We start from the raw sequence: 57,671 nt of genomic DNA on the forward strand, positions 1-57,671 counted from the left end.
TGCCTTTGAGCAAGTCGATATTTGCGATAAAACTGCCCTTGAGCAAGTGTTTGCGAAATATCAACCCGATGCCGTGATGCATTTAGCCGCAGAAAGCCACGTTGATCGCTCGATTGACGGGCCAGCTGCCTTTATTGAAACGAATATTATCGGCACTTACACTTTGCTTGAAGTGGCTCGTCATTATTACAACGGCTTGAGTGGCGAGAAAAAAGCGGGGTTTCGTTTTCATCATATTTCAACCGATGAAGTGTTTGGTGATTTGCACGGCACGGACGATTTGTTCACCGAAACCACGCCCTACGCTCCGAGCAGTCCTTATTCTGCGTCTAAAGCGTCAAGCGATCACTTGGTGCGAGCTTGGCACCGCACTTACGGCTTGCCAGTGGTGCTGACGAACTGTTCTAACAACTACGGGCCGTTTCATTTCCCTGAAAAACTCATTCCGCTGGTGATTTTAAATGCTATTCACGGCAAGCCGCTGCCGATTTATGGCAAGGGCGATCAAATCCGTGATTGGCTGTTTGTGGAAGATCACGCTCGAGCCTTGCATTTGGTATTAAGCAAAGGCGAAATTGGCGAAAGCTACAATATCGGTGGACACAACGAGAAAACGAATTTAAGCGTGGTGGAAACCATTTGCGACATTTTGGATAGTCTAAAAGGCAGTGAAAAACTCGCCAAATTTGCACCGCACTTTTCTCAAATTAACTCATTCCGTGAGCTGATTACTTTTGTGCAAGACCGCCCCGGACACGATAAACATTATGCGATTGATGCGGCTAAAATGCAGCAAAAACTCGGCTGGAAACCTGTTGAGACCTTTGAAACAGGCTTGCGTAAAACCGTGGAATGGTATTTAGATAATCAAGAGTGGTGGCAAGCGATTCAAGACGGTAGCTACAATCAACGTTTAGGCTTGGGGGAATAAGGATGAAAGGTATTATTCTCGCTGGTGGTTCAGGCACTCGCCTGTACCCGATTACTCGTGGCGTATCCAAGCAACTGCTGCCTGTTTATGACAAACCGATGATTTATTATCCGCTTTCGGTGCTGATGCTGGCAGGCATTCGGGATATTTTGATTAATTAGGCGTTGCTCAAGTCAACGCCTAATATTAATTTAAATAATAAAACTATTCAGATAATTCAAATAACTCTTTATGTAATGCTCGCACTACATCATCAGCTTGGTGGCTAGGCACTAATGTACAAATATTATTGGTACTCGCACCATAGCTAATCATACGTATATTATATTTCTCTAAAGCGGTGAAGACACGTTTGGCGATACCGGAAGCAACGTGTAAGTCGTTGCCGATAAGCGCGACGAGAGACAAACCAGTATCAACTTTCACGGTACAAACTTCGCTTAGTTCAGTCAATAATTCATTAGAAAGTAGATCTGCACCAGATGATGCTGACCCTGTTTTGTCAAGAGTGAGCGCAACGCTTACTTCGGATGTTGTGATGGTATCCACCGAAATTTTGTGTCTAGCTAAAATACCGAAGACATTTGCTAAGAATCCCTGTGCATGTAACATGCTAAGGCTTGAAAGGGTTAATAAGGTTTGATCACGGCGTAACGCAATGGCTCGGAAAGTAGGGCGTGGTTGCGGATCACGAGTCACCCAAGTACCACCGTCTTGTGGCGCTTTACTTGAACCCACATATACAGGAATATTGCTACGTACAGCAGGAAGAAGTGTCGCTGGATGTAATACTTTCGCGCCGAATGTTGCCATTTCTGCGGCTTCCGCAAAACTCATGGTATCAATGCGTTGAGCATTTGGCACAATACGAGGATCGGTGGTGTAAATACCCGCTACATCTGTCCAAATTAACACATCTTTCGCATCTAGCACTTCCGCAATTAAAGCAGCAGAATAGTCTGAACCACCACGACCTAGGGTAGTGGTTTTACCTTCTGGATCACGTCCAATAAAACCTTGAGTAATCACTAATTCACCACGATCAATTAATGGTTTTAGCACATTATCGCTATTTTTTCGGGTTAAATCATCATCCGGTGCAGCTTTGCCAAAGTGACTATTAGTCGCTACGACTGAACGTACATCGACCCATGTAGATTGAGCCTTTAATTCACGTAGTATTTCTATGAAAATACGTGTTGACATCATTTCACCGTGGCTGATTAATTCATCGGTTAAGGCCGCAGAAGTCGCTAGGCTAGCGGCTTCTGATAATGAGTCAATGTTATTTAATAAACGTTCAATTTCAGGTCGGACGAGAGAATCATTTTTTAATTCAGTTAAGATATTTTCTTGAATTTGACGGACTTCGCCGACTAATTTTTCTCGTTGAGTGCTATCCACTCCGTTAGCCAGAGCGACTAATAAGTTGGTAACACCAGCAGAAGCAGATAAAACTACTACTCGAGTATTAGGATCAGCAATAACAATATTGGCACAAGCCACCATTGCAGGATAATTTGCTACACTCGTTCCACCGAATTTGGCAATAGATAAATGTGACATAAGATGTTCTCCAAAATAAATAAAATATGAATGTGATAGAAATATCGGTTTAGTCAAATATTGTCAATATTTTTATTTAAAATAATCTTTAAAATTCAATTGCCCCTGAAATTTATCCATAAATGATTGCGTATATTCCTTAAAGTACGGTAAAATACGGCATATTTTTTATTCTAAGATTTGATATATGACAACAGAACAAACAACTGATGTTCAACAATTTGTTGAAATAAATACAGAACAAGTTAAACAACAAGATAATAACGTGAGTGCAGATGTCACAAAACGTTCAAATAAAGAAATTATTGCGTATTTGGCGGAAAAATTCCCCCTTTGTTTTAGTGTAGAGGGGGAAGCAAAACCTCTTAAAATTGGTGTGTTCCAAGATCTAGCAGAGGCGTTGGCGGATGATGAAAATGTGAGCAAAACACAATTACGTCATGCATTACGTCAATATACATCAAATTGGCGTTATTTACATGGATGTCGTTTAGGGGCGGAGCGTGTAGATTTACAGGGTAATCCAGCCGGCGTGTTAGAACAACAACATGCAGAACATGCACAACAACAGTTGGCTGAGGCGAAAGCGAAGTTGGCGGAGAAACGCGCAGCTGAAAAAGTGGCAGCGAAAGAAAAAATGAAAAAACGTGCAGTACGTAAGCCACAGCAGAATAAACCGAATAATAAATTAAATAAAAAGCCCGTCACTCTACGTCAACATGAAGCCAAGGCACCATTAAGGGCAGTTTCTCTTGATTCTTTACAACAGGGCAGCCAAGTTAAGGTAAAAGTAGGCGATAGGGCAAAAAATGCGGTAATTTTAGAAATTGTCAAAGGTGCAGCGCGCGTTCAATTAGATAATGGGTTAGTCATGAACGTGACGGCTGAGCGTTTATTTGCATAATAATATTTTAATGCCGTAGTGATCGTTAAGTTAAAATGTGAATTACGGCGTTTATACATCTATAGGATGCCTAGATGATGTTTTTCTTTTATTAGGAAAGTCAAAAATGAAATTTATCAGAGCTAATTATATTTCAGTTTTACTGGTAACTGCGTTTTTTTCAGGAGCAGTGAGTGCGGTTGCACCAAGTATCAAATTAAGTGAAGTTAAAATCCCCCAAGCAACGGAAGAAAATTCATTAGCAACCAAACGTGTCACCACGCGTTTAACTCAATCCCATTATCGTAAATTTCAATTAGATGATGCTTTTTCGCAAAAAATTTTTGATCGTTATGTAGATCTATTAGATTATAGCCATAATTTATTTATTCAGTCGGATATTGATGAATTGCGTGAAAAATATGCAAATCAATTAGATGATGAATTAAATGAAGGTAAATTAGATATTGCCTTTGCAATGTATGAATTGATGACATTACGCCGTTATGAACGTTATGCTTATGCCTTATCTTTGTTAGATAAAGAACCCAATTTAACCACTAATGATCAGATTGAAATTGATCGTAAAAAAGCGGCTTTTGCGAAAACCACAGAAGACGCGAATAAATTGTGGGAACAACGCGTTAAAAATGACATTATAGATCTTAAATTAAAAGATAAAAAATGGCCTGAAATTAAGAAAACGTTAACCAAACGTTATAATTTAGCCATTCGTCGTTTAACTCAAACTAAGTCGGACGATGTTACTCAACTGTATTTGAATGCTTTTGCTCGGGAAATTGATCCGCATACTAGCTATTTATCACCACGAGCTGCCAAAAACTTTAATGAAAGCATGAACTTATCATTGGAAGGGATTGGCGCAACCTTACGCCAAGAAGATGATATGACGATTATTCAGTCTCTTGTTCCGGGGGCGCCTGCTGCGCTGAGTAAAAAATTAAAAGCAGGTGATAAGATTATCGGTGTTGGGCAAGCCACAGGTGAGATTGAAGATGTGGTCGGTTGGCGTTTAGAAGATGTGGTTGAAAAGGTTAAAGGCAAAAAAGGCAGTAAAGTTCGTTTAGAAATTGAGCCAGAAAAAGGTGGGAAAAATAAAATTATTACGTTAGTGCGTGATAAGGTGCGTATTGAAGATAGTGCTGCCAAATTAACGGTCGAAAAAGTTAATGGTGAAAATGTTGCTGTGATTAAAATTCCGACTTTCTATATTGGTTTAACGGCAGATGTACGCAAATTGTTAAATGAAATGAAAACCAAAAAAGCCACATCATTAATTATTGATTTACGTGAGAATGGTGGGGGGGCATTAACAGAAGCGGTTGAATTAAGTGGGTTATTTATTTCTGATGGTCCGGTGGTGCAAATTCGTGATGCTTATAATCGTATTCGGGTACATGAAGATCCTGACAATGCGCAAGTTTATTCTGGTCCTTTATTAGTGATGATTAACCGTTACAGTGCTTCAGCATCAGAGATTTTTTCGGCAGCAATGCAAGATTATAACCGTGCTATTATTGTGGGTCAAAATACCTTTGGTAAAGGTACCGTTCAACAAAGTCGTTCATTAAATTTTGTGTATGATTTAAATCAAGATCCATTAGGGTTTATTCAATACACTATTCAAAAATTTTATCGTATTGATGGGGGAAGTACCCAGTTAAAAGGGGTAGCTGCGGATATTAACTTCCCTGAAATTATTGATACGAAAGAAACTGGCGAAGAAAAAGAAGATAATGCATTGCCATGGGATAAAATTCCCGCCGCGACTTATTCCGAGGTAGGGAATGCGCGTCAAGCAGTAGAAACGCTAAATGAAAAACACTTGCAACGTATCGCTAAAGATCCTGAATTTATGGCATTAAATGAAGAGCTGAAAATTCGTGATGAACGCCGTGAGCGTAAATTCTTATCATTAAATTATGAAGCACGTAAAGCAGAGCACGATAAAGATGACGCAAGACGGTTAAAAGATCTGAATGCAAGATTTGCTAGAGAGGGTAAGAAAGCATTAAAACATATTGATGATTTACCGAAAGATTATGAAGCTCCTGATTTCTTTTTAAAAGAAACGGAGAAAATGGCAGCAGATTTAGTGAAATTTAATGCAGAAACGGCTAGAACTGTTCAAGGTGATTCTCAATCAGTTGAAGATAAGGCACAAAAGTAAATAATTTTTTACCGCAGTTTACCTTAAATTAGGGGTGTAAAGGGGCAAAGTGCGGTGTATTTTGATTAAGTTTAAGGATTTTAATGAAAGCAAAAGCGCGGCGATTTAAGTTTGCACCATTAGTGATTTTAATTTCTGGTTTATGTACCAGCTGTACGGTGTCAGATTATTTTAATTCGGGTACGAATGTGCAGAAAGAAAGCATTAATGTGGAACAAGCGAATCAGCAAATTGCACAAGCGAAAGCTGCCGAACAAGCTCGTCTTGAATTAGAAAAACAGCAACAAGCGGAAGCAAAAATAGTGGAATTAATGGGAAATCAACCTATACAGTTTTATTCCACTTTAGCGAAGATTTATGCGGCTAGAGAATTTTCACCCATTTGGCAAGATGAAAGTGCTAAAAAGAAATTTTTACATGAATATGCTGGCTTGGTTGCCAGTGGGATCTCTATTCGTGCCGCAATTTCCTTGGATGCTATTAGCGTAACGCCGGTAGAAGAGATTCAACATGATATTTTATTAACCGATGCTTTTTTAAGCTATATGTATTATACCAAGAAAGTGCCGTCATTAGCACAGAATTGGTTATATTCGCAAAATAGTTATAAAGCCGATAAACCTGAGGATGAGTTAATTGAACTTTGGTTAACTGCGGTGCAAAATAATCAAAATTTAGATTTTGTGAATATATTATCGGCAAGTAATCATTTATATCAGGAAACATTACAATATATCTCAAATAGTTTAGCCATGACTGATAAGGAAAAATCCAGTACTATATTGTATAAATTAGCCTTAAATGCACAACGTTTACGGATTATTCCGAGCTTTGAAAATGGTATTTTTGTCAATATTCCAAGCTATCAATTAAACTATTATCGTGATGGTGAATTAGTCTTAAATTCTCGTGTTATTGTGGGTAAAGAAGCACGTAAAACCCCTGTAATGTATAGCAAATTAAGTAATCTGGTAGTGAATCCACCTTGGCATATCCCGAATACTATTTTAACTAAAGATATTGTGCCAAAATTAGCCCGTGATCCCGGTTATGCAGAGCGGGCAAGTTTGGAAATTTTTGATAGTAAAGGAAATAAAATTAGTGCTTACAGCGTGAACTGGTCTCAATATGTGAATAGTAAATCCGTACCATTCCGTATTCGTCAAAAGGCGGGCGATGACAGTGCGTTAGGGCGTTTTAAATTTAATATGCCAAGTTCTGATGCGATTTACTTGCATGATACGCCTAATCGTAGTTTATTTAATAAAACATCAAGGGCGTTAAGTTCTGGCTGTGTACGAGTATCTAAGTCTGATGAATTAGCGAGTGTATTATTAAAAGAAGCGGGTTGGTCAATGGATAAAAAACAGAGGGTTTTAGCCAGTAAGAAAACCACATCTGTGCCGATTCAATCTGATAACCCTGTATATTTATACTATGTGACAACTTGGATTGAAAATGGTAAAGTACAGACTTTGCCAGATATTTATGGCTATGATAAGCTAAGTGCACCGAATTACATTAACTGGAATACGGTGCAGAAATATCTTTAAAACGTTATAGGCTAAAAATTTAGCCTATAATTTTTGAACTAAGCAGAGTAGTATTACTCTAATTATCATCATTACACAAATATAGAGAACGAAAAATGACAGAAATTAACCATAGTCGCCGCAAATGGTTATCTTTAGGAGGAATTGTGCTGGGAGCAGCAACTTTATCACCTAACTCCGTATTAGCGGTCGTTTCCACACCAAAACCACGAATTTTGCGTTTAAGAAATATTAATACCGGAGAAACATTTAGCTCTGAATTTGCGGAAGGTAAAGGTTTCTCAAATACCACATTACAAAAATTAAATTGGTTTATGCGTGATTGGCATTTAAACCGTGCTCGTGCCATGGATCCAAAGTTATATACTAAATTGTATAATATCCAAGGTGGCTTAGGTTTGCGTAATACAGAAATTCAAATTATTTCAGGTTATCGTACGCAAGCGACCAACAATAGTTTACGTAAACATTCTCGTGGTGTTGCATCAAATAGTTACCATATTAAAGGTCAGGCAGTAGATTTCCGTATTGACGGTGTACCATTAGCTAAAATTAAAGCCAGTGCAGAACGTTTAAACAATGGGGGTGTTGGTTATTATCCGAGAAGTAATTTTGTTCATGTTGATACCGGTCCAGTGCGTACTTGGCGTGGTTAATCAAAGGAAAATAACGAGAAACAGAACCGCAGTTTGGCGGTTTTGTTGTTTTTATTCATGCTTATTTAAGGTGGGAAAATGAATATTGAGATTATTCCAGTAACGGCATTTCAACAAAACTGTTCTATTATTTGGAATGACGAGAAAAAAGCCGCTATTATCGATCCGGGTGGAGATGCGCCTAAATTAATTAAACGTATTGATGCCTTAGGGTTAGATCTGCAAGGGATTTTACTGACTCACGGACATTTAGATCACGTTGGTGCTGCAACCAAGTTAAAACAATATTTTAATGTAGAAATGATGGGATCAAATTCTTTGGATAAGATTTTATTTGCCGCTTTACCACAACAATCTCGTCAATTTGGTGTGTTTGAAATTGATGCTTTTGAACCCGATCATTGGTTAGATAAAGAGGGTGAAATTTTAAATATTGCAGGATTTGAATTTGAGATCCTACATTTACCCGGTCATGCTCCGGGACACATTGGTTTTATTGAGCATAATGAAGGTATTGCATTTACCGGTGATGTGTTGTTTAAGCAAGGTATTGGGCGGACCGATTTGCTCGGTGGGAATCACACGGATTTAATTAATTCGATTAAGCAAAAAATGTATCAATTACCAGATGATATGGTTGTTCTCCCCGGACATGGACCACATACTACGATTGGGCAGGAGAAATTGAATAATCCCTTTGTGAAATAATATTACTACAGTAATGACAACATGCTTAACCTAGCTAACCTAGTACCTTAAGTACTAGGTTACAAAGGCTAAATAAGATCTTAAAAATTGCTCAAAATCTTCCAACCCTAGAAACGCTACACTTTCTTCATCATAATAATGAAAATCCTGTTCTAGCTCTTCATCGTCATTACTCATAGATAAATTATTAGCACGGATCATTACTTCATCTGCATTGATAAACAAACTGTATTCTTTGCCTAAAATTTGGCTTTCTTGTTCAGGTGTAAAAGATTTGGCTTGTTGGACGTGTAAAAGCGCGGTGGAAATTAATTGAGAATGATGAGGGACTTCCGTATTAAACCAGTTGGCAACCGCAAAATGCTCCATTGAACATTTTGCGATGACATTGCCTTGATAATAGGTAAATTGGAAGTCCATGGATTAAAAAAGACGATTAGATACTAGATACTAAATGACGAGCCACAGCCACAGGTACTAGATGCATTAGGATTTTGCACCACGAAACGAGAACCTTCTAAGCCCTCAATATAATCAATAGTGCCACCAATTAAATATTGTAAACTCATCGGATCCACCACTAATTGTACACCTGAATTTTCCACGGTGAGATCGCCGTCGTTAACTTTCTCATCAAAGGTAAAACCGTATTGGAAACCACTACAGCCACCACCGGTAATATACACACGTAATTTTAGTGCTAAATTTTCTTCATCGCTAATCAATGCTTTGACTTTATGTGCCGCAGCATCGGTAAAATTAATAGGTACTGAAATATCTGACATCACTTTTTCCCACAACAAAAATTTTCTATCATTATCTAATAACCGACTAATTCATTCAAGGATATTTTTATTTCAATCGGGTTTAGTGCTATTATATAAGGCAATATTTTAGTATTTTTAGATGAAGAGAGAGAATATGGCTATTCCATTAAGAACAGAACAAGAAATTGTAAAATTACGAGAAGCCTGCAAATTAGCGGCAGATATTTTAGTGATGATTGAACCACATATTAAAGCGGGGGTGAGTACGGGCGAATTAGATCGTATTTGCCACGATTATATGGTAAATGTACAGAAAGTGATTCCAGCTTGTTTGAATTATCATGGTTTTCCGAAAGCTACCTGTATTTCACTTAATGAAGTGGTTTGTCATGGTATTCCAAGTGATGATAAAATTTTGAAAAATGGTGATATTTTAAATATTGATGTGACGGTAATTAAAGACGGTTATTATGGTGATAATTCCAAAATGTACATTGTGGGTGAAACCAATATCCGCAGTAAAAAATTAGTGGAAGTGGCACAAGAAGCCTTGTATGTCGGTTTACGTGTGGTTAAACCGGGCATTCGTTTAAAAGAAATTGGACGAGCAGTGCAAAAATATACCGAGTCACAAACTTTTAGCGTGGTGCGTGAATATTGTGGTCACGGTATTGGTGATCAATTCCATAGTGAACCACAAGTGTTACATTATTATGCCGATGATGGCGGTGTGGTATTACAAAAGGGCATGGTATTCACGATTGAGCCAATGATTAACGCGGGTAAAAAAGAAGTGCGTTTAATGGGTGATGGCTGGACCGTAAAAACCAAAGATCGCAGTCATTCAGCACAATATGAACATCAAATTGTGGTGACAGAAAATGGTTGTGAAGTGATGACCATTCGTGAAGAAGAAGAAAAAGCAGGGCGAATTACACGCTTTATGGAAAATAAATAGAAATTAATGTAGGGGCGTATTGTATACGCCCTTTTGCTCGATCTGTTGTGGGCGTATGCAATACGCCCCTACCCCTTAAAAATTGAATTTAACCAGAAAATCATGCAAACACTCACCCCAACCCACATCAAACAACAGCGAGAATTGCTGAAACAGCAAGAATTAGATAATTTTGCACAAGCGGATATAAACTTGTTTATTTCTCACCGCACTTTATTTTGTGATGAGCTACTTTGTCAACTTTGGCAACATTTCCAACTCGATCAAAGTGAATTAACCTTGGTTGCGGTAGGGGGATATGGTCGGCAAGAAATGTTTCCGTTGTCGGATTTAGATTTCTTAATTTTAACGGCGCAACCAAATTCTCCACAACTAGAACAAAAGATTACGGATTTTATTCAGTTTCTGTGGGATTGCGGCTTTGATGTAGGAGCGAGTGTCCGCACTTTAGCAGAATGTGATAAAAATGGGCGCTCGGATATTACGATTGCGACGAATTTATTGGAAAGCCGTTATCTATGCGGAAAACGAGAAACTTTTGAAAAATTAACCGCACTATTACAGCGAGCTGATTTTTGGCCAAGAGAAACGTTTTTTAATGCCAAATTAGCAGAAAAAAATCAACGTTATCAACGGTATAATAATACCAGCTACAATCTTGAGCCGGATATTAAATACAGTCCGGGGGGATTGCGTGATCTGCATTTAATTTACTGGATTGCGTTACGCCATTCCAATGCCATGACCTTGCAAGAAATTCTGCAATCTGGTTTTATTTATCCTGAAGAATATGAAGCCTTAAAACTCAATCAACAATTTTTATTTAAAGTACGATTTGCTTTGCATTTGGTTTTGAAGCGTTATGATAATCGTTTATTGTTTGATCGACAAATCAAAGTGGCAGAATTGTTAGGTTATCATGGCAAGGGCAATGTTGGCGTGGAACAAATGATGAAACGTTTTTTCCAAGCCTTACAAAGTATTTCCAGTTTAAGTGATATTTTGGCAAAACATTATCGCGAACACTTTTTATTAGCCCAAACTGCGGTGCAAATGCCCAGTGTTTGGTTAGATACCAATTTTATTATACAAAATAATGCTATTTGTTTAGTCGATGAAAATTGTTTTATCCAACAGCCTGAAACGATTTTAGACTTGTTTTATCATCTCACCGCTCAACAGCAAGCGGAAATTCATTCATCCACCTTACGTCAATTACAAATTGCGTTAAGCCAGCTTGGTCAACCTTTAAGCAAAATTCCCCTTGCTCGAGAAAAATTCTTACGTTTATTTTCCCAACCAAATGCTATTGTTCGTGCTATTGTGCCGATGCATAAATACGGCGTGTTAACCGCTTATATTCCACAGTGGCAAGACATTGAAGGATTAATGCAATTTGATTTATTTCACGTGTACACCGTGGATGAGCATACTATTCGAGTGTTATTAACATTAGAAAGTTTCTTACAGAGCGAAACTGAACATAATTATCCTATTTGTCATCAGGTTTTTTCCACCGTTGCTGACCGCACTTTATTGTATATCAGTGCGTTATTTCATGATATTGCTAAAGGTCGTGGTGGGGAGCATGCTGATTTAGGGGCAGTGGATATGCGACAATTTGCGCAACAACATGGTTTTGATGGTCGGGAAGTTACCACGATGGCATGGTTAGTGAAACAACACTTATTGATGTCAACGGTCGCCCAACGACGAGATATTTACGATCCTGAAGTGGTTATGGCATTCGCAGCAGAAGTACAAAATAAAGTACGTTTGGATTTATTGTTGTGTTTAACGGTAGCAGATATTTGTGCGACTAATCAGACTTTGTGGAACAGTTGGAAGAGGACGTTGTTTACTAGCTTGTATCAATCCACTTTAAAACAATTTGAGTGGGGAATGGATCAGCTGTTAGATAATCAAAAAATCATTGAAGAGCATCGAGAACAGGCTCTGGCAATGGTGCAAAATCCAAATCTTGAGCAAATTAATACCTTGTGGCAACGTTGTTCAGATGATTATTTCTTACGTCATACAGCCAAAGAACTGGTTTGGCATATTGAGCTATTGGAAAATATCGTATCACAACCCTTGGTGAAAATTAGTAACCGTTTTTCCGATGGCGGTACGCCGGTGTTTATTTATTGTCAGGATCAGGCAAATTTATTTTATAAAGTGGTGGCAACCATTGGGGCAAAAAAACTCAGTATTCATAATGCAAAAATTAGCACCAGTATTGATAACTATGCGATGGATACTTTTATTGTGAGCGAACTCAATGGTGATTTACTGAAATTTGATCGTCGTCGGGATTTGGAAAAAAGTTTAATGATGGCATTAAATTCTGATAAGTTGCCGACATTATCCATTCCGATTAATCCGAGATTAAGGCATTTTCAAGTCAAAACCGACGTACGTTTTTTAGAGATGAAAAAAGCCGAATATACTGAAATGGAACTGTTTGCATTGGATAAAGCGGGTTTATTAGCAGAAGTGAGCCAAGTGTTTAGTGAGTTAAAATTGAATATTATAAATGCTAAAATTACTACAGTTGGGGCGAAAGCAGAAGACTTTTTTATGTTGACGAATGCGCAAAATAAGGCGTTGAATGAAATGGAACGAAATCAGTTAGCACAGCGCTTATTAGCACGCTTAGGATGAAAGATCCCCTGTTTAACAGGGGGAGTAGCACTAAATTGCGGTATAAAATAAATAACTATTATAGCCAATATAGCTCATCAATAATAACAATCCTTTAAACCGTCCGATATATCCGTTTTTTTGCTTAAAGGAATAACCTAAAGCAAATAAAGCGACAGTCAGCACTGACATAACTAAAACATCACGCGAAAGCACCGCACTTTCCACTTGCATCGGGTGAATCACGCCGGCAATTCCCACCACCGCAAGAGTATTAAATAAATTTGAACCAATAATATTGCCTACCGCTAAATCCACTTCGCCTTTGCGAGCTGCGACAATGGATGAGGCCAATTCGGGTAACGATGTACCAATTGCCACAATGGTCAAACCGATAATTAAATCGCTGACACCAAAGTAATGAGCCACTTCAACCGCTCCCCAGACTAATAATTGCGAGCTTGCCATCAGCAGCATTAAACCGATAACTAGCCATAAAAGTGCTTTGCTTAACGGCATATATTTTTGTTGTTGTAACTCTTCGGGTAACGTATGGTTTTTATGACGCAAACTTTGCCAAATTGTCCATGTCATATAGATGGCGAGCATGGCAATTAAAATACCTGCATCAAGGCGAGAAATTTGCATATCATAGAGCAGATAGGCTGAAATTACGGTAACCAAAAGCAAGATCGGAAGATCTTGTTTAAGTACTTGTGAATGTACTAAAACAGGCTTAACTAAGGCAGTGAAACCTAGAATAAGGGCGATATTGGTAATGTTGGAACCATAGGCATTCCCTAAGGCAATACCAGGGCTACCGTCAAGGGCGGATATTGCAGAAACCACCATTTCGGGGGCGGATGTGCCAAATCCGATAATCACAATACCGATTAAAAGTGGAGACATACCAAAATGGCGTGCAGTAGCGGCTGCACCATCGACAAAGCGATCTGCTGACCAAACTAATAAGAGTAATCCGATAATAATGGCTAAACTGGGTAAAAGCATGTAAATTTTCAATAGCAAATAAAAGTCGGCATTATAGCGGATTAAATAAAAGAGGGATATAGGCAAGAAAAAATAAAAGCCCAAAAATTTTTGGGCTAAAACTTCTGGTGTAAAATGAACTTTTATCAAAGGAGATAAATAAAAGCTCACCAAAAGGAAATGGCTCCTCCTGCGGGACTCGAACCTGCGACATATGGATTAACAGTCCACCGTTCTACCGACTGAACTAAGGAGGAATAACTCTGAATCACTCAAGATTGGTGGCGAATGATAATGATCTCTGACAAGATTGTCAAGTGCCAAAAGAAAGAAAATTTATTGTTTTTTTCTATCCACAAAATCTGTGGATAACTCTGTGAGTTAATTTTATAAAAAAGCGTCAACGCTAGGCAATATCTAGCTTGGTAGCCTTTCCATTGATCATTGTTCGCAAAATAACATTAATATAAAAATCAATAAGTTAATTAAAATCTAGTGGAAAATAGAGAAATTTTTTAAGAAAATATTTCTTATTCAGCTTGACAAATATAACTCTGTGTAAAACTTGGATTTTTTCAATCTGATTTGGTCATAAAAATATGATAAAATATACCGCACTTTATAAATGATCAGTAGTAATTATGGCAACAAAAATTAATAGTAAACCTTTTATTTTGCATTCCGACTTTCAACCATCAGGTGATCAACCTACTGCTATTGCAAAATTAACAGAAAATTTAAATGATGGTCTAGCCCATCAAACTTTGCTGGGAGTGACCGGTTCGGGAAAAACATTTACTATTGCGAATGTGATAGCTCAACTGAATCGCCCTGCCATGGTACTTGCGCCGAATAAAACCTTAGCCGCACAGCTTTATGCTGAAATGAAAGCTTTTTTCCCCGAAAATGCGGTGGAATATTTCGTGTCTTATTACGATTATTACCAACCCGAAGCCTATGTGCCGTCTAGTGATACCTTTATTGAAAAAGATGCGTCGATTAATGATCAAATTGAGCAAATGCGATTATCCGCTACCAAATCTTTTTTAGAGCGACGAGATACTATTGTGGTGGCATCGGTTTCGGCAATTTACGGCTTGGGCGATCCGGATAGCTATTTAAAAATGATGTTGCACCTACAAACAGGCGCCATTATTGATCAACGCCAAATCTTGGCGAAATTAGCAGAATTGCAATATACGCGTAATGATCAAGCTTTTCAACGCGGTACCTTTAGAGTACGAGGTGAAGTGATTGATATTTTCCCCGCAGAATCGGACGATCAAGCGGTTCGCATTGAACTCTTTGATGAGGAAATCGAACGTTTAAGCCTGTTTGATCCCCTCACCGGCACCAGCTTTGGTACGATACCACGCTTTACGGTGTATCCGAAAACCCACTATGTTACGCCGAGAGAACGGATTTTAGATGCGATAGAAAAAATTAAAGCGGAATTAGCACAACGCCGTGAACAATTTATTAAAGAAAACAAATTATTAGAAGAACAACGGATTAGCCAACGTACCCAATTTGATATTGAAATGATGAATGAACTAGGTTATTGTTCTGGCATTGAAAATTACTCCCGTTATTTATCCGGACGGAATGAGGGTGAACCGCCACCGACCTTATTTGATTATATGCCGTCCGATGCGTTATTAATTATTGATGAAAGCCACGTTACTGTGCCACAAATTGGCGGTATGTATCGTGGTGACCGTTCGCGCAAAGAAACGCTGGTAGAATATGGTTTCCGCTTGCCATCAGCATTGGATAATCGCCCCTTGCGGTTTGAAGAATTTGAACGGTTATCCCCACAAACCATTTATGTTTCTGCTACGCCGGGTCCCTATGAATTAGAAAAATCAGGTACGGAGATTATTGATCAGGTGGTGCGACCAACAGGCTTATTGGATCCCGAAATTGAAATCCGTCCGGTTTCCATTCAGGTGGACGATTTATTATCGGAAGCACGTCAACGAGCAGAGTGCAATGAGCGGATATTAGTTACCACTTTAACCAAACGTATGGCAGAAGATCTTACCGATTATTTAGAAGAACACGGTGTGCGAGTACGTTATTTACATTCGGATATTGACACTGTAGAACGAGTAGAAATTATTCGAGATCTGCGTTTAGGTGAATTTGATGTATTGGTTGGGATTAATTTATTGCGTGAAGGCTTGGATATTCCCGAAGTGTCGTTGGTGGCAATTTTAGATGCCGACAAAGAAGGTTTTTTACGTTCTGAACGCTCATTAATTCAAACTATTGGACGAGCTGCCCGAAATCTGAAAGGAAAAGCCATTTTATATGCAGATCGTATCACCAATTCCATGCAAAAAGCCATCACGGAAACTAACCGTCGCCGTGAAAAACAAATCAAATATAATCAAGAACGAGGTATTATCCCGCAAGCGTTGAATAAAAAAGTAGGCGAATTATTAGATATTGGACAAGGGGCAATAAATAAAGCTAAAGGTAAAACCAAATCCAAAGCGAATCGTATTGAAGAACCTCAAGCCAGTTATCTAGCGAATGATCCAAAAGCCTTACAAAAAGAAATTAAAAAATTGGAGCAACAAATGTATAAATTTGCACAAGATTTGGAATTTGAAAAAGCGGCAGCCGTCAGAGATCAATTGCATCAATTGCGTCAGAAATTTATTAGCGAAACATAAATGAAATATAAATTACAGAAAGGTCGCTCAACTAGCGACCTATTATAAAGTTAATTATTGGGTGCGATTTTTAATAGTAGAAAAAATATTAGCGACAATTGGACCTGATACATTATGCCAGAAACTGAAAATAGCGCTGGGTACTGCCGCAATAGGATTAAAATGAGCCGCTGCGAGTGCTGCTCCTAAGCCTGAATTTTGCATGCCTACTTCAATAGAAATCGCTTTACTGTCATAGTTATCTAAACGTAAAAGTTTTGCCGCAGAAAAGCCAACGAGATAGCCTAAACAATTATGCAGAACAACCACAGCGAAAATCAATAAGCCTGATTCTACAATTTTGTCTTTACTAACCGCAACCACCGCAGACAAGATCAGTACAATAGAAATAACGGAAAGTAATGGCATGGTTTTGCTAATTTCATAGATTTTCTGTTTACATAAAGCACGTACGATTAAACCTAATAAAATAGGCAGAAGTACCATTTTTAACACGGAGATAAACATAGCAGAAGCATCAATTTCTAACCATTGACTTGCAAGTACATAGAAAATAACCGGGGTAAGTAACGGGGCTAATAAAGTAGAAATAGTTGTACAGGCAACAGAAAGTGCCGTATTACCTTTTGCCAAATAGGTCATTACATTAGATGATGTCCCGCCGGGGCAAGAACCGACTAAAATTATACCGACAGCTAAATCAGCAGGTAAAGCAAATATTTTAGCCAGTGCAAAAGCAATAGCCGGCATAATTACAAACTGTCCGATCACGCCAATAACTACAGACCTAGGATGTTTAACGACTTCACTAAAATCATTAAATGTTAATGTAATTCCCATACCGAACATGACAATACCGAGCAAGTAAGTAATATAATGACGAATTTCTATGAAATAAGTTGGGAATTTAAAAGCCAGAAAAGCAAAAATCAATACCCAAAGAGCAAAGGTTTTACTGACAAGATGGGTTATTTTTAGTAGTGTTTGCATAATTTTCCTTATTGAGGTTATAAATAAATGGAGAAATAAAATAGCATAAATTTCAGCCCCAAAATAGGGGAGAACGTTTAATCTAGCAATGATCGCTTATAAATCAATTCGGCTAAGGTTTTGGCATTCATTTTTTGCATAATTTGAGCCCGATGGACTTCCACGGTGCGAATCGCAATATTCAATTGTTGGGCGATTTCACGGTTGATTTTGCCTTGTATGATTAACGCTAGAATTTCATGTTGTTTTGGACTAAGGGTATGATAATCCTGCTTAATTTTCTGTTTTTCATAGTTTGATAGCGTGCGTTGTTCGGCAATTTGTAAAGTGGCACGCAAGTGTTCAAAATCGACCGGTTTTTGTAAAAAATCCACCGCACCTTGCTTTAATTCAGATACCGCCATTGGGACATCCGCATAGGCAGTCATAATAATCACCGCAAGGGTGCTTTGTATTTTACTGAGATATTGATGAACCTGTTTGCCATCCATTAACGGCATTTTCATATCTAATAATACGATACCCGGCACAAAGTGCGGTGCATTTTGTACGAATTTTACGCTGTCTGACCAAGTGGTTACTTGATAACCCAATTGTTCCAGCAAAAACTGGGTTGAATCTAAGACACTTGGGTCGTCATCCACTAAATGAATTTGCATAATTCCCCTTTGGTAATAATAAGTTAACTCTTGCTCCAGAACCTTGTGGCAGATTGCTGAGCTGAATATCTCCACCTTGCGATTGGATTAAACGCTGGCAAATCACCAAGCCTAAGCCTAATCCATCGGGTTTTGTGCTTTGAAATGGAACAAACGGGAAATCCAGTTGTTGTTGGGTGAAACCGCTGCCGTTATCTACAATTTCAATTTGTATTTTATCTGTGTGAATAGGTTGTACATTTATTGCAATTTGGTCAGCATTAGCCTGCAAGGCATTCAGTAAACAATTGCAGACTACCTGTTCTAACATTGTGGTACAGACATAAATCTGTAACTGAATATCACAGTTTAATTGAATTTTCGCTTGTTTATTTTGTTGTTGCACAAAATAAATGGTACGTTGTAAGGTAGTATGTAGCAAAATGCGTTCTTTGTCATTGGCATTTTTAGCTTTCGCCCAATGGCGTAAGTTTTGTACAATTTTGACACTGCGATCGACCTGATGGATGATTTTATCTAAAACGTCTAGGATTTTATTCGTCACTTGACTGGCGTAACCGGATTGGCTTAATTGATGTTTTAAACCCGCACTGTACATGCTAATGGCGGATAGAGGTTGATTAATTTCATGTGCAATACCCGCCGTCATTTCGCCCAATATACTTAAACGATCGGCCTGAGCAAGTTGTTTCTGATAAAAATGTAAATCTTGATAAACCTGTTCTAGCGCTTTACTTTTGCGGTGAATTTGCCAACTTACCCAAAGATAATTCAACAAAATAAATGATATGATGGCAATAATCCAGCCTTGATATTGTATCAGCCAATACTTCACATCCGCCCAAAGATTTTGTTGTGGATGGCGATAGAGTTCACGCAAAATATAATCTGCTTGTAAGGTAGAAAGAGGTGGTGTCCATTGGGGAAGTTCAGCGGGACTGTGGTTTAATAATAGGGTGACTAATGTTGTGGCTAAACTATGTGGCACTTTGGGCATGGCAGCCAACGACCAATTGGGCAGTAAATCCGTACTCGCCCAGCAACCAATAGTATTGGGTTTGTCGAGCAGTAAGCGAAAATCTTGTTGTTTTAATACACCTTCAATGACCAAATCTTCCAGTAAACAAACCGGCGTGATGGCAGCGTCGACTTTCTTCTCTTTAAGCCAAAAAAGTGTATTATCTACCGGAAAACCGGTAAACTGAAAATGGAGATCGTGTTTTTCGCTCAGATTATGTTGTACAAATTCATGATACCCCAATAGAAAACCACCAAAAGCGTCATTTCCTACGGCAGCGATTTTTTTGCCTTTTAAATCCTGCAATGTCCTATACTGACTATCTGCGCGTACAATAATCGCGCTGCCTATGCGTCCAATCGTATCGTGCTGCTGGCGTGGCGAATTGAGTGTGACTAACCAACGTACGGGGGTATCATTTAAATAAAAAAATTGCGATTGATTGGTGATAATAAAATCCAAGTCTTTGGCTTTTTCTTGTTTGAGATCGTCAAGATCCAACATCACTAGCACAAAATGATGCTCAGGATTAAGTTGCTGATTTAGCCAATCCACCCAAGGTTGCCATTTGGCATAGGTGTGAGTGGTTCCCCGCTGGGCGAGAATACCGATTTGCCAATCATTTGCTTTGGCTATCACAGGAAAAAATAGGCATAGCAAACCAATAACGCTTACATATCGCAAAAAATATTGCAAAAAAGACCGCATTTTTGGGAATTTCATGGCTATTTCCTTGATCTGGATCATAGAACAATGATTTATGTGGAAAACCACAATATCACTTTTTATTCATATACTTAACAATACGATCAAATCTTATTGATTTCAAGTTTCTTTTATTTCAAGTGCTTTTATTTTAAGTTTCAGGGAGAAATACTATGGAGTTAACTAAACGAAAACTACTGAAAAATTTCTCTGCATTAACAGTGGGATCGGCATTTGTGCCGTTAAGTTATGCTGAGCAGAATTTTCAGCCAGCGCGCAGAGAAGGGAGTGCTGAACATCGTTATGGCATGTTGATTGATTTGCGACGTTGTATAGGTTGTCAGGCTTGTACGGTGAGTTGTTCAGTAGAAAATAACAGCCCGCTGGGCGAATTTCGTACCACTGTCCGTCAATATGAAGTGGTGAACGAAAACCATATGATTAACAATGTGTTATTACCTCGTTTATGTAATCATTGTGATAACCCACCTTGTGTACCCGTTTGTCCTGTGCAAGCCACTTATCAGCGCAAAGATGGTATTGTGGTCATTAATAATGAAGCCTGTATCGGCTGTGCTTATTGTGTACAAGCCTGTCCTTATGATGCGCGTTTTATTAATGAAGAAACGAAAACCGCCGATAAATGCACATTTTGCGCTCATCGATTAGAAGCGGGTTTATTGCCAGCCTGTGTGGAAAGTTGTGTGGGAGGTGCCAGAATTATTGGGGATTTAAAAGATCCCAACAGCACGATTAGCCAACTTATCGCGCAACATAAAGATGAACTTAAAGTGCTAAAACCTGAAGATGGTACCATTCCGCAAGTGTTTTATTTAGGTTTAGATGATGCTTTTGTAAGCCAAGTGAAAGGTCAGCCAATGTTATGGCAAGGCTTGGAGGATGCAGCATGATTAACGAAATTTTAGTTGAACCGCAACATGTCGCTTGGTTACCTTGGGCGGCGAGTTATTTCTTTTTTATTGGATTGGCAGCCACAGCGGTTGCTGAGGCGGTGATGATGAGATATGTCAAACAGGCAAGCTCACAACAGGAATTGATTGCCGTAGCAGTGGCGTTAACCTGTGCGATTGTGGCACCGATTGCATTAACTGCCGATTTGCATCAACCCACTCGTGTTTGGCATTTTTATACCGTACTGACCTATTGGTCACTCATGTGGTGGGGCGCTTATATTTTACCGTTTTTTACCATGACCGTTGCTGCTTATTTCTTGCTGTTATTCTATCAGGTTAAACAACCGATGACGGCAAAATTAGCCGCAAGATTAGCTATCTGGTTACATTGGGTGCGTGGTCTAGTATTAATTTCAGTGGCAGCCATTTTGTTTTACACTTGTATGGAAGTGTATCAAGTGCAAGCCAGACCGCTTTGGCATAATCCTTGGTTTGCCCCACTGATTATTTTCAGTGCTTTACCGACTTCCATGTTGTTAATTCAATGGACAGTGAAATTACGCACCCAACAAAACTTGGCTTATTTACGTCATTGGGCGTTATTTAGCCTCACCCTATTTATCTTGGCGTTAATCGGTTTATGCACCGCTTCAGGTGACATTGCTGATCAATTAACACAATTATATCAGCAAAAAACCTTGCCGATTTTCACCGCGGTTTTCGCCCTTGTAATCGCTGGCTGGTTACTGTTACCGCCATTTCGTTTTTCCTTGGGTTTATCCGTTATCTTCGCGTTGATTTTCACCGGCATGGTGCGTTGGGTGTTATTCATTCAGGTACAAACCTTAGCCAAATATAATGCCTTAGCCAATCCCTATCATTTTGAATGGAATGCTGACGGTGGTTTAGGCATGCTTTCCATGTTGGGCTTATGGGCGTTGGTTTCTGTGCTAATGTGGCAACTGTTAAATATGACCAAAACACCAACCGAGCAAAAAATGGCTACCCTGAATAAACCACATAGTACACCGCATAATACACAGACAGGAGTATTATCATGAATAGACGAAATTTACTTAAAACCGGTATCGCTTTAGGTGGAGCGGCTGCCTTTGGTGTGGGTTATGCGCCGAAAATAAAAGAAGTGACTGAGGGACTAATGAACCGTGGCAACTCAGGCGTGACTACGCAAGATGCGGTGCATGGTAATTCCTTATTGCCTGAATATGCGGTAAATAATCAACAATTATTAAGCAACGCCAATCAAGTGGTGTGCAATACCCAATGTCAAGGTTGTTGGACGCTTTGTGGGGTGCGTGCTAGAGTGGATTTAGCTGAAAATAAAGTACTGCGAATTAACGGCAATCCCTATCATCCGCTGTCTGGTGATGAATTTCTGGATTTCAACCAGTCCATTCATCAGGCACAATTAAGTGTCGCTGGCGAACAGGGACTGGCAGGACGTTCTACCGCCTGTGCCAGAGGGGCAGCATTTTTAGACGGTGTACAAAGCCCTTATCGGCTCACCCAGTGTTTAAAACGGGTAGGCAAACGTGGTGCAGGAAAATGGCAGAGTATTAGTTTTGAACAGTTGGTCAATGAAGTGGTGTATGGCGGTGATTTATTTGGTGAAGGTCATGTAGATGGGTTATTGGCTATTCGGGATTTAACCACCCCAGTGAGTGCGGAAAATCCTGAGTTTGGTGCCAAAGTGAATCAATTATTTGTCACTCATGCAGGCCCTGAGGGCAGACAACCATTACTGCAACGTTTTGCCAATAACAGTTTTGGCACCATTAATTTTGCGTCGCATGGTTCTTATTGTGGCGTATCTTATCGGGCTGGTTCTGCTGCCTTTATGAACGATTTTGATAAAAATTCCCATGCCAAACCCGATTGGGATTATGCGGAATTTATTTTATTTATGGGAACATCGCCAGCACAATCAGGCAATCCATTTAAACGCCAAGCACGTCAATTAGCCAAAATGCGTGCGGAAAATGATAATTTTGAATATGTCTATGTGGCACCACGTTTAGAGCTAACTGGTACACAAGCTACGCAGAATAACCGTTGGGTGCCGATTAAATCAGGCGGTGATCTTTCCCTTGCGTTGGGAATGTTACGTTGGATTATTGAAAATGAACGTTACAACGCCGATTATTTACAAATTCCGAGCCTAGAAAGCATGCAAAAAGCTAATGGGGTAAGCTTTTGTAATGCCACCCATTTGTTCATTGCGGACTCTACCCATAAACGCTATGGACAAGCCGTACGCTTAGATGATGTGATCGCAAGAGAACCGCCAGAAAAACCGAATGATGGCGATATTTTGGTTAAAGATCAACAAAGCGGTGAATTTATCGCCGCCAGAGATTGCCAAACTGCGGTGCTTTTTGTGGACGATTTGGTTACCTTTAAAGACGGCTCCCAAGTACAAGTTAAATCTGCTTTCCATTTATTAAAAGACTCCTGTTTCCGCTTTGAGTTAGCTGAATATGCTGAACAATGTGGCGTAAGCGTACAAATTATGCAGGATTTGGCGAAAAAATTTACTTCTTATGGACACAAAGCTTCAGTGGTTAGCCACGGTGGCACCATGCACAGCAATGGATTTTACACCACTTGGGCATTGTTATTGCTCAACGCCATGGTCGGCAATATGAATAAAAAAGGCGGTATGAGTATGGCAGGCGGAAAATTCCGTGATTTTGCCCCTGCACCACGTTATGACTTAGCTAATTTCCCTGATATGGTGAAACCAAAAGGCATGAATTTGGCACGCAGTAAACGCCATTATGAACAATCCAGTGAATTTAAGCGCAAAGTTGTCAACGGCGAAAATCCGTATCCAGCCAAAGCAGCATGGTATCCCTTTGTCGGCGGTCAAATGACGGAAATGATCAGCTCAGCATTGCAAGGCTATCCTTATACAATTAAAGCTTGGATCAGCCACATGACCAACCCAATTTATGGTATGGCTGGGCTGAAATATCAAATTGAAGAACAATTAAAAGATCCGACATTATTGCCATTATTTATCGCCGTCGATGCTTTTATGAACGAAACCACTGCACTGGCGGATTATATTGTGCCAGACACGCATAATTTTGAAAGTTGGGGATTTAGCACACCTTGGGCGGGTGTACCGACTAAAGCCAGCACAGCACGTTGGCCGATTGTACAATCCCGCAACCAAAAAACCGCATCAGGTGAAACCGTTTGTATGGAAAGTTTTATTATTGCTATTGCCAAACAAATGCAATTAGCGGGTTTTGGTGACAATGCCATTGCGGATAAAGAAGGCAATACCTATCCGCTCAATCGTAGTGAAGACTTTTTCCTACGAGCCGCAGCGAATGTTGCCTTTGATGGTAAACAACCGGTGAATGATGCCAGCCGAGAAGATTTATTACTGACGGGCGTACAACGCTTAATGGGTGAATTTGAAAAAACCTTAAAACCCGAAGAAGTGTTAAAAGTGGCAACCATATATTGCAAAGGCGGACGCTTTGCCCCTTATCAAAGTGCTTGGGACGGTGAAAATATGCAACCAAAATGGTCAAATTGTCTGCAAATTTGGAATGAAACCGTGGCAAAAGCACGCCATTTTGCTAATGGCAAACATTATCACGGTTGTCCGACCTATTTTGAGCCGCAATTTTCCGATAATAGCTTGCTGGAAAGCCATTATCCTGCTAAAGACTGGCCATTTAAACTGATCTCGTTTAAATCTAATTTAATGAGCAGTATTACCGCACCTATTTTACGCTTACATGCTATTAAACCGGTCGGCTTAGTCACCATGAATAATCTTGATGCAGAAAGTTTAGGCATTAAACAAGGGGATGTGGTGGAGCTTTCTACCCCGACAGGTCGTGTAAATGTACAAATTATGACTATCGCTGGCATTATGCAGGGGACAATTGCCATTGAACATGGCTATGGACGCACACAATCAGGCGCTAAAAGTTATTTTATTGATGGCAAGGAAGTAAAAGGTCATGCACAAATCAAACAAGGGATAAATATCAATGATTTAGGTTTATTAGACGAGACCAAACAAATTGCGTCACCATGGGTAGATTGGGTTTGTGGATCGGCAGTAAGACAAGGATTGCCGGCAAAATTGCGTAAAATTATTTAGTTTTAATGGGAGATTATCTAGGTTAATATAAAGAAAATTTCTTGATATTACCAAAATCTATGAAAAAATATTTAACTTTTTTTATCCTGTTATTGATCAGCATTTCAAGCCAAGGGAATTTATTTTCGAATAAAACCTCGTTCTTGCCTGCTGATCAAGCTTTTCAGTTTTCTGCACAAAACCAAAATAATCAATTGATCTTACATTGGCTAATTGCAGACGGCTATTATTTATATAAGCAAGAAATTACTGCTAGTATAAAAAATGGTAAACTAGGTGAGTTGCAATTTCCACAAGGGGAAGTATATCAAGATGAATTTTTTGGTGAAACAGAGATTTTTCGCCATGAGTTAAGTGTGATTTTGCCTGTGCTAGAAAGCCATGAACTCACTCAATTAACCGTGACTTATCAAGGATGCACGAAAGGATTATGCTATCCGCCAGAAGAAAAAATCATTGACTTGGCGAGTTTTCACTTTGATTTGGAAAAAAGTGCGGTTAAAAACACCGCAGTTTCCCAACATATCAGCGAACAGAATCAACTTGCAGATAGCTTGTTTAAGTCTCAATATGCCGTCTTGGGGTTCTTCCTATTAGGCTTAGGACTTGCTTTTACACCTTGCGTATTGCCGATGTTGCCGTTACTTTCAGCTATCGTGATTGGACAGCATGAACGCCCATCAATGTGGCGAGCCTTGGGGTTAAGCTTTATTTATGTGCAAGGCATGGCATTAACTTATACTTTGCTAGGGCTGATCGTAGCGGCTATTGGGTTGCCGTTCCAACAAGCGTTGCAAAGTCCACCGGTATTAGTAGGTTTATCCGTATTATTTGTGTTATTGGCATTGTCAATGTTTGGCGTGTTTACCTTACAATTGCCGAGTGGGTTACAAACCAAAATTAGCCAAATCAGCCAAAAACAGCAGTCAGGGGCATATTTTGGTGTGTTTGTGATGGGCGCATTAGCTGGGCTAGTGGCTTCCCCTTGCACCACCGCACCGCTTTCGGGGGCATTGTTATATGTCGCACAAACTGGTGATCTATTTATTGGTGCCATTACCTTGTATTTATTAGCCTTAGGTATGGGCGTGCCGTTGATTTTAGTGACGCTGTTTGGTAATCAAATTTTGCCTAAATCGGGAGATTGGTTAAATACAATCAAACAGCTATTTGGTTTTATTTTGTTGTTATTACCGGTGATTTTATTAGAACGTGTTTTTGTTCAATGGGCCTTGGAATTATGGGCGGTGTGGTTGATTACGTTTACTTGTTGGATTGCGCATAAGCGGTATTGGCTTGGCGTGATAGTGGCGTTATTGATGTTTTTTGTTATACAGCATTTTAATTTGTTGAGTCATTATGTTGTCAACGAACAAAGTGCGGTGCAAAAAAGAGCAAATTTTAAACCGCAGTTTATGCAAATTTCAACCCTGAGTGAATTAGAACAAACATTGAAGAATAATCCTAAATCGGTAGCAATGCTCGATCTTTATGCCGATTGGTGTGTCGCTTGTAAAGAATTTGAAAAATATACCTTTAGTGATGCAACGGTTATGCAGGATTTTGAGAAGATCTTATTATTACAAATAGATATGACCAAAAATAGTCCTGAAAATCAGAAACTCATGGAAAAGCTAAAGGTGTTGGGATTGCCGACGATTTTATTTTTTAATCAACAAGGACAGGAAATTTCAGGATCAAGAGTGACAGGATTTATGCCCGCAGATAAATTTCATCAATGGTTGTTAAATTTAATTTTTAACAATAATGAAAAGGTTTTTTAACAAATCTTTTATTTATTAACTAAGAGAAATAGGTATAATACTTATACCGTATATTTTTATTCGGTTTATTTTGTTGATTTTATTATTAAAAAGGAAAGTATTATGGATTCATTAAATAAATATTCCCCTTATGCATTAGCGTTGTTACGTATTATGGCGGGTTACATGTTTTTATTACATGGCACCGCGAAATATTTTGAATTTCCCATGTCCATGACTGGTGGAAATGGTGCAGTACCTGTATTTTCTATGTACGGTATTGGTGGGATTTTAGAAATTACTGGTGGTATCTTATTGATTTTAGGTCTATTTACTCGCCAAGTAGCATTTTTATTGTCCGGTATGATGGCTGTCGCTTATTTTCATGTGCATGCAATCCCTGCGGATAATTTATTTTTACCCTTGACTAATAAAGGCGAACTCGCTGCATTATATTGCTTTGCCTTTTTCTATATTTTCTTCCAAGGGGGCGGTGCTTTTGCGTTAGACAATAAACGTAATCAAAAATAACCGCACTTTATGTAAAATAGAAAGCCTGTGTTCGGAGAGAATACAGGCTTTTTTTATTTATCCAGTACATAAACGCAACCGTTTGCGTTATAATGCACGCTGATTTTTTTATTTACTTTCAAAGGAATATTTCAATGCAATCAAATCGTCCTATTCGTCAGGCGTTATTAAGCGTTTCCGATAAAAACGGTATCGTGGAGTTTGCACAGGGTTTAGTGCAACGTGGGGTGAAATTATTATCAACAGGTGGCACGGCGAAATTGTTAGCAGATAGCGGTTTAGCGGTAACCGAGGTGTCTGATTATACTGGCTTTCCCGAAATGATGGACGGGCGAGTAAAAACCTTACACCCAAAAGTGCATGGTGGCATTTTAGGTCGCCGTGGCACAGATGATGCGATTATGCAACAACATCAAATAGAGCCGATAGATATGGTGGTGGTGAACCTTTATCCGTTCGCTCAAACTGTCGCAAAACCCGATTGCACCTTAGCCGATGCAGTAGAAAATATTGATATTGGTGGACCAACCATGGTGCGATCTGCGGCGAAAAACCATAAAGATGTGGCGATTGTGGTAAATAATCAAGATTTTAATGCCATTCTTGCCGAAATGGATAAAAATCAAAATAGTTTAACCTTAGAAACCCGTTTTGATTTGGCGATTAAAGCCTTTGAACATACCGCCCAATATGACAGTATGATTGCTAATTATTTTGGGAAATTGGTGAAACCTTATTTTACGGCGGATGAAGAAGATCCTAATCAAAATTGCGGTGAATTTCCCCGTACTTTAAACTTGAATTTTATTCGTAAGCAAACTATGCGTTACGGCGAAAACAGCCACCAAAATGCCGCATTTTATGTGGAACAAGATGTCAAAGAAGCCAGCGTTTCCACTGCCAAACAATTACAAGGCAAAGCCCTATCGTATAACAATATTGCGGATACAGATGCAGCGTTAGAATGCGTGAAATCCTTTGCCGAACCTGCTTGTGTGATTGTTAAACATGCCAATCCTTGTGGCGTGGCATTGGGCGAGACTATTTTGACAGCCTACGATCGGGCTTATCAAACAGATCCAACTTCTGCCTTTGGGGGGATTATCGCCTTTAACCGTGAATTAGACGAGCAAACGGCGAAAGCCATTGTAGAACGTCAATTTGTGGAAGTGATTATTGCACCGAAAGTATCGCAAGGTGCCATTGATGTGGTGAAAACGAAGAAAAACGTGCGTTTATTGGCATGTGGTGAATTTAGTCAAACGCAGCAACGTTTAGATTTTAAACGGGTGAACGGTGGTTTGTTGGTGCAAGATGCAGATTTAGGTATGGTCGGTATGGATGATTTGAGAGTTGTCAGCAAACGTAAACCGACAGAAAAAGAATTACAAGATTTATTATTCTGCTGGAAAGTAGCGAAATTCGTTAAATCCAACGCCATTGTTTATGCCAAAGATAACCAAACTATCGGTATCGGTGCAGGGCAAATGAGCCGAGTTTATTCCGCCAAAATTGCAGGCATTAAGGCACAAGATGAGGGCTTGAATGTGGCGGGTTGCGTAATGGCATCTGATGCGTTTTTCCCGTTCCGTGATGGTATTGATGCAGCAGCAAAAGTGGGGATTGAATGTGTGATTCACCCCGGTGGTTCAATGCGGGATCAGGAGGTGATTGATGCGGCGGATGAGCATGGGATGGTGATGGTGTTGACTAAGATGCGACATTTCCGTCATTAATTGGAAATCGGTTTCGCCCGATGGGCGACCATACTTTCTTTTGCTTGTGCAAAAGAAAGTAGGCAAAGAAAAGCACACCCCGACTTCACCGCTTTTCTTCGCTTATTTGGTATTTTCTTCACGCTAAATTTTGAACTCGCTACGCTCAGACATGCAAAATTTAGCTAAAAATACCAAAACGCTCAGGCGGCTCAGACGGGGACCCCGATCAGATGACAGAAGACAGAAAACAGAAATAAAATTGTAGGGGCGTATTGCATACGCCCTGTTAAAAACGGAGCGTGATTTTGGGGTGGATATTTGGTCTGCCTTTACGTTATTAACAAAATCACCGTCTGAGCGATTTATTGGGCGTATGCAATACGCCCCTACGTTTGTAACGGGTCCCCGTCTTTGCCGCCTGAAAATGCTTAAATTTGTAGGAAAAGTTGTACTGTCTGAGCGTAGCGAGTTTACAACTTTTCCGTTAAGCAAATTTAAGTATTTTCAGGAAACAAGGCAAAATCGGGGTCGCCTTTCTTTTTGCTTACTTTTTCTTTGGCGAAGCAAAGAAAAAGTAAGTCGCCATCGGCGAAACCCGATTGTAAAAATTGTAATTAAAAAAAGGAAACAAAATGAACATACTCATCATCGGAAATGGCGGTCGCGAACACGCCCTCGCTTGGAAAGTCGCCCAATCTCCCCTTGCCTCAAAAGTCTTTGTCGCCCCCGGTAATGCGGGAACCGCCAGAGAAACTGCGGTGCAAAATGTGGCGATTTCTGCTACTGATGTTCCAGCATTAGTCAAATTTGCTCAAGATAACCAAATCGGTTTAACTATCGTGGGTCCTGAAGCTCCGTTAGTCGTTGGTGTGGTGGATGCTTTTGAACAAGCAGGGTTAACCATTTTCGGACCACGTCAATCTGCCGCACAGCTGGAAGGCTCAAAAGCCTTTACCAAAGATTTTTTAGCTCGTCATAATATCCCAACGGCGGAATATCAAAATTTCACGGAAATTGACCCTGCCCTTGCTTATATTCGTGCAAAAGGTGCGCCGATTGTGATTAAAGCAGATGGTTTAGCGGCTGGCAAAGGTGTGATTGTGGCAATGACCTTAAAAGAAGCCGAAGATGCAGTATGTGATATGTTAGCGGGTAATGCCTTTGGTGAAGCGGGTAGCCGAGTGGTGGTGGAAGAATTTTTGGACGGTGAAGAAGCCAGTTTTATTGTCATGGTAGACGGTGAACACGTTGAACCCATGGCGACCAGTCAAGACCATAAACGTGTCGGTGAAAATGATCAAGGCTTGAATACTGGCGGAATGGGCGCGTATTCACCTGCGCCTGTGGTAACCCGCGAAATTCATCAGCGTGTTATGGAACAAATTATTTACCCAACCGTACGTGGCATGGCAGCGGAAAATAATGTGTATAAAGGCTTTTTATATGCGGGTCTAATGATTGATAAAAACGGTCAGCCAAAAGTGATCGAATTTAACTGCCGTTTTGGTGATCCTGAAACTCAACCGATTATGATGCGTTTGCAATCAGATTTAGTGGAACTTTGTTTGAAAGCCTGTCAAGGAGAGTTAGATCAGGTGAAATCACAATGGGATCCGAAACCAGCCTTAGGTATTGTGTTGGCAGCAGAAGGCTACCCAGCGGATTATCGCAAAAATGATGAAATTCACGGTTTGCCAACGGAAAACAAAGCCGATGAAAAAGTGTTCTTGGCTGGTGTGGCGGAAAAAGACGGCAAGCTGGTGACTAACGGCGGACGTGTACTTTGTGTGACAGCATTAGGTCATAGCGTGTTTGAAGCCCAACAGAAAGCCTTGCAATTAGCTGAACAAGTGAATTGGACGGGACGTTTTTATCGCCGTGATATTGGCTATCGTGCCGTAGCGAGAGAGCAAACGAAATGAAGATGAAAATAATTCATCTAAAATCTGAAAAATTAACAATGAAATTTTAATTAAAAAAAGCGGTAGAAAAGAGTAAACTATCAACATTCATCTCCAACTTAGAAAGGAAAATCTATGTTTAAAAAATCTGTCACCATTGAAAATTACGATCCTATTTTATGGCAAGCCATTCAAGATGAAAACCGTCGTCAAGAAGAACATATTGAATTGATTGCCTCTGAAAACTATGCTAGCCCATTAGTGATGGCAGCGCAAGGCTCACAATTTACCAATAAATATGCGGAGGGTTATCCGAGTAAACGTTATTACGGTGGTTGTGAATATGCGGATATTGTTGAGCAATTAGCCATTGATCGTGCCAAACAATTATTTGGGGCGGATTATGTCAATGTGCAACCGCACTCAGGTTCACAAGCCAATGCAGCGGTATATATGGCGTTAATTAAACCGGGTGACACGATTTTAGGCATGGACTTAGCCCATGGTGGTCACTTAACCCATGGGGCGAAAGTGAGCTTTTCGGGCAAGATCTACAATTCCGTGTTATACGGTATTACCGCAGACGGTTTAATTGATTATGAAGATGTGCGTCAAAAAGCCCTTGAGTGCCAACCAAAAATGATCGTAGCAGGTTTTTCTGCTTATAGCCAAGTGGTGGACTGGGCGAAAATGCGCGAAATTGCAGATGAAGTGGGCGCTTATTTATTTGTCGATATGGCACACGTAGCAGGTTTAATCGCTGCTGGCGTTTATCCAAATCCATTACCACACGCCCACGTTGTGACCACAACCACACACAAAACCTTAGGCGGTCCACGTGGTGGCTTGATTTTGTCTTCTTCTGGTGATGAAGAAATGTACAAAAAATTCCAATCTGCGGTATTTCCAGCCGGTCAAGGCGGTCCATTAGTGCATATCATTGCGGCAAAAGCCGTCTGTTTTAAAGAAGCACTTGAACCAGAATACAAAGTGTATCAACAAAACGTGGTGAAAAACGCCAAAGCCATGGTAGAAGTGTTTAAATCTCGTGGTTATGATGTGGTCTCTAACGGCACTGAAAACCATTTATTCCTTGTCAGTTTTGTGAAACAAGGTTTAACAGGTAAAGCAGCGGATGCGGCATTAGGTCGTGCCAATATTACGGTCAATAAAAACGCTGTACCAAATGATCCACAAAAACCATTTGTGACATCTGGCATTCGGGTCGGTACGCCATCTGTCACACGTCGTGGTTTCACTGAAAAAGATGTGGTTGAGTTAGCTGGTTGGATGTGTGATGTGTTAGATGCCATTGGCAAAGATAACGAAGAAGCAGTGATTCAAGCCACTAAAGCGAAAGTGTTGGAAATTTGTAAACGTTTGCCGGTTTATGAAAAATAAATAGTGAAATTTGCGAGTAAAAAGCGGTGATGGTAAATCACCGCTTTTTTGCTTGAATAATTTTTTGAAAAGAGTAAACTCATCAGGTATGATGAATAAGGATGATTATGTTTGAATTAATTGTTTTGAGGCAAGCGGAAAAAGAGCTAGATAAATTACCGGATAATTTACAGGCTAAAACACTTAACGCAATGGCGGAGTTACAAAAATTTGGTTACGAATTGCACGAACCAGTCGTTAGACATATCCGAGATGGTCTTAAAGAATTGAGAGTTTCTGCTACTGAAGGAAATTCTCGTAGTTTCTTCTTCTTTGAAAGAGATAACAAAATAATCGTTGTTCATGTTTTACAAAAGAAAACGCAAAAGACACCACAACAAAGTATTGATTTGGCATTAACTAGAATGAATGATTACAAGAAAAAAGGATAGACGTTATGATTGACAATGAAGACTATGAATTTATTACATTATCAGATCTTCTCGCTAAAAAAATGCAAAACCCTGCCTTTGCTGCAGAATATAAACGGCTAGAAGAACAAGAACAACTTATGGCGAGCTTAAAAGCACAACGAGAAGCTCAAAATCTTACACAAAAAGATATTGCTGAAAAAACGGGGATGAAAATACAAAATGTGAGCCGCTTAGAACGTGGCTTGGTTCGTCCAACTTTGGATACACTTTCGCGTTATGCCAATGCGTTGGGTGGTCGGATTGAGTTTGTATTGAATTAAGTATGCTTTATTTCTTTTTAATCTATCTCGCGGTGGTGAATATCACCGCGTATTTTTTAATGGGAGAAGATAAAAAACGTGCCAAAAATAAACAATGGCGAATTGAAGAATTGGTTTTCTTTACCCTTTGTTTTATTGGTGGGTTTATCGGTGTGCATTTAGGTATGCAACATTTTCAGCATAAGACGCAACACTGGCAATTTAAATTAGCGGTGTCATTAAGTGCGGTGCTTTTTTTGATTATTTTACCGCTGTTATTTTGGTTTCGGCTGAAAAGTTAAATTATTTCCCCTCTCTTCATTTTTTCTTAATACTTATCTGTTTTAATTTCTCTCAACAAAGTGATGCTACCGTGTAGTGCTTTGTATGGTTAAAGGTTATATTGAAAAGGAAAGGAAGATGAAAAAAAATGTCATTCAACAAACCAGTATCGCTACCTTACTAGGTTTATCTATTTTAGCCGGGGCAAATTTTGTCCAAGCGGAAACCGCACCAGAATCACAGACCACTTTAGATCCTGTGGTGGTGCAAACAAAAGCCAGAGCGCCAGCATATCGCGGACAAGGTGCAGATCATGGCAATAGAATGGCTGAAAATCGCCCTAATGATGAACGTCCGTACGGTGGATTTATGCCAACTAAAACTACACAAGTGGCGGATGCGGCAAAATGGCAAGATGATCAACCAATCATCTTAATTGGTCATATTATTAAACAAGTGGGTAAAAAAGACTTCGTATTTAAAGATAGTTCAGGCGAATTAACTTTAGAGATTGATCGTAAAGCCATGCGTGGCTTAATTACGCCAGAAGATAAAGTCAAGATCGTGGCAGAGGTGGACAAATCTTGGGGTAAAACCGAAGTGGAAGCCTTTGTGGTGGAAAAAGTCAGAGCTAGACCAGAGGGCAAGCCGTCAGGTAAGCCAACCGATGCCGATAAAGCGGAATAATTTTCTATAAAAAGCGACATTCAGGTCGCTTTTTTGTTATGCTAACAACAGAAATCAACAACAAACTGCGGTGTAATTTATGCGAATTTTAGTCATTGAAGATGATCCCTTAATTGGTAATGGGTTAAATATAGGTTTGACCAAATCAGGCTTTTTAGTGGATTGGTTTACTGACGGTAAAACAGGTTTTGAGGCGATTAAAGCAGCGGATTATGATGCGGTCGTATTAGATTTGACCTTGCCGAAAATGGATGGTTTGGTTATTTTGCAGCAATGGCGAGCGGATAATCAAGATGTCCCCATTTTAATTTTAACCGCGCGGGATACCTTAAATGAACGGGTTACTGGCTTGCAACGTGGGGCGGATGATTATTTATGTAAACCCTTTGCACTTGCTGAAGTGGTGGCGCGTTTGCAAGCGTTAATTCGCCGTCGTTATGGACAGACTAATCCGATTATGGAATATGGGGCGGTGAAGTTTAATCCGACCCATCACCAAGTGTTTTTAAATGAACAAGAGATTTCGTTGACTACGCGAGAATATAAGTTACTCGAGTTGTTTATGCTCAATCAAAAACGGGTACTAAGTCGTACCTTTATAGAAGAAAAATTATATAGCTGGGATGATGATGTGAGCAGTAATGCCCTTGAAGTCCACATGTATAATTTGCGTAAGAAATTAGGCAAACAATTTATTCGTACCGTGCATGGTGTGGGTTATGCTTTAGGAAAACAGGATGAAATTACGACCAAAGAATAGTTTACGCCTACGTTTAATTTCGATTTTATCGTTAACCGCTTTAATTATCTGGGGCATTTCTACCAGTATTGCGTGGTTTGAAGCACGTAAAGAAGTGGATGAACTGTTTGATGCGCAACAGATTTTATTGGCAAAACGGTTAGCTACATCGAATTTACATCAAATTTTAATGGAACGCCAAAGACGTGGCGGATTTCGACCTTTTCATAGACGGAAACCCCGTTATGATGATGATGCCTTAGCCTTTGCGGTGTTTACCCGTGACGGTGACTTGCTGTTGGGTGATGATGCAAAGGGGGAAAACTTTATTTTTGCCCCCGTACGTGGATTTTCAGTGACCACCTTGGCGGGGAACGATGACGATAAATGGCGCATTTTTTGGTTGCCATCGGAAGATCGTAGTTTAATCGTCGCGGTGGGACAGCAGCTTAAATATCGTGGTGGCTTGATTCATGATATGGTGTTTAAGCAAATGTGGGTATGGATTGCCGGCTTGCCATTGTTAATTGGCTTGATGATTTTATTGATTGGACGCGAATTAAAAGCGATTAATCAAGTGGGGCGACAAATGCGACAACGTTCACCGGACGAGCATCAACCTATTGATACGCAAAATTTACCCGATGAAGTGCTGCCTTTAGTACAAGGATTAAATGGATTTTTTGACCGCACTTCCAACATGTTAACACGAGAACGACGCTTTACGTCAGATGCGGCTCATGAGTTACGCAGCCCATTAGCGGGCTTACGGATTCAAGCAGAAATTGCACAAATGGTGGGGGATGATACTAAATTAAGAGAGGAAGCCTTAACCAATCTCACCCAAGGTATTGATCGCGCAACCCAAGTGATTGAACAGTTACTCACCTTATCTCGGCTAGATAATCTCCAACAATTAGATGAATTGGAAGCGATTGATTGGCAAAACTTAATTAGCTCGGTAATAAGTGATTTGTATTTTTCTGCCCAACAGAAACAGATTGAATTGCTTTTTGAAACCCGCGCAGTGCCAGCACAACGCCAAGGACAAACCTTATTGTTATCTTTAATGTTACGTAATGTTATTGATAATGCCATTAAATATTGTCCGGACCATAGCCAAGTAAAAGTGCGGTTAGAAAAAAACGCTATTTACATTGAAGATAATGGCGGTGGGGTAAGTCAAGCGGATTTAGATAAACTCGGTGAACGTTTTTATCGTCCGGCAGGGCAAAATGAAAAAGGTAGCGGCTTGGGATTATCCATTGTCAAACGCATTGCAGCATTACATCATATCAAGGTACGATTTGAAAATAGGCAAGATTTGGCTCACAAAAATGCTGGCTTGCGTATTATTTTTCAATTAAATTAATCACATTTTTGGCTTCATTTGAGCTTGTTTTTGGGGCAATGGAGTACTGATAAAGGCTGCTTTGTATATAAATTAATCTCTTTATTGTGAAAAATGTGATCTTTGTCACTTTTTATATAAAATATTGTCTTTTCTGATTGACGAGAATTTCTTTCTTTGGCAATATGGTCTAGCTTTTAAAAAAGTGAGATTTGACAGTTTTAAATTTAAAAAGTTCAAATCTTGGTTGTATATAACAATAATCCTGATACAAAGAAGGAAAACATTATGAAAAAAACATTAGTCGCACTAGCAGTGGCTGCCACAGCCGCTACAGCAGTAAGCACAGCAAACGCTGCCACCATTTATGAACAAGACGGTACAAAAATTGAATTAAGTGGTTCATTACGTTTGTACTTAGGTCGTTTTGCAGACGATCAACGTGGTGATTTAAGAGATGACGGTTCTCGTGTTATCTTCAAAGCAAGCCATGATTTAGGTAACGGTCTATCTGGTTTTGCTGGGTATGAGTTACGTTTTGATGGTGGCGATGAGAAAACTAAAAATACTTTTGGTAATCCAGATACCAGACATTTATATGCAGGTTTCAAACATCAAGATATTGGTGCGTTAAGCTTTGGTCGTCAATTATTAAATATTGATGATGTGCTTGATGATGGTGCGTATGCGAACTCTGCTGCGTTATATCCAGTTTCAACAAGAGATTACAAAGTGGTTAAATTCCGTTCTGTAGAGTGGAATGGTCTTAGCTTCGGTTTAGATTACATCTTTGGTGATAGTAATAAAAATCGTTCAACAACGGGTAATATCTTCGATCAAGATGGTAATCATTTAACTGATCTTAAAAATGGTTATTCAGCATCTTTATTCTATAATTATGACATCTCCGATAATCAATCACTTAAGTTAGCAGCAACCTATCTTCAACGTGACTATGATGATGTACGAACCACATCAACAACAGCAAAAGAACGTTTCTGGTTAGCCCATGCTGCTTATAGCTATGGTCCATTCTACATCGCAGCGAACTATGGTCAAGAAAATAACAAATCTGATTATACTGGCAAGGTAAAAACACGTTATTCTTTAGTTGATTTAAGCTATCAAGTTATCGATCCTTCTCGTGTGTATGCACAATGGGAACGTTATGAAACAAAAACAGATAAACTTCAAAATCAATATTTAGTCGGTGTTGACTATAAATTGCACAAAAATGTAATTACTTATGTTGAATATGCACACAAACGTACTAAAGATTGGGATGATAACGGTCTTGTTGAACCAACAACCAAAAAAGACAATGTTTATGGTGTAGGTTTACGTGTATTCTTCTAATCAATAGATTAGTCAAGTTATTGAAAGACCCGAACATTGAGTTCGGGTTTTTTGTTGCCTCGTACGTGAGTGCGGGGCAGTGTATACGCCCCCATCACCACTCTCTCTCCCAAGCCCGATCATCCAACACATGTTCAAAATGGCTTTCCACTAACCGCTTGGTAATATCACTTTTCGGATGGCTAAATAAATTTCTGGTTGAACCGTATTCCACTACTAACCCCTTATCCATTACAAGTACCTGATCTGCAATATGCTTCACAAAACCTAAATGTTGACTGACATAAATATAAGCAACGCCACGACGTTCTTGTACGTTTAGCATTAAATTGGTCAATTGGGTTTTAACGGACGCATCTAAGGTGCCAATAGTATCATCGGTAATAATAATCTGTGGTTCAAGAATCAAGGCTTGAGCAAAAGCAATACGTTGTTTTTGGCTGGCAGAAAGAGTGTGGATTTTTACATTAGTATGATCGGGATAAAGACCGACTAAACGTAAGGTTTCAAAGATTTTCTCATTCCGTTGTTGTTCATTCAGATTGGTCCCTAATTTTAAAGGCATATCTAGAATCTGCCCGATATTTAAGCGTGGATTAAAGGCAGAGTTAGGATCTTGCATCAGCATTCGGATACGTTTGGAGCGATATTGATAATCGCCAAAGGTGAGGGGTTTGCCGTCTAATACAATTTGCCCTGATGTGGGGCGAGTGATACCCACAATCATTTTTGCCAGAGTTGATTTACCAGAGCCGTTATTTCCAATAATGGCTAAGGTTTGTTTGCGTGCTAGGCTAAAACTGACATCTTGCACAGCGTGAAAGGTATCTGATCCAAACAAACCTTGATGTTCTTTAAAGGATTTGGATAAATCGTTAACGTCTAAAAGTGCGGTCATTTTTCTTCCGTTTTATTTTATTCATCATGGTGTTGTACAGGCATATCTACGTTTAATATCAATGGATTGACGGTTTCTTTAATTGCATCATTTTCACGTAAATTCAGTGGATGATGACAGGCAAATTGGTGTTGTTTAATGCGACGTAATGGGGGTTTATTCACGCAATCTTTTTGAGCAAAAGGACAACGTGGACCTAAGCGACATCCCATAGGCATATGTTCTAACAAGGGTACACTACCGCGCAGGGTACTCAAACGGCTTTTAAATGGCAACGGTTGACTGAAATCGGGGGTAGCATGTAACAATGACGCGGTATAAGGATGAAAAGGATTTTCCAGTACGCTTTCCTTTGGTCCTGTTTCAGTATTTTGTCCACAATATAACACAGTGAGACTGTCACACCATTTACTAATTTCCGCAATATCATTGCTGGCGAATAAAATAGTCATGCCATTATTTTTATTCATACTGGAAAGCAAGCGAAAGATCTGTAACTGAGTTGTGGGTTCTAATGAATTAGTCGGTTCATCAGCAATTAATAAGCGTGGTTGATTCGCCACCGCAATGGCAATCATCACTTTTTGCCCTTCCCCTTCCGTGATTTCTTTTGGGTAGCTGTTCATAATGTCTTTATGTTCTTTGATCCCTACGCGGTGCAATAATTCAATGGCACGGCGTTTTTTCCAGCCAAACCATTTCCACCAATGTCCTTTGAATGTCCAAGATGGAATATTTTGCATAATTTGTTTACCGATCTTACGGCTTGGATCAAGGTACGTGAGAGGTTCTTGATAAATCATTGAGATCGCTTTGCCAACCAGTTTACGTCGTTTATAAGGGCTGAGTTTTAACAGTTCCACATCATCAAAACGAAAACGATCGGCGGTGATAATCCAGTTATCTTTAAAAACGTTACAAATCACTTTCGCGATCAGGCTTTTACCCGAGCCAGTTTCGCCCACTAAACCACAAATTTCGCCTTCATCAAGGGTTAAATTAACGTTATCCACCAATCTAATTCGCCCTTGTGAGGTCGGAATTTCAATACAAAGATTACGAATATCTAATAATGCCATGCCTGCTCCTATTCATAATATTTGTTGATGGCTTTACATAAGCCATTGCCAAATAACATCACGACCAACATCGAAAGAATAATTGACACTCCGGGTAAAATGACGGTCCAAGGGGCGAGATAGATAAGTTCTAAACTATCTCGAATCATCGCTCCCCATTCAGGTGTTGGGCGTTGAGCTCCTAAGGCAATAAAACTTAAGGCACTGATTTCCATTAATGTCACTGAAAAGGAGCGGATAATTTCTTGAATATAACGAACACTGATATTCGGTAAAATCGTTTCTTTCAGTAATACTGTGTTAGAAATACCTTCCAGTTGTAACACTAGCACATATTCTTTTTTGAGCTCTTGATGTACCGCTTGATAGATTTCATGAATAAAGTGAGGTAATAAAGCCAGTAAAATAGCTAACATGGCATTTGGTAAACTCGGTTCCATTAAAGTTGCAATCACGATACTAATTAATAAAATTGGAATGGACAAAAAGGCATCCAGAAAATGTCCGAGTATGCGAGATTTTAACCCCGTTGACATGCCCGCCATAATGCCTAACAGTCCGCCGATAATAGCAACAAAAAACACTACAATCACTGTACTACCGAAAGTATAGGTCACGCCATTAAGCAAGCGACTAAACAAATCCCGCCCGAGATCATCGGTACCGAAAAAGTAGATAACTTTCCCTGCACTATTCCAAGAAGGGGGAGTTAATTCTTCGCCTACAAATTGCATATCGCTACTATAAGGGGCTAACCAAGGGGCGAAAATAGCGATGAATAATAAGGCGACCGAGGTATAAAAACTAAATAAGGCAACACGATTTTTACGGAATAAGCGCCAAATTTGACTTAAGGTATCGCTGTCACGGAATTCATAGGGTTCTTTATCGAGCATTATTTAGCCATCCTTTTTTGCCAAAGGGATCAAGTAAAAATAAACCAAATTCGGCTAGAATATTCACTGCCATAATAAATAAACCGATAATAATTACCCCCACCGCAACACTGTTATAATCTTGTTGATTCATGGCTAAAATTAACCAGCGCCCAATTCCCGGCCAAGCGAAAGTCGTTTCTATCAGCATTGACAAGGCTAATGTAAACGTAATCAAGCGTGGTAACGCGGGAATTAATATCGGCAACGTGTTGCGACAGACATAACGATGTAAAATAGTCAAATTTGACCAGCCACGAGCCATGGAAAATTTTACATAGTTTTGTGATAAAATCCATTCTGTACGTCGTTGCACTAATTTTGTGATTTCCATAGTGGGGGAAATGGCTAACACGAGAGTTGGCAAAGCCAAATGTTGAAATACATTTTGAATAATTTTAATTCGATAAGGTACATTGACTAACCACACATCAATAGCGGTAAAACCAGTGACAGGGGGGATTTCATAGAGCACATTATATTGTCCGACAGCAGAAATTTCCCAACCATAGATCGCCGCAAAATAGAGCAAAATTGGCGCAACCCAAAATACGGGTACGGACACCCCAAAAGACGATAAGCCACTGATTGCTTTGCCATAAAACCGATTTTTATTAAATGCACCGACAATCCCTAACGGTACGCCGAATAAAAATGCCAATACAATTGCAAAGAAACAAAGTTCTAAGGTGGGAGGAAAAACGGTAAAAATTGCAGAATTGAGCGAATCGCCACCATTATAAGTAATGCCTAAATCACCTTTAAGCAAACTTCCCACATAACTCACATAACCAGAAAAAAAGTACGGTTGAGAAAATGAAATATTGGATGGATCACGCATAAAAATGCTGTAGCTCACCAATGACAACAAAAACAGGTTAATAAAGATCAGAAAAATACGGCGACAGAAAGCGTATATCATTTTTTGCCTCTGATGGATAATTTTTCAAAGTTAATATTACCAAAAGGCGATACATCAATCCCTCTCACTTGCGCATTGGAAATTAACAAACGTTTGATATTGGCAATCGGGAAAATCGGTAATTCCGTTAAGATTTCTTGTTGAGCAGAGTAATAATCCGATGCCCGCATATCAATATTATGGTGAATTAAGGCAAAATCTAACAAACTATCAAATTTAGGTGAACACCAGTTAGATAAATTAGTGATTTCATTGACAGTATTACAACTTAAAATAGGACGTAAAAAACTATCAGGATCTAAATGACTGGTGAGCCAACCGCTTAAGATTAGATCATAATCCTCAGTTTTATTATTGAGATTTCGCATTAAAAAGTTACGAGAAACCGACCGCACTTTCACGTTTACACCGACTTTTTCTAAGTCCGATTTAATCATTTCTGCCATTTTAATCGGAGACGGATTATACACTTGCTCTTGATCTACCACCCACATTTCCAACTTGAGATTTTTATCCTGTAATACACTTTTTGCCTGTTGTGGATTATATTGATAAAGAAAACCACGACGCGAATTACTGGAGGCCCAAGATACCGGCGGAATAATACGGTTAGCAATGGTAGCGGTATCATAATAAATATGTTTAATAATCCGTTCACGATTAATCGCTTGAGCAATGGCGTGGCGAGTATCTTTATCTTGCATAGCGGGACGTAAAAAATTAAACGCTAAATAAGATAAATTCATCCCATCCATCATAGTCATTTGAAAACGTTCACCATTATTTTTTAACAAACCTAATTGGCTTGGTTCGGGGAAACTGGCAATTTGACATTCATTGTTGAAAAATTTAGCTAAACGTCCCGTTTTATCGGTAGAGAGGTCGATAACAATATGGGGAATAGACGGTTTTTTACCCCAGTAATGGGAATGACGTTGTAAGCGAATATATTGACTACGGAAATAATCTTTTACTTGATATGCTCCCGTTCCCACCGGTAATTCATCCAGCTGACTAAGATTATCGTCCGCATTGAGTTGTAGCGCATATTCTTGCGATAAAATCACCGCATATTGGCTGGCGAGATGAGATAATACTGATGCATCTGGGGCGAACAGTTCAATTTTCACTGTATAAGGATCAATAGATTCTACTTGTTTAATTTTCTGGTTTAATTTCACGCTTTCAAAATATGGAAAGCGAGCCTTTTTCGCCAGTTCGTGGAAAATCTGATATTGCCGATTCACATTTTCGTTGCTGTCGGCTGCAAATTCAGGCAAAGACGTATTATGCCCTAGCACGCGATTTAACGAGAAAACCACATCATCTGCATTAAGATTGCGGGTTGGGGTAAACCAAGCGGTGTGATGAAACTGTACGCCCCTACGCAAATTAATCATAATGGTTTTGCCGTCCGCTGAAATACTATAAGATTGCGCCAGTGACGGTTCGACTTTGGCACTATTGTTATGCGGTTCAAATAATTTATTATAGATTTGTTCGGTCACCACATTCATACTGGTGCCAGCATCTGCCGTTTGGGGGTTAAAAGAAAACCCACTGGCATTAGTACAGTAAATTAAACCATTATCTGTTATAATTTCAGGCACTTTTGGGGCGGAGAATGCCGTATGCGTTGTGCTTAGTAGCCAAAGCAATAGAAAAAAACGAAAGATACGGAAACGCAACATTGTTAGCCTAAATGAAATTATATGTGATAAATTAGCCTTAATTTTATAAGATTTAGACAAAGATTAAAAACAAAATATGTTAAATACGTTACAAAAAGAAATGAATCAATTTATTAACCGCGGTTTAGATCGCAGTTTACGTCTTGCCGTGACAGGGTTAAGTCGTAGCGGTAAAACTGCTTTTATTACCAGTTTAATCAATCAGTTATTACATATTAATCGGGTTGATAATAGTCATTTACCGCTGTTTGATCCGGCTCGAAATTTACGCGTCTTAGGGGTAAAACGTATTGCTCAACTGGATCTAAGCATTCCACGCTTTGAATATGAACGGAATTTAAACGAACTGCAACAAAAACCACCGCACTTTCCGCAATCTACTCGTGGCGTGAGTGAAACAAGGCTCGCTATTCGCTATCAACGCCAGAGCGGTTTAATGAGTTATTTAAAAGAAACCGGTACATTGTATTTGGATATTTTTGATTATCCGGGGGAATGGTTGCTTGATTTGCCATTGCTTGCTTTAAGTTATCAACAATGGTCGCAAGAATTATCTCAACTGTTTAATGATAAACGGAAAAATCTTGCTCAACCTTGGCTGGCAAAAGTGGCAAAATTAGATTTAACCGCGCTTGCCAATGAAGATGTATTAGCGCAAATTGCACAAGATTACACGGATTATTTGCAAGCGTGTAAAGAGCGGGGATTGCACTTTATTCAACCGGGGAGATTTGTCTTGCCTGCAGAATTGGAGGGAGCACCAGCCTTGCAATTTTTCCCCTTGTTAGAGCTGACTACAGAACAATGGGAACAATTAAAAAACAATGCAAATTCAAAAAGTTATTTTTCGGTATTAGTTCAGCGTTATGAATATTATCGACATAAAATTGTGAAAAAATTCTATCAAGATTATTTCGCTAACTTTGATCGTCAAGTGATTTTAGCCGATTGCTTAACACCGTTAAACCACAGTCGGCAAGCCTTTGATGATATGCGTGAGGGGTTAACTCAACTGTTTAAAAACTTCCATTATGGTAAACGCCATCTGTTAACTCGCTTATTTTCGCCACGCATTGATAAATTAATGTTTATTGCCACCAAAGCAGATCATATTACTAGCGATCAGGTGCCAAATTTAATCAGTTTAATGCGACATTTGGTGCAAAAAGGTGGGAGCTATGTGGAGTTTGAGGGGATTGAAACTGAGTATAGTGCCATTGCATCTATTCGAGCAACACAACAAGTGAACGTCACCCAAAATGGTCAGAAATTCAAAGCTATTCAAGGGATACGTTCTAGTGATTTACAACAGGTCACGGTTTTTCCAGGTTCTGTGCCGATGAAGGTGCCAAATGAAGCATTTTGGCAAACCAACAAATTTGAATTTGACCAGTTTGAACCACAACCCCTTGAACCGGGTGAAAATATACCGCACTTACGGATGGATACAGTGTTGCAGTTTCTATTAGGGGATAAGCTGGATTAAAAATGTAGGGGAGCAGCTATGTCCGTTTCTATGACAATAAGGTTTAAGGATAATAAATGAACGATAAAATAATATTTGATGATATTCAACAAACAGAACAAGCACAGTTCTTTCAAGCCAAACAAGAGTTTAACCAAGAAAATGTTGAAATTGAAATAGATCAAGAACCCTTAGAGGGTGAGTTACTGGATGAAAAATTTGAACAGGCGATTGGTGCAAAATCTAACTGGTGGACAAGAGCTTTAATGATCGTTTTCAGCTTATTGCTGATCGCCATTGTGGCACAATCTATTCAATGGATGTTAGACACATGGCAACAACATCAATGGATTTATTTTGTGTTTGCGTTGGTGAGTTTTTTTGTGGTGGTGCTCGGTTTAACGGCAATAGGCAAAGAATTTTTACGCCTACGGAATTTGCGCCAACATCTGTTAATGCAAAAACAAAGTGCTGATTGGCAAATGGAGCCAAGTAAAAGTGCGGTGCAATTTAGCCAAGATTTATCAAATGAAGAAAGCCAACAATTCTGCTTAAATGTAGCCAAAGCGATGCAACTCGATCTTGAACACCCGACGATTGTACAATGGCAAAAACAGCTTTCTGAAAGTCATCATGCTCAAGAAGTCGGCTTTTTGTTTAGCCAAACTGTGATGCAACCCTTTGATAAAAAGGCAAAACAGTTAATCACCAAAAATGCTATTGAAAGTGCCGTAGTGATTGCGGTAAGTCCTTTAGCCGTGGTAGATACCTTTTTTATGGCGTGGCGGAATATTCGTTTAATAAATCAAATTGCTCGTTTATATGGTATTGAACTTGGCTATTTTAGTCGCTTACGTTTAATGAAATTGGTGTTAATGAATATGGCATTAACGGGTGCAACGGAGCTTATTCAAGAAGTTGGGATGGACTGGCTTTCACAAGATGTGATGGCAAAACTTTCTGCTCGAGTAGGACAAGGTATTGGCGCAGGGTTATTAACCGCTCGATTAGGCATTAAAACCATGGAATTTTGCCGACCATTAGCCTTTCAAAAAGGAGAGAAACCACGTTTGAGCCATATTCATCGGGAAGTATTAAGTCATTTGAAATCGACGGTTTTGAATACGAGTAAGATCACGAAAAAGGAAAAATTGTAAAGATTAATTGACGGGTTAGAATTTTTAGTTTACATTCTAAGAATCCATTCTATAAAGAGAGCGCAAAAATGACTGAAAATTCACCGCACTTTATGCCAACTTTTGCCGATATTGTCGCTTATAGCGACGCAATGCAAGCTTTAGTGACAAAAGCTAAAAAATTTGCTTTGCTTAACGTCCCGTTATTAATTCAAGGGGAAACCGGTACGGGTAAGGATTTGCTTGCCAAAGCTTGTCATCAAGAAAGTAAACGCAGAGCGAACAAATTTATTGCGGTGAATTGCGCGGGTTTACCCACTGAAGATGCAGAAAGCGAAATGTTCGGGCAAGCCAAAGGGGATAAAACCAGTATTGGCTTTTTTGAATATGCAGACGGTGGCACGGTATTGTTAGACAGTGTGGCAGAATTATCTCTGCCATTACAGGCGAAATTACTCCGTTTCTTAACCGACGGTACATTCCGCCGAGTGGGTGAAGAACAGGAACATTATGCTGATGTTCGCGTGATCTGCACAGCACAACAATCTTTACAATATGCCGTGCAACAAGGCAAAGTGCGTAGTGATTTATTTCATCGCTTAAATGTCTTAACCCTAGACGTTCCGCCCCTACGTGAACGCCAGCAAGACATTCAACCTCTTACACAATTATTTATTCAGCAAATTAGCCAGCATTTGCATATTTCTACCCCGCAGTTTAGCCCTGATTTTATTGATTATTTACAGCATTATGAGTGGACTGGTAATGTACGGGAATTGTACAATGCGTTATATCGTGCTTGTTCACTGGCAGAAAATGACCAACTAAGTATTCAAGGGTTAAATCTTGCCGAAAAAGTTCTCATGGGTGTTGAGCATACTATATTTTCAATAGATCAATTTGATAACCAAACGCTCGATCAAATTATGGCAAAGTTTGAATCTCAGGTATTAAATGAATTTTATCAGAAATACCCGAGCACCAGAAAATTAGCTAATCGATTAGGATTGTCACATACCGCTATTGCGAATAAGTTAAAGGCTTATGGGATTGGAAAATAGTTAATCCATCTTTTCTGCTTGGTTGAATGCTTGTAGTTCTGCAAACTTTTTCATCAATTTCATCCATTCTACCTGATCAATTGCAACGTTAAGTTGGTATTCGCCAAGCTCATTAACTTGTTCTTGTCTCACACAATCTAACTGATAAAAAGCGTGGCGGATTTTGCCTTGATTTGGAGATAATCTGATCGTGAGCGATAAAATGGTATTTTTTAAGCGTTGTCGAATGGCATCAAATAATAATTCCATTCCAATCCCCGATTGGGCGGCAAGATAAACAGCAATTGGCTGGTTTTCATCATTATATTCAATATGTGGAACAACATTTTCTAGCTTATCAATTTTATTATAAACTAATAAAGTAGGGACGTTATCCGCGTTGATCTCTTGTAATACCTCATTTACTGCCTGAATATTTTCCAGTTTACGACTGTCCGCACTGTCTATAACATGCAGTAATAAACTTGCCTCGGTAGTTTCTTGTAAGGTGGATTTAAAGGCGGATACTAAATCATGGGGAAGTTCTCGCACAAAGCCGACGGTATCGGCTAAAATAGTGGTTCCTACATCTTGAATTTGTAATCGGCGTAAGGTTGGATCAAGCGTTGCAAACAGTTGATCCGCCACGTACACATTGGCTTGCGTTATTTGATTAAACAGGGTGGATTTGCCAGCATTGGTATAGCCGACTAAAGAAATGCTAGGAATATCCGCTTTTTGCCGCGTTTGACGATTTTGGTTACGTTGTTTGGCTACTTTTTCTAAGCGATTTTGTAATTGAGCAAGACGAACTTTGATTAAACGGCGATCTGTTTCTAATTGGGTTTCTCCCGGTCCACGTAAACCTACCGCCCCTTTCTGTTGATCTAAGCCTGTTTTTCGGCGAACGAGACGCGTAGATAAATGCTTGAGTTGAGCTAATTCTACTTGCAATTTTCCTTCGTGAGATCTGGCCCGTTGCGCAAAAATATCTAAAATTAATCCGGTACGATCGACTACTCGGCATTGGCATAGACTTTCTAGATTTCGAGTTTGAGCTGGGGATAGCTGATGATTGACTAAAATGACATTGGCATTGTGCAGTTCAACTGCTTGAGCAATTTCTTCCGCTTTGCCTTGCCCCACAAAATATTTGGCTTGTGGTGTGCAACGCGCCGTGGTGATCACTTGAGCGATTTCCACTTGAGCCGATTTTGCCAGTAGCTGAAATTCGTTGAGGTCGTCAAGGTTTTTATTTTGTGAGAAAAAGACGTGTACAATGATCGCCTTATCTTGTGCAGCGGAATGAATTTCAGGGCGAGGAAGTGCGGTGAAAATGTTATGATTTTCCACCGCACTTTGCTGATGATTGAATGTGATATTCGGTTGGAGCAAATAGTCTGTCAATCTTATTCCGTCGGGGTTTCCGTTTCAGGTTGTGGTGCGTTTTGGTATTGCTGTGCATTATTATTATGATGCGATACTGAACGAGCAGGTACAACCGTTGAAATAGCGTGTTTATACACCATTTGATTCACCGTATTTTTTAACAAAATCACAAATTGATCGAAAGATTCAATTTGCCCTTGTAGTTTGATACCGTTGACTAAATAAATTGAAACCGGAATACGCTCACGACGGAGTGCGTTTAAGTAAGGATCTTGTAATGATTGCCCTTTTGCCATTTTATTTTCCTTCTTATTATTGTTATACGTTAGCACGTTTTGGCTAACTATCTCACTATATCAATTTTGCATAGCAAGATCAAAGGCTTGTTGTACCTTTTGAAGATTTTGTTCATTTTCTAAGCTATCTAGCCATTGAATAGGGGTTTTCCAGCCACGTAACCAAGTAATTTGTCGTTTGGCAAGCTGTCTTGTGGCACAAATTCCACGATAAATCGCTTCATTTAAATCATAATCACCACGTAAATGTTCCCACATTTGACGATAACCTACGCAACGAATAGAGGGTAAATGAATATTTAAATCAGATCGAGCATACAGTTTTTCCACTTCTTCCTGAAAACCTTGTTTAATCATGTTGTGAAAACGCTGTTCAATACGTTGATGTAATATGCCACGATCTTCAGGGGCGATGGCAAATTGCAAGAGATGATAGGGGAGTGATTCACCTTTTTGTTCAGTCAATTCAGTTAACGATTTTCCGGTTAAATAAAACACCTCTAAAGCGCGATTAATGCGTTGGCTATCATTGGGGTTAATGCGTTGTGCAGAAATGGGATCGATTTGAGCCAGTTCTTGATGTAAACTCGTCCATCCCCGTTGTTCTGCTTTATTTTCAATTTTTTGACGTATATTTTCATCAGCATTAGGCAACGGTGAAAGTCCTTCTAATAAGGCTTTGTAATACAGCATTGTGCCCCCCACTAATAAAGGAATTTTGCCTTGATGGGTAATTTCCGCCATTTCGCGCAAAGCATCGGTGCGGAAATTCATGGCAGAATAGCTTTCTGCGGGATCAAGAATATCAATTAAACGATGTGGGGCCAGATTTAATTCTGCGGCACTCGGTTTGGCTGTACCGATGTCCATTCCTTTATAAATTAACGCACTATCTACGCTGATAATTTCTACCGGCAAAGTTTGATATAAGCGAATGGCTAAATCGGTTTTCCCCGATGCAGTAGGACCCATGAGAAAAATGGCAGTAGGTTTTGACATTGTTATTCCTTATGGCAAATAGCTTGAGAAATCCAATTTAATCAGCAAGGATGTCAACGGATTTTGTGTTTTTGCCAACAGTTCTACTTCTTGTAATAAATTCACCGCACTGGCAAGACTGGTAATATCGTTCAGTTCAATCAAATTTAAAAGTGCGGTGAAAAAATCGGTGTTTTTTTCGATATTGAGATGAAGCAAAGAAACCACAATTTTTTGGAGATTTTGTTGACGTAAACATTGTGGTACGCAATTGAGCGTAATGCGGTGTTGGGTTAAATTTTCCACAAATTCAAAGCCATATTCTGCAAAAAAGGTTTTTTGTTGTTGCCATTGCGCCTGTTGTTGGTTATCTAAACGAAAAACAACAGGAATAAGTAAAGGTTGTTTGCTGTGATGCGGGTCGCTAAGTGCGAGTTCAACCCGTTGTTTTTGCAAGCGATCCAACGGCAATAAATAAAAATCCTGATGTTGTTGCAATAACAATGCTTTATTTTCAACGAATGACAATACTCGTAATACATTGGTTTGCGACGTTATTGGTTCAACTACAACATTTGAAATATTTTTTGTTTTTTCAGTTTGAAGTAATTCACCATATAACCGTTGTTCGGTTTTGCTTGGTGTATGGGTTTCAATCTGTGCTACAGGTGGTAAAGGATGCGGTGTAAAATAAGAGGTTTTGGGGCAGGTTTTGCCTGGATGAGTAAAAATATTTTCTCCAGCGGCTTGGCGATTGGGTTTTACCGTTGCTTGATAATCCGCTGCGGGTTCTTCAATTTGAATATGGCAAGATGACGCGTGATTGTCATATGAATGAAAATTGAGCTGTTGCGCGGATAATAAGGCATTGCTTACCCCTTGATAAATAAAATCGTGAATCAGACGAGCTTGTTGAAAACGTACTTCGTGCTTTGTTGGATGAACATTTACATCCACATCATTGGGATTAAGATCCAAAAATAACACAAAGGCGGGGGATTGTTCAGTATTTAAATGCTCGGCACAGGCTTGGCGAATTGCATGCGTGACGACTTTATCCTTTACCATTCGACCATTGATATAACAATAATTTAACTCATTTTGTGAACGAGAACAGTCAGATATAGCTATCCAGCCTGATAAATGCAAATCGTCGTGTTTCCAGTTGATTGCAAGGGCTTGTTGGACAAAATCCTCCCCACAAATCGCCGAAACACGTTTCAAAATTTGTGATTTTTCCACCGCACTTTTATATTGACGAATGATTTTACCATTGTGCGTGAGGGTAAAAGCAATCTGCGATTTGGCGAGTGCAATACGGCGGATCACTTCATCAATATGAGCAAATTCAGTTTTATCTGAACGTAAGAATTTCCGTCTAGCTGGTGTATTGAAAAATAAATTCGCTACTTCAACCGTTGTGCCAACAGGGTGTGAAGCGGGTACGATAGTGCTTTGCTGTTCACGTCCTTGCACATAGACTTGCCACGCTTCTTTTTGTTCAGCGGTGCGAGAAGTTAAGGTTAAACGAGATACTGAACTAATACTCGCCAAGGCTTCGCCACGAAAACCGAGACTTAAAATGGATTCTAAATCTTCCAAGCAAGTAATTTTACTGGTCGCATGACGAGCTAAGGCTAAAGCTAATTCCTCTTTGACAATGCCACAACCATTATCTCGAATCCGAATCAGTGTTGCGCCCCCCCTTTCAATATCAATTTGAATGCGATCCGCCCCAGCATCAAGGCTATTTTCTACTAATTCTTTCACCACCGACGCAGGGCGTTCCACCACTTCGCCAGCAGCGATTTGGTTAGCTAATTGTGGTGGCAGAATGTGAATAGCCATGGTGTATTCTGTTCCCTTGTTTTTTATTCTCGAATTTGGATTTTTTGTCCAGTTATGACTTTACCGTCTTTTAACTTCGGATTCAGTTTTAAAATCGTATTTGGCGGAATGTCATATAAACGACCAACCGCATAAATCGTCTGATCCTTTTCAATGGTATGATATTTCGGAATTTGTGTACTTTTTCCCTTACTATCTTTGACGTTTTTTACGTTAGTTTTGTTATTGTCTTTGCTGACCGTTTTTGTATTACTTTCTTTCTTAGCGGTATCGGTATTGCTGTTTTTTTCCGTTGTTTTACTGTTGTGGGTTGGAATTTTGAGTTTTTCATCAATACGTAATTCTTTTCGTTTAAGTTGGTTTAATGTCACAATATCGTCCACGCTTACATTATATTTTTTCGCAATTTTATTTAAAGACTCACCAGATTTAACCGTATGCACAACGCCACTGTCTTTAATGTTATTATTGTCAGTAGATTTATCTGCTTTTTTATCCTTCGCTTTGGCGGTAGATATTGTCGAGTTTTTACCGTTATCTGGAATTTTAATGGTTTCATCAATCCATAATTCTTTACGTTTAAGATTATTTAAACTCAGAATATCCGCAGATTTTACGCCATACTTTTGAGCTAAACCACCAAGGGTTTCTCCAGATTTTACTTTATGACGAATACCACTGTCTTTTAGTGTATTGTTTTGACTATTATTTTTTATTGTGGTTTTTGTGTTTTCTTTTACGGTTTCTCTATAGGTTACTGTAGTATTGACATCTATCCCCCCATTACGGCGACGATAATCCACCAATCCTTGATAAATAATATAAGCAATTCGTTTACGATAAGATTGGGTGCTAAGTTTCGCTTCTTCTTCCGTGTTGGATAAGAATCCTGTTTCGACTAAAACCGAGGGAATATCAGGCGAACGTAATACACCCAGACTGGCGTGTTGTGGACGGCTTCGACTGAGGGGGGTAATTTTGGCAAAGTGTTGTAAAATCGTCGTGCCTAATTCATAACCTACACGTTGGCTATGACCAAATTGCAGATCCAATACAGTTTGATTAAGATAGGCTTCTTTGCTGTGAGATAGCACTTTACCGGCACCGCCAAGTAATTCCGATTGTTTTTCGTGATCCTCTAACCATTGTCCCATTTCATCATTAGCTCGGCGATTAGACAATACCCATACTGAAGCGCCGCGTAAAGTTGGTTTTAGCGAAGAATCGGCATGAATGGATATGAGATAGTTGGCTTTATTACGCCGTGCAATTTCTGAACGTGCCGGCACCGTAATATAATAATCACCGCTACGCGTGAGAACGCCACGGAAATTCGGATCTTTGTCTAATAAAGCTTTCAGTTCACGAGCAATAGAAAGCGTGACATTTTTTTCGTAAATATGTAGGTTGCGTCCAATTGCTCCCGGATCTTTACCCCCATGTCCGGGATCGATTGCAATCGTCCAAACTTCCGCAAAAGCGCCAGAAGAAAAAAGTGCGGTTAAAATTAACAGTAAAATACGTTTCATTCGATAAAATAGTCTTATGGTAATTGGTTAATAATTTCTGTTCCGAGCAAGCTGTTAGACACTAATTCAATATTTCGAGCCGTATTATCATAGCTTATATTAATGAATAGATCTGGCGAATTTAATATGCCTTCACCTTTTTCCGCCCATTCAATTAGGCAAATAGAATTGGTTGTGAAATAATCACGAATACCCATAAATTCCAATTCTTCAGGATCATTAAGGCGATACAGATCAAAGTGATAAATATGTTTATTTGCTATATGGTATTCTTCCACTAAAGTATAAGTTGGGCTTTTTACATTACCTTGATGCCCTAAACCTTGAATCATGCCACGACTTAACGTGGTTTTTCCTGCACCTAAGTCGCCATTTAAATAGACAACAAAACCGTGAGAAATATCAATTTGGTTAATTAATTTAATTAATTTTTCACCAAATAAACAAGTGGCTTGTTCATCTTTAAGATGTTGATAGTATGTTGTCTGCATTAAGATTGTTAATCAATTGGTTATAAAAATAAACAAAATTATACCGCACTTTGCGAAGTTTAACAGTAAAAATCTGTTTACCGTAAAATTAAGGATGGGGTTGTATAGGCTTGTGATAAAGTGAGAATAAAATAGAGACTATCAGTATAGATAGTATATCTGATGTCTCTATGTGGGTATTATGCGGCAAATTTTACGCTATTTTTACGTGGCTTAATTTGATGAATAGTGTTGGTAACGGTGCCAATAATAGGTAATTCAGCCCAGTTATTGGTTTTAATATGATGTGCTTTTGAGCTTAACGGAAAGAACACAAATTCACCATTATTGTGATTAACGAACTCATAAATTTCCATTTGCTGTGCCACTTCTAGAACTACCAAATCACCTAAAGATAAGCTATCATTTTTTTCTACAACGAGCATATCATCTTGTTCAATTCCCCATGCTAGCATATCAGGATTAGTGACACGAATAAAACACGTTTGTTGCGGACGTTTGATACAATATAAATTCAAATCAAGTTTTCGACTATAATTTTTTTTCATCGCTTGGCGATCTTCAAAATAGGGGATCGGATGGTAAGAAAAATCATTGGCGATCATTGTATTGGTATCGTGGTAGCGAGCATTTTGCATAGCGTTATTCATAATAATTACCCTGTAAAAATTTAAACTTGTTTGTATGAACAGGTGTATGTTACTGTTTTTTGAAACAGTTAGTCAAGAGAAATTTAGATCTTTTTTAATTATTAATATCAATTTTTATAAAAGCAAGAATCTCAGATTTTTATTATTTCTTTTAGCTTGAATTTCAGCTATCTTTAGTTTGCGTATTGGATCGTAAGATCTGTGTGATTAACCCGCAAGCAAACGCTTGCATCATTTTGTGATTAACTTATGAATAGTTCACGTTTATTTTCATTTTTATTCCAAGGAAGTTTGGTTAAACGAATTTCTATTGGTTTAGTTCTCGGTATTTTGCTTGCTGTGATTTCTCCTGAGTTAGCAGCTAAATTCGGGGTATTAGGTACCATTTTTGTTAAGGCATTGCGTGCTGTTGCACCAATTCTGGTCTTTGTATTAGTGGTATCAGCCATTGCAACACGAGAAGTCGGTGCCAAAAGCAATATGAAATCTATTGTTTGGCTGTATATTTGTGGAACATTTTTAGCCGCCGTAACAGCGGTTATTGTCAGTTTCATTTTTCCGGTTACGATTCCATTACAGGCTGCCGAAAATGCATTAAGTCCACCAGAATCTATTGGTGAAGTATTAACCACGGTTGTCTTAAATATTTTTGATAATCCGATTAAGGCATTAGCAGATGCGAATTTTATCGGTATTTTAGCTTGGGCGATTGCCTTGGGCTTAGTATTACGTCGTGCCGCGGACAGTACTAAAAATGTATTTAATGATATTTCGGAAGCGGTGTCTAAAATTGTTCATTTAGTGATTAGTTTGGCACCTTTTGGGGTATTTGGTCTGGTTGCCGATACATTAGCGGACAAAGGATTGGGTGCGTTAGCAAATTATGTATATTTGTTATCGGTATTATTAGGTTCAATGTTTTTTGTTGCTTTGGTGATAAATCCAATCATTGTATATTGGAAAATTCGTCGCAATCCATATCCATTAGTATGGGAATGTATTCGGGTCAGCGGTGTTACTGCCTTTTTCACACGTAGTTCAGCGGCGAATATTCCGGTTAACATGGAATTAGCAAAACGCTTAAATTTAAATGAAGAAACCTATTCGGTATCGATTCCGTTAGGAGCGACCATTAATATGGGTGGTGCCGCCATTACTATTACCATTTTAACCTTAGCGGCAGTGAATACCTTAGGTATCCAAGTCTCTATTCCTTCAGCAATTTTGTTAAGCCTTGTTTCTGCCATTTGTGCTTGTGGTGCATCTGGTGTGGCGGGTGGCTCATTATTATTAATTCCATTAGCTTGTAGCTTATTTGGTATTTCTGCGGATATTGCTGTTCAAGTGATTGCGGTAGGCTTTATTATTGGTGTATTGCAAGACTCTACTGAAACGGCATTAAACTCATCAACTGATGTACTTTTTACAGCAGCAGTTTGTCAAGCTGAAGAGCTGAAAGAACAAAAATCAGCATAATTGGATGTTATTAGCGTAGTTATTATCGCGTAGGTGTGTTTGTCTAGGCTAAAATAAGCGAAAAAAAACCGCACTTTGATTTATTTTAAAGTGCGGTTAAATTTACCTTTTTTCAGATTATTTCTGTTTCATCGCAGGGAATAGAATTACATCACGAATGGAGGCGGCGTTAGCAAATAACATTGCTAAACGGTCAATACCTAAGCCCTCACCTGCTGTTGGTGGTAAACCGTGTTCAAGGGCGACCACGAAGTCATCATCTTTAAACATGGCTTCATCATCACCCGCATCTTTGGCTGCAACTTGGGCATCAAAGCGTTCCGCTTGATCTTCCGCATCGTTAAGTTCGGAGAAACCATTACCAATTTCACGACCACCGATAAAGAGTTCAAAACGATCGGTCACTTCACGATTGTCATCATTACGGCGTGCTAATGGGGAGATTTCCGCTGGGTGAGCCATTAAGAATGTTGGCTGAATTAAGTGATGTTCTGCCACTTCTTCAAAAATCGCATTGATGATTGAACCTAAGCCCCAAGATTTTTGTACTTCAATACCCAGTTTTTTGGCAACAGCTTTAGCACGATCGAGATCATAAAGATCGTCTTTTACAATGCCTTTATCTGCACCGTATTTAAGCACTGCATCGTGCATGGTAATACGCTCAAATGGCTTGCCGAAATCAAATTCGTATTCGCCGTAAGGCACAATCGTCGTACCCAGAATATCAAGGGCTAATTTGCGTAGCAATTCTTCGGTGTTATCCATTAAATCGTGATAGTCTGCGTATGCTTGATAATATTCAATCATGGTAAATTCAGGGTTATGACGCACAGAAACGCCCTCATTACGGAAATTACGGTTCAATTCAAACACTCGTTCAAAACCGCCCACTACTAAGCGTTTTAAATACAGCTCTGGGGCAATACGCAAGTACATATCAATGTCTAAGGCATTGTGATGGGTCACAAATGGACGTGCTGCCGCACCACCAGGGATCACTTGCAACATGGGGGTTTCCACTTCAATAAAGCCTTTACTTAGGAAAAATTCACGCATACCTGAAATGACTTTAGAACGAATAATAAACGTACGGCGAGAATCTTCGTTCGCAATTAAATCTAAATAACGTTGACGATAGCGGATTTCTTGATCGCTCAAACCATGGAATTTATCGGGTAATGGACGTAATGCCTTGGTTAATAATTGCACTTCATGGGCTTTAACGGTTAATTCATTGGTTTTGGTTTTAAATAATGTCCCTTTTACACCGACAATATCGCCTAAATCCCAATGTCCTACATCCTCTTTGTAAACACCTTCAGGTAAATTATCACGTGCTACATAAAGCTGAATTTTGCCACTCATATCTTGTAAGGTGATAAATGTTGCTTTGCCCATTGCACGGCGCGTCATGATACGACCTGCTACGGCAACTTGAATGTTTTCCGCTTTTAATGCTTCGCCATCTGTACTGTCGTGTTTATCGTGTAAATCTTGGGCTAACGCATCACGGCGGAATGTGTTAGGGAACGCATTGCCTTTTGCTCGTAATGCTTTTAATTTGTCGCGACGGACTGCCATTTCACCATGAAAATCCAGTGCTGTTGTTTGTTGTTCTGACATATTGGTTACCTTTTAAATATTGATTATGTTTATTGGGCGTATGCAATACGCCCCTACAATTTTTATAAAATAGATTACAATCCAGCCTTTAGGCTTGCTTCAATAAATCGATCTAAATCGCCATCAAGCACCGCTTGGGTATTGCGATTTTCCACGCCAGTGCGTAAATCTTTAATCCGACTATCATCTAATACATAGGAACGAATCTGACTGCCCCAGCCAATGTCGGATTTGCTTTCTTCCAAGGCTTGTTTATCGGCATTTTTCTTCATCATTTCCATTTCATACAGCTTGGCTTTGAGCTGTTTCATACATTGATCTTTGTTTTTGTGCTGCGAACGGTCGTTTTGACATTGCACTACAATACCGCTTGGAATATGGGTAATTCGCACCGCACTTTCGGTTTTATTGACGTGCTGACCACCTGCTCCTGAGGCACGATACACATCAATGCGTAAATCCGCCGGATTGATGTCAATATCAATATCATCATCAATTTCAGGGTAAATAAAGGCAGCAGCAAAAGAGGTATGACGGCGATTATTGCTATCAAACGGGCTCTTGCGCACTAAACGGTGAATGCCAGTTTCTGTACGTAACCAGCCGAAAGCATATTCGCCAGACACCTTAATAGTCGCTGATTTCAGACCAGCTACATCACCATCGGACACTTCCATTAATTCCGTCTTAAAGCCTTTCGATTCCGCCCAACGTAAATACATTCGCAATAGCATTTCTGTCCAGTCTTGTGCTTCCGTTCCGCCCGAGCCTGCTTGTAAATCCACATAACAATCGCAACTGTCGTGTTGACCGCTGAACAT

Annotated in this window: 49 protein-coding genes, 1 tRNA gene and 1 pseudogene (2 of these 51 running past the window's edge); 29 read left to right on the forward strand and 22 right to left on the reverse strand. The window is 39.4% G+C overall.

The genetic code is table 11. From position 1 onward, the window contains the following. Both rfbB and E0709_RS05465 read left to right on the forward strand, forming a co-directional pair. Positions 1–931: the 3' portion of a dTDP-glucose 4,6-dehydratase gene (rfbB, locus tag E0709_RS05460; RefSeq protein WP_132300771.1), read on the forward strand. It extends 155 nt beyond the left edge of the window; only the last 931 of its 1,086 coding nucleotides appear in the window; the start codon falls outside the window, past its left edge; its stop codon occupies positions 929–931. Between the two features lie 2 nt (positions 932–933). Next, positions 934–1,086, forward strand: a pseudogene (locus E0709_RS05465) (sugar phosphate nucleotidyltransferase); the annotation flags it as partial. 49 nt (positions 1,087–1,135) lie between these two features. On the opposite strand, the gene lysC reads toward E0709_RS05465, so the two are convergent. Continuing rightward, positions 1,136–2,497 carry a lysine-sensitive aspartokinase 3 gene (gene lysC, locus E0709_RS05470; RefSeq protein ID WP_132300769.1) on the reverse strand — a complete coding sequence of 454 codons (1,362 nt, stop codon included), beginning with the start codon at positions 2,495–2,497 and terminating at the stop codon, positions 1,136–1,138. A gap of 187 nt (positions 2,498–2,684) precedes the next feature. On the opposite strand from lysC, the gene proQ reads away from it, so the two are divergent. The 5 genes from proQ to E0709_RS05495 all read left to right on the forward strand — a co-directional run bounded on the left by proQ (position 2,685) and on the right by E0709_RS05495 (position 8,488). Continuing rightward, positions 2,685–3,401 (forward strand): RNA chaperone ProQ, encoded by a 717-nt coding sequence (gene proQ / locus E0709_RS05475; RefSeq protein ID WP_132300767.1) that lies wholly within the window; start codon positions 2,685–2,687, stop codon positions 3,399–3,401. A 106-nt stretch (positions 3,402–3,507) separates the two neighbouring features. Next, a complete protein-coding gene (gene prc, locus E0709_RS05480; protein ID WP_132300765.1) occupies positions 3,508–5,571 on the forward strand; it encodes a carboxy terminal-processing peptidase in 2,064 nt (687 codons plus the stop codon). A gap of 83 nt (positions 5,572–5,654) precedes the next feature. Then, positions 5,655–7,124, forward strand: coding sequence for a L,D-transpeptidase family protein (locus E0709_RS05485; protein WP_132300763.1), 1,470 nt, complete (start codon positions 5,655–5,657; stop codon positions 7,122–7,124). Between the two features lie 95 nt (positions 7,125–7,219). After that, positions 7,220–7,780, forward strand: a complete 561-nt coding sequence (mepK, locus tag E0709_RS05490) for a peptidoglycan L,D-endopeptidase MepK (protein ID WP_132300761.1) — start codon at positions 7,220–7,222, stop codon at positions 7,778–7,780. 78 nt (positions 7,781–7,858) lie between these two features. Then, on the forward strand, positions 7,859–8,488 hold the full coding sequence (locus E0709_RS05495) for an MBL fold metallo-hydrolase (RefSeq protein ID WP_132300759.1): 630 nt from the start codon (positions 7,859–7,861) through the stop codon (positions 8,486–8,488). Positions 8,489–8,542: 54 nt separating this feature from the next. Here E0709_RS05495 and E0709_RS05500 read toward each other — a convergent pair whose 3' ends face one another. Both E0709_RS05500 and erpA read right to left on the reverse strand, forming a co-directional pair. Further along, positions 8,543–8,908, reverse strand: a complete 366-nt coding sequence (locus E0709_RS05500; RefSeq protein WP_132300757.1) for a YacL family protein — start codon at positions 8,906–8,908, stop codon at positions 8,543–8,545. Between the two features lie 23 nt (positions 8,909–8,931). After that, complete coding sequence (gene erpA, locus E0709_RS05505; RefSeq protein ID WP_132300755.1) at positions 8,932–9,273, reverse strand: iron-sulfur cluster insertion protein ErpA; 342 nt, start codon at positions 9,271–9,273, stop codon at positions 8,932–8,934. Between the two features lie 136 nt (positions 9,274–9,409). Between erpA and map the strand changes: the two genes are divergently transcribed. Then, positions 9,410–10,213 (forward strand): type I methionyl aminopeptidase, encoded by an 804-nt coding sequence (map, locus tag E0709_RS05510; RefSeq protein WP_132300753.1) that lies wholly within the window; start codon positions 9,410–9,412, stop codon positions 10,211–10,213. 81 nt (positions 10,214–10,294) lie between these two features. Continuing rightward, positions 10,295–12,877: a bifunctional uridylyltransferase/uridylyl-removing protein GlnD gene (glnD, locus tag E0709_RS05515; RefSeq protein ID WP_279387415.1), complete on the forward strand. Its 2,583-nt coding sequence runs from the start codon at positions 10,295–10,297 to the stop codon at positions 12,875–12,877. Positions 12,878–12,907: 30 nt separating this feature from the next. Here glnD and E0709_RS05520 read toward each other — a convergent pair whose 3' ends face one another. Both E0709_RS05520 and E0709_RS05525 read right to left on the reverse strand, forming a co-directional pair. After that, the gene (locus E0709_RS05520; protein ID WP_132300749.1) at positions 12,908–13,867 is read right to left on the reverse strand and encodes a calcium/sodium antiporter; all 960 of its coding nucleotides are present in this window, start codon (positions 13,865–13,867) and stop codon (positions 12,908–12,910) included. A 160-nt stretch (positions 13,868–14,027) separates the two neighbouring features. Continuing rightward, positions 14,028–14,103 (reverse strand) — tRNA-Asn (locus tag E0709_RS05525). A 384-nt stretch (positions 14,104–14,487) separates the two neighbouring features. Here E0709_RS05525 and uvrB point away from each other — a divergent pair. Further along, complete coding sequence (gene uvrB / locus E0709_RS05530; RefSeq protein WP_132300747.1) at positions 14,488–16,527, forward strand: excinuclease ABC subunit UvrB; 2,040 nt, start codon at positions 14,488–14,490, stop codon at positions 16,525–16,527. A 54-nt stretch (positions 16,528–16,581) separates the two neighbouring features. Here the strand turns inward: uvrB and E0709_RS05535 are convergent, their stop codons facing one another. The 3 genes from E0709_RS05535 to E0709_RS05545 form a co-directional block, all read right to left on the reverse strand. Then, positions 16,582–17,517, reverse strand: coding sequence for a bile acid:sodium symporter family protein (locus E0709_RS05535; RefSeq protein WP_132300745.1), 936 nt, complete (start codon positions 17,515–17,517; stop codon positions 16,582–16,584). A 77-nt stretch (positions 17,518–17,594) separates the two neighbouring features. Further along, the gene (locus E0709_RS05540) at positions 17,595–18,176 is read right to left on the reverse strand and encodes a response regulator (protein WP_132300743.1); all 582 of its coding nucleotides are present in this window, start codon (positions 18,174–18,176) and stop codon (positions 17,595–17,597) included. Then, positions 18,154–19,917, reverse strand: a complete 1,764-nt coding sequence (locus tag E0709_RS05545) for a sensor histidine kinase (RefSeq protein ID WP_228777390.1) — start codon at positions 19,915–19,917, stop codon at positions 18,154–18,156. Before E0709_RS05545 ends, E0709_RS05540 begins: the two co-directional genes overlap by 23 nt. A 155-nt stretch (positions 19,918–20,072) precedes the next feature. Here E0709_RS05545 and ttrB point away from each other — a divergent pair, with 155 nt between their 5' ends. The 15 genes from ttrB to E0709_RS05625 all read left to right on the forward strand — a co-directional run bounded on the left by ttrB (position 20,073) and on the right by E0709_RS05625 (position 37,401). Then, a complete protein-coding gene (ttrB, locus tag E0709_RS05550) occupies positions 20,073–20,810 on the forward strand; it encodes a tetrathionate reductase subunit TtrB (RefSeq protein WP_132300741.1) in 738 nt (245 codons plus the stop codon). Beyond that, entirely contained in the window at positions 20,807–21,874 is a 1,068-nt protein-coding gene (nrfD, locus tag E0709_RS05555; protein ID WP_132300739.1) for an NrfD/PsrC family molybdoenzyme membrane anchor subunit, read from the forward strand. Before ttrB ends, nrfD begins: the two co-directional genes overlap by 4 nt. Continuing rightward, complete coding sequence (locus tag E0709_RS05560; protein ID WP_132300737.1) at positions 21,871–24,960, forward strand: tetrathionate reductase subunit A; 3,090 nt, start codon at positions 21,871–21,873, stop codon at positions 24,958–24,960. Before nrfD ends, E0709_RS05560 begins: the two co-directional genes overlap by 4 nt. 59 nt (positions 24,961–25,019) lie before the next feature. Beyond that, positions 25,020–26,744: a protein-disulfide reductase DsbD gene (locus E0709_RS05565; RefSeq protein WP_132300735.1), complete on the forward strand. Its 1,725-nt coding sequence runs from the start codon at positions 25,020–25,022 to the stop codon at positions 26,742–26,744. Between the two features lie 102 nt (positions 26,745–26,846). Beyond that, the gene (locus E0709_RS05570; RefSeq protein ID WP_386693228.1) at positions 26,847–27,254 is read left to right on the forward strand and encodes a DoxX family protein; all 408 of its coding nucleotides are present in this window, start codon (positions 26,847–26,849) and stop codon (positions 27,252–27,254) included. A gap of 134 nt (positions 27,255–27,388) precedes the next feature. Next, on the forward strand, positions 27,389–28,990 hold the full coding sequence (gene purH, locus E0709_RS05575; RefSeq protein ID WP_165867205.1) for a bifunctional phosphoribosylaminoimidazolecarboxamide formyltransferase/IMP cyclohydrolase: 1,602 nt from the start codon (positions 27,389–27,391) through the stop codon (positions 28,988–28,990). 614 nt (positions 28,991–29,604) lie between these two features. Beyond that, the gene (purD, locus tag E0709_RS05585) at positions 29,605–30,894 is read left to right on the forward strand and encodes a phosphoribosylamine--glycine ligase (RefSeq protein WP_132300729.1); all 1,290 of its coding nucleotides are present in this window, start codon (positions 29,605–29,607) and stop codon (positions 30,892–30,894) included. Between the two features lie 114 nt (positions 30,895–31,008). Next, positions 31,009–32,274, forward strand: a complete 1,266-nt coding sequence (glyA, locus tag E0709_RS05590; protein ID WP_132300727.1) for a serine hydroxymethyltransferase — start codon at positions 31,009–31,011, stop codon at positions 32,272–32,274. Positions 32,275–32,381: 107 nt separating this feature from the next. Then, positions 32,382–32,705, forward strand: coding sequence for a type II toxin-antitoxin system RelE/ParE family toxin (locus tag E0709_RS05595; protein ID WP_132300725.1), 324 nt, complete (start codon positions 32,382–32,384; stop codon positions 32,703–32,705). A 5-nt stretch (positions 32,706–32,710) separates the two neighbouring features. Then, complete coding sequence (locus E0709_RS05600) at positions 32,711–33,007, forward strand: helix-turn-helix domain-containing protein (RefSeq protein ID WP_207905222.1); 297 nt, start codon at positions 32,711–32,713, stop codon at positions 33,005–33,007. A 2-nt stretch (positions 33,008–33,009) separates the two neighbouring features. After that, positions 33,010–33,288 (forward strand): DUF1294 domain-containing protein, encoded by a 279-nt coding sequence (locus E0709_RS05605; RefSeq protein WP_132300723.1) that lies wholly within the window; start codon positions 33,010–33,012, stop codon positions 33,286–33,288. A gap of 118 nt (positions 33,289–33,406) precedes the next feature. Continuing rightward, on the forward strand, positions 33,407–33,955 hold the full coding sequence (locus E0709_RS05610) for a YgiW/YdeI family stress tolerance OB fold protein (RefSeq protein WP_165867204.1): 549 nt from the start codon (positions 33,407–33,409) through the stop codon (positions 33,953–33,955). 79 nt (positions 33,956–34,034) lie between these two features. Continuing rightward, a complete protein-coding gene (locus tag E0709_RS05615) occupies positions 34,035–34,715 on the forward strand; it encodes a response regulator (RefSeq protein ID WP_132300719.1) in 681 nt (226 codons plus the stop codon). After that, positions 34,693–36,066 (forward strand): quorum sensing histidine kinase QseC, encoded by a 1,374-nt coding sequence (gene qseC / locus E0709_RS05620; RefSeq protein WP_132300717.1) that lies wholly within the window; start codon positions 34,693–34,695, stop codon positions 36,064–36,066. Before E0709_RS05615 ends, qseC begins: the two co-directional genes overlap by 23 nt. Before the next feature lie 267 nt (positions 36,067–36,333). Further along, positions 36,334–37,401 (forward strand): porin, encoded by a 1,068-nt coding sequence (locus E0709_RS05625; protein WP_132300715.1) that lies wholly within the window; start codon positions 36,334–36,336, stop codon positions 37,399–37,401. A gap of 94 nt (positions 37,402–37,495) precedes the next feature. Here E0709_RS05625 and E0709_RS05630 read toward each other — a convergent pair whose 3' ends face one another. Genes E0709_RS05630 through E0709_RS05650 form a run of 5 tightly spaced genes read right to left on the reverse strand, consistent with a single transcriptional unit; the run spans position 37,496 to position 42,926 of the window. After that, the gene (locus E0709_RS05630) at positions 37,496–38,299 is read right to left on the reverse strand and encodes a peptide ABC transporter ATP-binding protein (protein WP_132300713.1); all 804 of its coding nucleotides are present in this window, start codon (positions 38,297–38,299) and stop codon (positions 37,496–37,498) included. A 17-nt stretch (positions 38,300–38,316) separates the two neighbouring features. After that, positions 38,317–39,378, reverse strand: a complete 1,062-nt coding sequence (locus E0709_RS05635; RefSeq protein WP_132300711.1) for a peptide ABC transporter ATP-binding protein — start codon at positions 39,376–39,378, stop codon at positions 38,317–38,319. 8 nt (positions 39,379–39,386) lie between these two features. Continuing rightward, on the reverse strand, positions 39,387–40,274 hold the full coding sequence (locus E0709_RS05640) for an ABC transporter permease subunit (protein ID WP_132300709.1): 888 nt from the start codon (positions 40,272–40,274) through the stop codon (positions 39,387–39,389). After that, a complete protein-coding gene (locus E0709_RS05645) occupies positions 40,264–41,235 on the reverse strand; it encodes an ABC transporter permease (protein WP_132300707.1) in 972 nt (323 codons plus the stop codon). Before E0709_RS05645 ends, E0709_RS05640 begins: the two co-directional genes overlap by 11 nt. After that, complete coding sequence (locus E0709_RS05650; RefSeq protein ID WP_132300706.1) at positions 41,232–42,926, reverse strand: ABC transporter substrate-binding protein; 1,695 nt, start codon at positions 42,924–42,926, stop codon at positions 41,232–41,234. The genes E0709_RS05645 and E0709_RS05650 overlap by 4 nt, the downstream gene beginning before the upstream one ends. A 76-nt stretch (positions 42,927–43,002) precedes the next feature. Between E0709_RS05650 and E0709_RS05655 the strand changes: the two genes are divergently transcribed. The 3 genes from E0709_RS05655 (at position 43,003) to E0709_RS05665 (ending at position 46,588) form a co-directional block, all read left to right on the forward strand. Continuing rightward, on the forward strand, positions 43,003–44,412 hold the full coding sequence (locus tag E0709_RS05655; protein ID WP_132300704.1) for a YcjX family GTP-binding protein: 1,410 nt from the start codon (positions 43,003–43,005) through the stop codon (positions 44,410–44,412). A gap of 56 nt (positions 44,413–44,468) precedes the next feature. Next, positions 44,469–45,548 (forward strand): YcjF family protein, encoded by a 1,080-nt coding sequence (locus E0709_RS05660; protein ID WP_132300702.1) that lies wholly within the window; start codon positions 44,469–44,471, stop codon positions 45,546–45,548. 68 nt (positions 45,549–45,616) lie between these two features. Continuing rightward, positions 45,617–46,588: a sigma 54-interacting transcriptional regulator gene (locus E0709_RS05665; RefSeq protein ID WP_228777386.1), complete on the forward strand. Its 972-nt coding sequence runs from the start codon at positions 45,617–45,619 to the stop codon at positions 46,586–46,588. On the opposite strand, the gene hflX is transcribed toward E0709_RS05665, so the two are convergent. From hflX to E0709_RS05700, 7 genes are all read right to left on the reverse strand, one after another. After that, positions 46,589–47,920 carry a ribosome rescue GTPase HflX gene (gene hflX / locus E0709_RS05670; protein ID WP_153984761.1) on the reverse strand — a complete coding sequence of 444 codons (1,332 nt, stop codon included), beginning with the start codon at positions 47,918–47,920 and terminating at the stop codon, positions 46,589–46,591. Positions 47,921–47,976: 56 nt separating this feature from the next. Continuing rightward, positions 47,977–48,252: an RNA chaperone Hfq gene (gene hfq, locus E0709_RS05675; protein ID WP_132300700.1), complete on the reverse strand. Its 276-nt coding sequence runs from the start codon at positions 48,250–48,252 to the stop codon at positions 47,977–47,979. Between the two features lie 60 nt (positions 48,253–48,312). Next, entirely contained in the window at positions 48,313–49,251 is a 939-nt protein-coding gene (gene miaA / locus E0709_RS05680; protein WP_132300698.1) for a tRNA (adenosine(37)-N6)-dimethylallyltransferase MiaA, read from the reverse strand. A gap of 9 nt (positions 49,252–49,260) precedes the next feature. Beyond that, positions 49,261–51,078, reverse strand: coding sequence for a DNA mismatch repair endonuclease MutL (gene mutL / locus E0709_RS05685; RefSeq protein WP_132300696.1), 1,818 nt, complete (start codon positions 51,076–51,078; stop codon positions 49,261–49,263). Positions 51,079–51,101: 23 nt separating this feature from the next. Beyond that, complete coding sequence (locus E0709_RS05690; RefSeq protein WP_132300694.1) at positions 51,102–52,607, reverse strand: N-acetylmuramoyl-L-alanine amidase; 1,506 nt, start codon at positions 52,605–52,607, stop codon at positions 51,102–51,104. A gap of 14 nt (positions 52,608–52,621) precedes the next feature. After that, positions 52,622–53,098 carry a tRNA (adenosine(37)-N6)-threonylcarbamoyltransferase complex ATPase subunit type 1 TsaE gene (gene tsaE, locus E0709_RS05695; RefSeq protein ID WP_132300692.1) on the reverse strand — a complete coding sequence of 159 codons (477 nt, stop codon included), beginning with the start codon at positions 53,096–53,098 and terminating at the stop codon, positions 52,622–52,624. Between the two features lie 179 nt (positions 53,099–53,277). Continuing rightward, positions 53,278–53,748, reverse strand: coding sequence for a LexA family protein (locus E0709_RS05700; protein WP_228777385.1), 471 nt, complete (start codon positions 53,746–53,748; stop codon positions 53,278–53,280). Positions 53,749–53,997: 249 nt separating this feature from the next. Between E0709_RS05700 and sstT the strand changes: the two genes are divergently transcribed. Further along, a complete protein-coding gene (gene sstT / locus E0709_RS05705; protein ID WP_132300690.1) occupies positions 53,998–55,224 on the forward strand; it encodes a serine/threonine transporter SstT in 1,227 nt (408 codons plus the stop codon). Positions 55,225–55,341: 117 nt separating this feature from the next. On the opposite strand, the gene lysS is transcribed toward sstT, so the two are convergent. Next, positions 55,342–56,850: a lysine--tRNA ligase gene (gene lysS, locus E0709_RS05710; RefSeq protein ID WP_132300688.1), complete on the reverse strand. Its 1,509-nt coding sequence runs from the start codon at positions 56,848–56,850 to the stop codon at positions 55,342–55,344. 74 nt (positions 56,851–56,924) lie between these two features. Beyond that, the gene (prfB, locus tag E0709_RS05715) for a peptide chain release factor 2 (RefSeq protein ID WP_132300686.1) occupies positions 56,925–57,671 on the reverse strand (it continues 352 nt past the right edge of the window). Within the gene, positions 56,925–57,671 belong to an annotated coding region that runs on past the window's edge; the region does not span the whole gene.

Source organism: Lonepinella koalarum, assembly GCF_004565475.1.
GTDB classification, from domain to species: Bacteria; Pseudomonadota; Gammaproteobacteria; order Enterobacterales; family Pasteurellaceae; genus Lonepinella; species Lonepinella koalarum.

Coding starts and splice junctions, on each gene's coding strand:
- lysC (WP_132300769.1), bottom strand. CDS start 2,497: ATGTCACATTTATCTATTGCCAAATTCGGTGGAACGAGTGTAGCAAAT.
- proQ (WP_132300767.1), top strand. CDS start 2,685: ATGACAACAGAACAAACAACTGATGTTCAACAATTTGTTGAAATAAAT.
- prc (WP_132300765.1), top strand. CDS start 3,508: ATGAAATTTATCAGAGCTAATTATATTTCAGTTTTACTGGTAACTGCG.
- E0709_RS05485 (WP_132300763.1), top strand. CDS start 5,655: ATGAAAGCAAAAGCGCGGCGATTTAAGTTTGCACCATTAGTGATTTTA.
- mepK (WP_132300761.1), top strand. CDS start 7,220: ATGACAGAAATTAACCATAGTCGCCGCAAATGGTTATCTTTAGGAGGA.
- E0709_RS05495 (WP_132300759.1), top strand. CDS start 7,859: ATGAATATTGAGATTATTCCAGTAACGGCATTTCAACAAAACTGTTCT.
- E0709_RS05500 (WP_132300757.1), bottom strand. CDS start 8,908: ATGGACTTCCAATTTACCTATTATCAAGGCAATGTCATCGCAAAATGT.
- erpA (WP_132300755.1), bottom strand. CDS start 9,273: ATGTCAGATATTTCAGTACCTATTAATTTTACCGATGCTGCGGCACAT.
- map (WP_132300753.1), top strand. CDS start 9,410: ATGGCTATTCCATTAAGAACAGAACAAGAAATTGTAAAATTACGAGAA.
- E0709_RS05520 (WP_132300749.1), bottom strand. CDS start 13,867: ATGCTTTTACCCAGTTTAGCCATTATTATCGGATTACTCTTATTAGTT.
- uvrB (WP_132300747.1), top strand. CDS start 14,488: ATGGCAACAAAAATTAATAGTAAACCTTTTATTTTGCATTCCGACTTT.
- E0709_RS05535 (WP_132300745.1), bottom strand. CDS start 17,517: ATGCAAACACTACTAAAAATAACCCATCTTGTCAGTAAAACCTTTGCT.
- E0709_RS05540 (WP_132300743.1), bottom strand. CDS start 18,176: ATGCAAATTCATTTAGTGGATGACGACCCAAGTGTCTTAGATTCAACC.
- E0709_RS05545 (WP_228777390.1), bottom strand. CDS start 19,917: ATGAAATTCCCAAAAATGCGGTCTTTTTTGCAATATTTTTTGCGATAT.
- ttrB (WP_132300741.1), top strand. CDS start 20,073: ATGGAGTTAACTAAACGAAAACTACTGAAAAATTTCTCTGCATTAACA.
- nrfD (WP_132300739.1), top strand. CDS start 20,807: ATGATTAACGAAATTTTAGTTGAACCGCAACATGTCGCTTGGTTACCT.
- E0709_RS05560 (WP_132300737.1), top strand. CDS start 21,871: ATGAATAGACGAAATTTACTTAAAACCGGTATCGCTTTAGGTGGAGCG.
- E0709_RS05565 (WP_132300735.1), top strand. CDS start 25,020: ATGAAAAAATATTTAACTTTTTTTATCCTGTTATTGATCAGCATTTCA.
- E0709_RS05570 (WP_386693228.1), top strand. CDS start 26,847: ATGGATTCATTAAATAAATATTCCCCTTATGCATTAGCGTTGTTACGT.
- purH (WP_165867205.1), top strand. CDS start 27,389: ATGCAATCAAATCGTCCTATTCGTCAGGCGTTATTAAGCGTTTCCGAT.
- purD (WP_132300729.1), top strand. CDS start 29,605: ATGAACATACTCATCATCGGAAATGGCGGTCGCGAACACGCCCTCGCT.
- glyA (WP_132300727.1), top strand. CDS start 31,009: ATGTTTAAAAAATCTGTCACCATTGAAAATTACGATCCTATTTTATGG.
- E0709_RS05595 (WP_132300725.1), top strand. CDS start 32,382: ATGTTTGAATTAATTGTTTTGAGGCAAGCGGAAAAAGAGCTAGATAAA.
- E0709_RS05600 (WP_207905222.1), top strand. CDS start 32,711: ATGATTGACAATGAAGACTATGAATTTATTACATTATCAGATCTTCTC.
- E0709_RS05605 (WP_132300723.1), top strand. CDS start 33,010: ATGCTTTATTTCTTTTTAATCTATCTCGCGGTGGTGAATATCACCGCG.
- E0709_RS05610 (WP_165867204.1), top strand. CDS start 33,407: ATGAAAAAAAATGTCATTCAACAAACCAGTATCGCTACCTTACTAGGT.
- E0709_RS05615 (WP_132300719.1), top strand. CDS start 34,035: ATGCGAATTTTAGTCATTGAAGATGATCCCTTAATTGGTAATGGGTTA.
- qseC (WP_132300717.1), top strand. CDS start 34,693: ATGAAATTACGACCAAAGAATAGTTTACGCCTACGTTTAATTTCGATT.
- E0709_RS05625 (WP_132300715.1), top strand. CDS start 36,334: ATGAAAAAAACATTAGTCGCACTAGCAGTGGCTGCCACAGCCGCTACA.
- E0709_RS05630 (WP_132300713.1), bottom strand. CDS start 38,299: ATGACCGCACTTTTAGACGTTAACGATTTATCCAAATCCTTTAAAGAA.
- E0709_RS05635 (WP_132300711.1), bottom strand. CDS start 39,378: ATGGCATTATTAGATATTCGTAATCTTTGTATTGAAATTCCGACCTCA.
- E0709_RS05640 (WP_132300709.1), bottom strand. CDS start 40,274: ATGCTCGATAAAGAACCCTATGAATTCCGTGACAGCGATACCTTAAGT.
- E0709_RS05645 (WP_132300707.1), bottom strand. CDS start 41,235: ATGATATACGCTTTCTGTCGCCGTATTTTTCTGATCTTTATTAACCTG.
- E0709_RS05650 (WP_132300706.1), bottom strand. CDS start 42,926: ATGTTGCGTTTCCGTATCTTTCGTTTTTTTCTATTGCTTTGGCTACTA.
- E0709_RS05655 (WP_132300704.1), top strand. CDS start 43,003: ATGTTAAATACGTTACAAAAAGAAATGAATCAATTTATTAACCGCGGT.
- E0709_RS05660 (WP_132300702.1), top strand. CDS start 44,469: ATGAACGATAAAATAATATTTGATGATATTCAACAAACAGAACAAGCA.
- E0709_RS05665 (WP_228777386.1), top strand. CDS start 45,617: ATGACTGAAAATTCACCGCACTTTATGCCAACTTTTGCCGATATTGTC.
- hfq (WP_132300700.1), bottom strand. CDS start 48,252: ATGGCAAAAGGGCAATCATTACAAGATCCTTACTTAAACGCACTCCGT.
- miaA (WP_132300698.1), bottom strand. CDS start 49,251: ATGTCAAAACCTACTGCCATTTTTCTCATGGGTCCTACTGCATCGGGG.
- mutL (WP_132300696.1), bottom strand. CDS start 51,078: ATGGCTATTCACATTCTGCCACCACAATTAGCTAACCAAATCGCTGCT.
- E0709_RS05690 (WP_132300694.1), bottom strand. CDS start 52,607: ATGAAACGTATTTTACTGTTAATTTTAACCGCACTTTTTTCTTCTGGC.
- tsaE (WP_132300692.1), bottom strand. CDS start 53,098: ATGCAGACAACATACTATCAACATCTTAAAGATGAACAAGCCACTTGT.
- E0709_RS05700 (WP_228777385.1), bottom strand. CDS start 53,748: ATGAATAACGCTATGCAAAATGCTCGCTACCACGATACCAATACAATG.
- sstT (WP_132300690.1), top strand. CDS start 53,998: ATGAATAGTTCACGTTTATTTTCATTTTTATTCCAAGGAAGTTTGGTT.
- lysS (WP_132300688.1), bottom strand. CDS start 56,850: ATGTCAGAACAACAAACAACAGCACTGGATTTTCATGGTGAAATGGCA.